This window comes from Clostridium sp. CMCC3677 (assembly GCF_023845585.1).
Taxonomy (GTDB): domain Bacteria; phylum Bacillota; class Clostridia; order Clostridiales; family Clostridiaceae; genus Clostridium; species Clostridium aquiflavi.
Map to the genome: position 1 here is coordinate 56809 of NZ_JAMQHS010000009.1, position 57671 is coordinate 114479.

General features: G+C 28.4%; 56 protein-coding genes (2 of these 56 only partly in view). 51 read left to right on the forward strand and 5 right to left on the reverse strand.

The window, feature by feature from the left end; translation table 11 throughout:
- The 13 genes from rpsM to cwlD form a co-directional block, all read left to right on the forward strand.
- Positions 1 to 348 carry the 3' portion of a 30S ribosomal protein S13 gene (gene rpsM, locus NG901_RS12295; RefSeq protein ID WP_003372942.1) on the forward strand. The gene continues 21 nt to the left of window position 1, outside the view, so 348 of the gene's 369 nt are visible here — the last part of the coding sequence; the start codon falls outside the window, past its left edge; its stop codon occupies positions 346 to 348.
- A gap of 19 nt (positions 349 to 367) precedes the next feature.
- On the forward strand, positions 368 to 760 hold the full coding sequence (gene rpsK, locus NG901_RS12300) for a 30S ribosomal protein S11 (RefSeq protein ID WP_252215034.1): 393 nt from the start codon (positions 368 to 370) through the stop codon (positions 758 to 760).
- Positions 761 to 786: 26 nt separating this feature from the next.
- A complete protein-coding gene (rpsD, locus tag NG901_RS12305; protein ID WP_252215036.1) occupies positions 787 to 1407 on the forward strand; it encodes a 30S ribosomal protein S4 in 621 nt (206 codons plus the stop codon).
- Positions 1408 to 1518: 111 nt separating this feature from the next.
- The gene (locus tag NG901_RS12310) at positions 1519 to 2466 is read left to right on the forward strand and encodes a DNA-directed RNA polymerase subunit alpha (RefSeq protein WP_252215040.1); all 948 of its coding nucleotides are present in this window, start codon (positions 1519 to 1521) and stop codon (positions 2464 to 2466) included.
- Positions 2467 to 2478: 12 nt separating this feature from the next.
- Positions 2479 to 2820 (forward strand): 50S ribosomal protein L17, encoded by a 342-nt coding sequence (gene rplQ / locus NG901_RS12315; RefSeq protein WP_252215042.1) that lies wholly within the window; start codon positions 2479 to 2481, stop codon positions 2818 to 2820.
- Positions 2821 to 3074: 254 nt separating this feature from the next.
- Positions 3075 to 3926, forward strand: coding sequence for an energy-coupling factor transporter ATPase (locus NG901_RS12320; RefSeq protein ID WP_252215045.1), 852 nt, complete (start codon positions 3075 to 3077; stop codon positions 3924 to 3926).
- Positions 3911 to 4777 carry an energy-coupling factor transporter ATPase gene (locus NG901_RS12325; protein WP_252215050.1) on the forward strand — a complete coding sequence of 289 codons (867 nt, stop codon included), beginning with the start codon at positions 3911 to 3913 and terminating at the stop codon, positions 4775 to 4777. The genes NG901_RS12320 and NG901_RS12325 overlap by 16 nt, the downstream gene beginning before the upstream one ends.
- Positions 4778 to 4862: 85 nt before the next feature.
- A complete protein-coding gene (locus tag NG901_RS12330; protein WP_252215052.1) occupies positions 4863 to 5666 on the forward strand; it encodes an energy-coupling factor transporter transmembrane component T family protein in 804 nt (267 codons plus the stop codon).
- Between the two features lie 16 nt (positions 5667 to 5682).
- Positions 5683 to 6417 carry a tRNA pseudouridine(38-40) synthase TruA gene (gene truA, locus NG901_RS12335; RefSeq protein ID WP_252215054.1) on the forward strand — a complete coding sequence of 245 codons (735 nt, stop codon included), beginning with the start codon at positions 5683 to 5685 and terminating at the stop codon, positions 6415 to 6417.
- Positions 6418 to 6575: 158 nt separating this feature from the next.
- The gene (rplM, locus tag NG901_RS12340) at positions 6576 to 7010 is read left to right on the forward strand and encodes a 50S ribosomal protein L13 (RefSeq protein WP_252215056.1); all 435 of its coding nucleotides are present in this window, start codon (positions 6576 to 6578) and stop codon (positions 7008 to 7010) included.
- A 27-nt stretch (positions 7011 to 7037) separates the two neighbouring features.
- Positions 7038 to 7430 carry a 30S ribosomal protein S9 gene (rpsI, locus tag NG901_RS12345; RefSeq protein ID WP_090090856.1) on the forward strand — a complete coding sequence of 131 codons (393 nt, stop codon included), beginning with the start codon at positions 7038 to 7040 and terminating at the stop codon, positions 7428 to 7430.
- A 329-nt stretch (positions 7431 to 7759) separates the two neighbouring features.
- The gene (locus NG901_RS12350) at positions 7760 to 9373 is read left to right on the forward strand and encodes a Na/Pi cotransporter family protein (RefSeq protein WP_434062237.1); all 1614 of its coding nucleotides are present in this window, start codon (positions 7760 to 7762) and stop codon (positions 9371 to 9373) included.
- A gap of 134 nt (positions 9374 to 9507) precedes the next feature.
- Positions 9508 to 10173 (forward strand): N-acetylmuramoyl-L-alanine amidase CwlD, encoded by a 666-nt coding sequence (gene cwlD / locus NG901_RS12355; RefSeq protein WP_252215058.1) that lies wholly within the window; start codon positions 9508 to 9510, stop codon positions 10171 to 10173.
- 97 nt (positions 10174 to 10270) lie between these two features.
- Here cwlD and NG901_RS12360 read toward each other — a convergent pair whose 3' ends face one another.
- Positions 10271 to 11041 (reverse strand): hypothetical protein, encoded by a 771-nt coding sequence (locus NG901_RS12360; protein ID WP_252215060.1) that lies wholly within the window; start codon positions 11039 to 11041, stop codon positions 10271 to 10273.
- A 134-nt stretch (positions 11042 to 11175) separates the two neighbouring features.
- Between NG901_RS12360 and NG901_RS12365 the strand changes: the two genes are divergently transcribed.
- Both NG901_RS12365 and NG901_RS12370 read left to right on the forward strand, forming a co-directional pair.
- Entirely contained in the window at positions 11176 to 12018 is an 843-nt protein-coding gene (locus NG901_RS12365) for a fumarate hydratase (RefSeq protein WP_252215062.1), read from the forward strand.
- Positions 12019 to 12045: 27 nt separating this feature from the next.
- Complete coding sequence (locus NG901_RS12370; protein WP_252215064.1) at positions 12046 to 12603, forward strand: Fe-S-containing hydro-lyase; 558 nt, start codon at positions 12046 to 12048, stop codon at positions 12601 to 12603.
- A gap of 134 nt (positions 12604 to 12737) precedes the next feature.
- On the opposite strand, the gene NG901_RS12375 is transcribed toward NG901_RS12370, so the two are convergent.
- A complete protein-coding gene (locus tag NG901_RS12375) occupies positions 12738 to 13595 on the reverse strand; it encodes a YitT family protein (protein WP_252215065.1) in 858 nt (285 codons plus the stop codon).
- A gap of 274 nt (positions 13596 to 13869) precedes the next feature.
- On the opposite strand from NG901_RS12375, the gene NG901_RS12380 reads away from it, so the two are divergent.
- From NG901_RS12380 to iadA, 10 genes are all read left to right on the forward strand, one after another.
- Complete coding sequence (locus tag NG901_RS12380; RefSeq protein ID WP_252215066.1) at positions 13870 to 14589, forward strand: tetratricopeptide repeat protein; 720 nt, start codon at positions 13870 to 13872, stop codon at positions 14587 to 14589.
- 77 nt (positions 14590 to 14666) lie between these two features.
- Positions 14667 to 15359, forward strand: a complete 693-nt coding sequence (locus NG901_RS12385) for a response regulator transcription factor (protein WP_252215068.1) — start codon at positions 14667 to 14669, stop codon at positions 15357 to 15359.
- On the forward strand, positions 15331 to 17187 hold the full coding sequence (locus tag NG901_RS12390; RefSeq protein ID WP_252215070.1) for a sensor histidine kinase: 1857 nt from the start codon (positions 15331 to 15333) through the stop codon (positions 17185 to 17187). Before NG901_RS12385 ends, NG901_RS12390 begins: the two co-directional genes overlap by 29 nt.
- A 201-nt stretch (positions 17188 to 17388) precedes the next feature.
- A complete protein-coding gene (locus tag NG901_RS12395) occupies positions 17389 to 19614 on the forward strand; it encodes a ribonucleoside-diphosphate reductase subunit alpha (protein ID WP_252215074.1) in 2226 nt (741 codons plus the stop codon).
- Between the two features lie 73 nt (positions 19615 to 19687).
- Positions 19688 to 20722: a ribonucleotide-diphosphate reductase subunit beta gene (locus tag NG901_RS12400; RefSeq protein WP_252215077.1), complete on the forward strand. Its 1035-nt coding sequence runs from the start codon at positions 19688 to 19690 to the stop codon at positions 20720 to 20722.
- 192 nt (positions 20723 to 20914) lie between these two features.
- Positions 20915 to 22534: a phosphoenolpyruvate--protein phosphotransferase gene (gene ptsP, locus NG901_RS12405; RefSeq protein WP_252215081.1), complete on the forward strand. Its 1620-nt coding sequence runs from the start codon at positions 20915 to 20917 to the stop codon at positions 22532 to 22534.
- Between the two features lie 142 nt (positions 22535 to 22676).
- A complete protein-coding gene (locus tag NG901_RS12410) occupies positions 22677 to 23210 on the forward strand; it encodes a chromate transporter (protein WP_252215084.1) in 534 nt (177 codons plus the stop codon).
- Positions 23211 to 23213: 3 nt separating this feature from the next.
- Positions 23214 to 23738 carry a chromate transporter gene (locus tag NG901_RS12415; protein ID WP_252215087.1) on the forward strand — a complete coding sequence of 175 codons (525 nt, stop codon included), beginning with the start codon at positions 23214 to 23216 and terminating at the stop codon, positions 23736 to 23738.
- 167 nt (positions 23739 to 23905) lie between these two features.
- Positions 23906 to 25180, forward strand: coding sequence for a tetratricopeptide repeat protein (locus NG901_RS12420; protein ID WP_252215090.1), 1275 nt, complete (start codon positions 23906 to 23908; stop codon positions 25178 to 25180).
- Positions 25181 to 25226: 46 nt separating this feature from the next.
- Complete coding sequence (gene iadA / locus NG901_RS12425) at positions 25227 to 26399, forward strand: beta-aspartyl-peptidase (protein ID WP_252215092.1); 1173 nt, start codon at positions 25227 to 25229, stop codon at positions 26397 to 26399.
- A 100-nt stretch (positions 26400 to 26499) separates the two neighbouring features.
- Here the strand turns inward: iadA and NG901_RS12430 are convergent, their stop codons facing one another.
- Positions 26500 to 27129, reverse strand: coding sequence for a cell wall hydrolase (locus tag NG901_RS12430; protein WP_252215095.1), 630 nt, complete (start codon positions 27127 to 27129; stop codon positions 26500 to 26502).
- Between the two features lie 69 nt (positions 27130 to 27198).
- Positions 27199 to 28185: a hypothetical protein gene (locus NG901_RS12435; protein WP_252215097.1), complete on the reverse strand. Its 987-nt coding sequence runs from the start codon at positions 28183 to 28185 to the stop codon at positions 27199 to 27201.
- Positions 28186 to 28369: 184 nt separating this feature from the next.
- On the opposite strand from NG901_RS12435, the gene cdaA reads away from it, so the two are divergent.
- The 24 genes from cdaA to NG901_RS12555 all read left to right on the forward strand — a co-directional run bounded on the left by cdaA (position 28370) and on the right by NG901_RS12555 (position 54824).
- Positions 28370 to 29230: a diadenylate cyclase CdaA gene (cdaA, locus tag NG901_RS12440; protein WP_252215099.1), complete on the forward strand. Its 861-nt coding sequence runs from the start codon at positions 28370 to 28372 to the stop codon at positions 29228 to 29230.
- Positions 29200 to 30426 carry a CdaR family protein gene (locus NG901_RS12445; protein WP_252215101.1) on the forward strand — a complete coding sequence of 409 codons (1227 nt, stop codon included), beginning with the start codon at positions 29200 to 29202 and terminating at the stop codon, positions 30424 to 30426. Before cdaA ends, NG901_RS12445 begins: the two co-directional genes overlap by 31 nt.
- Positions 30427 to 30544: 118 nt before the next feature.
- Positions 30545 to 32140, forward strand: coding sequence for an NAD(P)/FAD-dependent oxidoreductase (locus NG901_RS12450; protein ID WP_252215103.1), 1596 nt, complete (start codon positions 30545 to 30547; stop codon positions 32138 to 32140).
- Positions 32141 to 32313: 173 nt separating this feature from the next.
- On the forward strand, positions 32314 to 33222 hold the full coding sequence (gene ptb / locus NG901_RS12455) for a phosphate butyryltransferase (RefSeq protein WP_252215105.1): 909 nt from the start codon (positions 32314 to 32316) through the stop codon (positions 33220 to 33222).
- Between the two features lie 23 nt (positions 33223 to 33245).
- Positions 33246 to 34313, forward strand: coding sequence for a butyrate kinase (buk, locus tag NG901_RS12460; RefSeq protein ID WP_252215107.1), 1068 nt, complete (start codon positions 33246 to 33248; stop codon positions 34311 to 34313).
- A 390-nt stretch (positions 34314 to 34703) separates the two neighbouring features.
- Positions 34704 to 35177 carry an HD domain-containing protein gene (locus NG901_RS12465; protein ID WP_252215109.1) on the forward strand — a complete coding sequence of 158 codons (474 nt, stop codon included), beginning with the start codon at positions 34704 to 34706 and terminating at the stop codon, positions 35175 to 35177.
- A 13-nt stretch (positions 35178 to 35190) separates the two neighbouring features.
- Entirely contained in the window at positions 35191 to 36000 is an 810-nt protein-coding gene (gene folP / locus NG901_RS12470; RefSeq protein WP_252215111.1) for a dihydropteroate synthase, read from the forward strand.
- Between the two features lie 12 nt (positions 36001 to 36012).
- Positions 36013 to 36834: a 2-amino-4-hydroxy-6-hydroxymethyldihydropteridine diphosphokinase gene (folK, locus tag NG901_RS12475; protein WP_252215113.1), complete on the forward strand. Its 822-nt coding sequence runs from the start codon at positions 36013 to 36015 to the stop codon at positions 36832 to 36834.
- 207 nt (positions 36835 to 37041) lie between these two features.
- Complete coding sequence (locus NG901_RS12480; RefSeq protein ID WP_252215115.1) at positions 37042 to 37875, forward strand: AIM24 family protein; 834 nt, start codon at positions 37042 to 37044, stop codon at positions 37873 to 37875.
- 82 nt (positions 37876 to 37957) lie between these two features.
- The gene (locus tag NG901_RS12485; protein WP_252215116.1) at positions 37958 to 38254 is read left to right on the forward strand and encodes a YerC/YecD family TrpR-related protein; all 297 of its coding nucleotides are present in this window, start codon (positions 37958 to 37960) and stop codon (positions 38252 to 38254) included.
- Positions 38255 to 38444: 190 nt separating this feature from the next.
- A complete protein-coding gene (gene glmM / locus NG901_RS12490; RefSeq protein ID WP_252215117.1) occupies positions 38445 to 39788 on the forward strand; it encodes a phosphoglucosamine mutase in 1344 nt (447 codons plus the stop codon).
- Between the two features lie 216 nt (positions 39789 to 40004).
- On the forward strand, positions 40005 to 40418 hold the full coding sequence (locus NG901_RS12495) for a hypothetical protein (protein ID WP_252215118.1): 414 nt from the start codon (positions 40005 to 40007) through the stop codon (positions 40416 to 40418).
- Between the two features lie 366 nt (positions 40419 to 40784).
- Positions 40785 to 41294, forward strand: coding sequence for an acetolactate synthase small subunit (gene ilvN / locus NG901_RS12500; protein WP_252215119.1), 510 nt, complete (start codon positions 40785 to 40787; stop codon positions 41292 to 41294).
- Positions 41295 to 41338: 44 nt separating this feature from the next.
- On the forward strand, positions 41339 to 42598 hold the full coding sequence (leuC, locus tag NG901_RS12505) for a 3-isopropylmalate dehydratase large subunit (protein WP_252215123.1): 1260 nt from the start codon (positions 41339 to 41341) through the stop codon (positions 42596 to 42598).
- 14 nt (positions 42599 to 42612) lie between these two features.
- Positions 42613 to 43098 (forward strand): 3-isopropylmalate dehydratase small subunit, encoded by a 486-nt coding sequence (gene leuD, locus NG901_RS12510; protein ID WP_252215126.1) that lies wholly within the window; start codon positions 42613 to 42615, stop codon positions 43096 to 43098.
- A gap of 48 nt (positions 43099 to 43146) precedes the next feature.
- The gene (gene leuB, locus NG901_RS12515) at positions 43147 to 44229 is read left to right on the forward strand and encodes a 3-isopropylmalate dehydrogenase (RefSeq protein ID WP_252215128.1); all 1083 of its coding nucleotides are present in this window, start codon (positions 43147 to 43149) and stop codon (positions 44227 to 44229) included.
- 6 nt (positions 44230 to 44235) lie between these two features.
- Positions 44236 to 45894 (forward strand): dihydroxy-acid dehydratase, encoded by a 1659-nt coding sequence (gene ilvD, locus NG901_RS12520; protein ID WP_252215130.1) that lies wholly within the window; start codon positions 44236 to 44238, stop codon positions 45892 to 45894.
- Positions 45895 to 46023: 129 nt separating this feature from the next.
- Entirely contained in the window at positions 46024 to 47697 is a 1674-nt protein-coding gene (ilvB, locus tag NG901_RS12525; RefSeq protein ID WP_252215132.1) for a biosynthetic-type acetolactate synthase large subunit, read from the forward strand.
- Positions 47698 to 47717: 20 nt separating this feature from the next.
- Positions 47718 to 48734 carry a ketol-acid reductoisomerase gene (gene ilvC / locus NG901_RS12530; protein WP_252215134.1) on the forward strand — a complete coding sequence of 339 codons (1017 nt, stop codon included), beginning with the start codon at positions 47718 to 47720 and terminating at the stop codon, positions 48732 to 48734.
- A 318-nt stretch (positions 48735 to 49052) separates the two neighbouring features.
- Positions 49053 to 49295: a GIY-YIG nuclease family protein gene (locus NG901_RS12535; protein WP_252215135.1), complete on the forward strand. Its 243-nt coding sequence runs from the start codon at positions 49053 to 49055 to the stop codon at positions 49293 to 49295.
- Between the two features lie 33 nt (positions 49296 to 49328).
- Positions 49329 to 50330, forward strand: a complete 1002-nt coding sequence (locus NG901_RS12540) for a LacI family DNA-binding transcriptional regulator (RefSeq protein ID WP_252215137.1) — start codon at positions 49329 to 49331, stop codon at positions 50328 to 50330.
- Between the two features lie 311 nt (positions 50331 to 50641).
- Positions 50642 to 52306, forward strand: coding sequence for a glycoside hydrolase family 13 protein (locus NG901_RS12545; protein WP_252215140.1), 1665 nt, complete (start codon positions 50642 to 50644; stop codon positions 52304 to 52306).
- Positions 52307 to 52372: 66 nt separating this feature from the next.
- Positions 52373 to 54031 (forward strand): PTS transporter subunit IIBC, encoded by a 1659-nt coding sequence (locus NG901_RS12550; protein WP_252215143.1) that lies wholly within the window; start codon positions 52373 to 52375, stop codon positions 54029 to 54031.
- A gap of 4 nt (positions 54032 to 54035) precedes the next feature.
- Positions 54036 to 54824 carry an endonuclease/exonuclease/phosphatase family protein gene (locus NG901_RS12555; protein ID WP_252215146.1) on the forward strand — a complete coding sequence of 263 codons (789 nt, stop codon included), beginning with the start codon at positions 54036 to 54038 and terminating at the stop codon, positions 54822 to 54824.
- Positions 54825 to 54865: 41 nt separating this feature from the next.
- Here NG901_RS12555 and NG901_RS12560 read toward each other — a convergent pair whose 3' ends face one another.
- Positions 54866 to 55357 (reverse strand): MarR family winged helix-turn-helix transcriptional regulator, encoded by a 492-nt coding sequence (locus NG901_RS12560; protein WP_252215148.1) that lies wholly within the window; start codon positions 55355 to 55357, stop codon positions 54866 to 54868.
- A 344-nt stretch (positions 55358 to 55701) separates the two neighbouring features.
- On the opposite strand from NG901_RS12560, the gene NG901_RS12565 reads away from it, so the two are divergent.
- On the forward strand, positions 55702 to 56928 hold the full coding sequence (locus NG901_RS12565; RefSeq protein ID WP_252215150.1) for an efflux RND transporter periplasmic adaptor subunit: 1227 nt from the start codon (positions 55702 to 55704) through the stop codon (positions 56926 to 56928).
- 4 nt (positions 56929 to 56932) lie between these two features.
- Positions 56933 to 57671, forward strand: the start of a protein-coding gene (locus tag NG901_RS12570) for an efflux RND transporter permease subunit (RefSeq protein ID WP_252215152.1). 2468 nt of this gene lie beyond the right edge of the window; the window shows 739 of its 3207 coding nt (coding positions 1-739); it begins with the start codon at positions 56933 to 56935; the stop codon falls past the right edge of the window.

A 57671-nucleotide genomic window follows, 5' to 3' on the forward strand; every position in this document is an offset into this window, starting at 1 on the left:
GACCTACCAAGAGAAAAAAGAGTTGAAATTGCTTTAACTTATATCTATGGGATAGGTTTATCAACTTCACAAAAAATCTTATCTACAACAGGAATTAGTCCTGATGCTAGAGTAAAAGATTTATCAGAAGACGAAGTAAATGAAATCAGAACTTATATAAATAAGAACTTAATGGTTGAAGGTGACTTAAGAAGAGATGTTGCTTTAAACATTAAGAGATTAGTTGAAATAGGATCATACAGAGGAATAAGACACAGAAGAGGTCTTCCAGTTAGAGGTCAAAAGACTAAAACTAACGCTAGAACTAGAAAAGGTCCTAAAAAAACAATGGCTAATAAAAAGAAATAGTAAGGAGGGAAAATAACTAATGGCTCAAAAAGTTAAGAAAACTAGAAGAAGAAAAGAAAGAAAAAATGTTGAGCATGGCGCAGCGCACATAAAGTCAACTTTCAATAATTCAATAGTTACTTTAACAGATGCAGCAGGTAATGCTTTATCATGGTCAAGTGCAGGTGCACTTGGATTCAGAGGATCAAGAAAAAGCACTCCATTTGCAGCTCAAATGGCAGCTGAAACAGCAGCTAAATCAGCTATGGAACATGGATTAAAAAGTATAGAAGTTTATGTAAAAGGTCCAGGTTCAGGTAGAGAAGCAGCTATAAGATCTTTACAAGCAGCTGGGTTAGAAGTAACTTTAATAAAAGATGTTACTCCAATTCCACACAATGGTTGTAGACCACCAAAGAGAAGAAGAGTTTAATTTAACGTAATAGGAGGTGTAATTTAATGGCAAGATATACTGGAGCTACATGCAGATTATGTAGAAGAGAAGGTATGAAATTATTCCTTAAAGGGGATAGATGTTTCACAGATAAATGTGCTTTTGTTAGAAGAAGCTACGCACCAGGACAACATGGAGCAAGCAAGAAGAAAATGTCAAACTATGGCATTCAATTAAGAGAAAAACAAAAGGCAAGAAGAATATACGGCATTTTAGAAGGCCAATTCAGAACATATTATGAAAAGGCTGAACACATGAAGGGTATAACAGGTGAAAACCTACTTAGATTACTAGAAATGAGATTGGATAACGTAGTTTACAGACTAGGTTATGGTGCATCAAGAAATGAAGCTAGACAATTAGTTACTCATGGACATTTCTTAGTAAATGGTAAAAAGGTTGACATTTGTTCATATCATGTTTCAGTTAATGATGTAATTACTGTATGCGAAAAAAGCAGATCAAGTGAAAAGTTTAAGACTTTCGTAGAAAATCCAAAAACTTTACCAAAATGGTTAGAAGCTAATGTTGATAACTATGAAGGAAAAGTTGTTACAGAGCCATCAAGAGAAGATATAGATGTGCCTGTTAACGAAACACTTATTGTTGAGTTATATAGTAAATAATATATTGAATAAAGTTATATTTGTTAGGCAAATCTATCAAATGATATGCAAATATAGAATCAGTTGCCCTCAAAATAAGGTTGCCATTTATAATATAAGGAGGGTTCGTGGATGTTAGAAATCGAAAAGCCAATAATAGAATGTATCGAAGCTAGTGAAGACGGAACTTATGGAAAATACGTTGTTGAACCACTTGAAAGAGGATATGGTATTACATTAGGAAATGCCCTAAGAAGAATATTATTATCATCTCTTCCAGGAGTAGCAACTAGTTCTGTTAAGATCGATGGAGTTCTTCATGAGTTTTCTACTGTTCAAGGAGTTAAAGAAGATGTTACAGAATTAATTCTTAATATTAAATCTTTAGCTTTAAGAATGAATGGTGAAGGCCCTAAAGTTATCTATATTGATGCTAAAGGACCAGGAGAAGTTACTGGAGCAGATATAAAGACTGACGGAGATGTCGAAGTTGTTAATAAGGATTTACATATAGCAACTTTAGATGATAATGGAAGACTTTATATGGAGTTAACAGTTAATAGAGGAAGAGGATATGTTACTCAAAATAAAAATAAGAGTGATGAATTACCGATTTCAGCAATAGCTGTTGATTCGATTTATACACCAGTAAAGAAAGTTAATTTTACAGTTGACAATACGAGAGTAGGTCAAATTACTGATTATGATAAATTAACTTTAGAAATATGGACTAATGGTACTATAAAGATTGATGAAGCTATAAGTTTATCAGCTAAAATCCTTATAGAACATTTTAAATTATTCATGTCATTAACTAATAATACTAATGATGTTGAAATAATGATAGAAAAAGAAGAAGATAAAAAAGAAAAAGTACTAGAAATGACTGTAGAAGAACTTGATTTATCAGTTAGATCATATAACTGTTTAAAGAGAGCTGGAATTAACACAGTACAAGAACTTGCTACTAAATCAATGGATGATATGATGAAAGTCAGAAATCTAGGAAAGAAATCTTTAGAAGAAGTTGAGAGAAAACTTAAAGAGTTAGGTTTATGCTTAAAACTAAACGATGAGTAAGGAGGTAAATCCATGGCAGGTTATCGTAAGTTAGGTCTACCTACAGACCAAAGAAGAGCTATGCTAAGAAATCTTGTTACAAGTTTATTAAAACACGGCAAAATCGAAACAACTGTAACAAGAGCTAAGGAAACTAGATCTCTTGCAGAAAAAATGATTACTCTTGGAAAAAGAGGAGATCTTCATGCTAGAAGACAGGCATTAGCTTTTATACAAGAAGAATTAGTTGTTAAAAATTTATTTGATAACGTAGCTCCTAAATACGCTGAAAGAAATGGCGGATATACAAGAATGTATAAAAAAGGTCCTAGAAGAGGAGACGGAGCTGAAGTAGTAATACTTGAATTAGTATAACTAATAAGGGGATTAAGTTTAAACTTAGTCCCCATTTTAACATATAAAAATATAAAACTAATATATTATAGAGTACTTTTTGTAAAATCATAGAAAAAATTTCATATTTTTTTATTGAACTTACAATATTTTATTATATAATTAACTTAGCTAATTTTATGTATATACATCAAGGTGTAATATTATGTAAAGTTTTGATTATATTTAAAGTTTTGTATAATGTATTAGTAAGTATAATTTATGGAGGTTAAACAATGAATCAGGAAATGGTTAATTGCACTGATGTATCCTTCAAATATATCAGAAATGAAGAAGGCTCAAGAGAAGAAAAATATGCACTTAAAAATGTTAACCTTAAAGTTAAAAAAGGGGAATTTTTAGTAGTATTAGGCCATAATGGATCAGGTAAATCCACTATAGCTAAACATATGAATGCATTACTTACTCCAAGTAGCGGTACTGTAATAGTAGATAGTTTAAGTACTAGTGATGAAAATAATTTATGGGAAATAAGATCTAGAGCGGGAATGGTTTTTCAAAATCCTGATAATCAATTAGTTGCAACGATTGTTGAAGAAGATGTGGCTTTTGGACCTGAAAATTTAGGCGTAGAAGCAAAAGAAATAAGAAAAAGAGTTGATGATAGCTTAGAAAAAGTTGGAATGAGTGAGTATAAAAGACATGCACCACATCTTTTATCAGGTGGTCAAAAGCAAAGAATTGCAATAGCGGGAATATTAGCAATTCAACCTAAATGTATAATTTTTGATGAGCCAACAGCTATGCTAGACCCATCTGGGAGAAAAGATGTTTTAAAAACTATAAAAGATATAAATGAAAATTATGGTATTACTATAGTTTTAATAACTCATTATATGGATGAAGCAGCTCAAGCAGATAGAATTGTAGTTATGGATGGTGGGGAAGTTAAAATGGAAGGAACACCAAAAGAAATTTTTCCACAAGTTGAAATGATGAAGAATATAGGATTGGATGTACCACAAGTTACAGAGTTAACTTATGAACTTAGAAAAGAAGGAATAGACATTCCAAAAGAAATATTAAATGTAGATGAGATGGTGAATGCGATATGTCAATTAAAGTAGAAAATTTAACACATATATATATGCCTAAAACACCTTTTGAAAAAGTTGCTTTGGATAATGTTAATATAGAAATAAAAGATGGTGAATTTGTAGCATTAATTGGACATACAGGTTCTGGAAAATCTACTTTTATTCAACATTTAAATGGTCTGCTAGAGGCTACAAGTGGAACTATAATCGTTGACGGGCTTGATATAACAAAAAAACAAATAAATCTAACTGATGTAAGAAAAAAGGTTGGACTTGTATTTCAATATCCAGAATATCAAATATTTGAAGAAACTATAGCAAAAGATATAGCTTTTGGACCTAAAAATTTAGGATTAACTGAAGATGAAATAAAAACTAGAGTAATTGAATCTATGAATATGGTTGGATTAGATTATGAGACATATAAAGACCAATCTCCCTTTGACTTAAGTGGAGGACAAAAGAGAAGAGTAGCCATAGCAGGTGTTATTGCTATGAAGCCAACTACATTAATATTAGATGAACCAACAGCGGGATTAGACCCTAAAGGAAGAGATGATATATTAGAACAAATTTCTAAACTTCATAAAGAATATAATATGACTATTATATTGGTTAGTCATAGTATGGAAGATGTAGCTAAAATAGCTGAAAGAATAGTTGTTATGAATCATGGTAAGGTTGCATTACAAGGGAAACCTTCAGAAGTATTCAAGGAAGTAGATAAATTAGAAAAGATAGGTTTAGGAGTTCCTCAAGTTACATATTTGGTAAGAGAACTTAGAAAAAAAGGGTTTAAAATATCAGATGATGTTTTTACAATAGAAGGGGCTAAAAAGGAATTACTAAGAATCTTGAAAGAAAAAAATAAATATTTATAAATTAATATTACTCTTAAATTAAGAGAGGAGGAATTTTGCCAAAGCACATATCAACTAAGTGGTTATTGGCAATAATTAAATTAGTATGTTAAAGGATATTACTATAGGACAATATATACCAGGGGAATCTTTTATTCATAAATTAGATCCAAGAACAAAGATACTGATATCAATACTTTTTATCGTATGTTTATTTATAATTAATAAATTTGTTGGATATACTTTTGTATTTTTATTTTTAGCATCAATAATATTAATTGCAAAAATTCCATTAAGATTTATTTTTAATGGATTAAAACCGGTATTTTTATTAATTGCATTAACAGCTGTTCTAAATATTTTTATGATTAAAGGTACTTCAGAAACATTAATATTTAAAGTTGGATTTTTATCTGTATATACAGAGGGGCTTAGATTAGCAGGATTTATGGCATTAAGATTGATATTTCTAATAGTTGGAACATCAATTCTAACATTAACTACATCACCTATAGAATTAACTGATGGAATAGAAAAGTTAATAAGACCTATAGGAAAAGAAATGGCACATGAGCTTGCTATGATGATGACAATTGCATTAAGATTTATTCCAACACTTATGGATGAAACAGATAAGATAATGAAAGCACAAAAAGCAAGAGGTGCTGATTTTGAATCTGGAAATATAATAAATAAAGCTAAAAGCTTAGTTCCGTTATTAGTTCCATTATTTATAAGTTCTTTTAGAAGAGCAGATGAATTAGCTATGGCTATGGAGGCTAGAGGATATAGAGGTGGAGCAGGAAGAACAAGAATGAAAGTATTAAAATTCACATCTAAGGATATAATAGCTTTTGTTGTATTTTCATTAATTATATTATGGAGTGTAGTTGTTAGGTTTATTTTATGATTTAAAGAGGAAATATATGAGAAATATAAAATTAATAATTGAATTTGATGGTACAAATTTTTGTGGCTGGCAAAGGCAAGTTAAAGATAGAACTGTCCAGGGTTGCTTAGAAAATGCTATTTTGAAGATGACAGGAGAAAAGAGTTTAACTAATGGAAGCTCTAGAACAGATGGTGGAGTCCATGCTAAGGCTATGGTAGCAAATTTCTTCACGAATAGCAGTATACCAGGTGAGAAGTTTAGAGAAGCATTAAATACTAAATTACCTGACGATATTGCAATAATAAAATCTGAAGAAGTAGATATGGACTTTCATGCACGATATTCTTCTAAAGGAAAGATGTATTCTTATACTATTGTTAATAGATATGAAAAGCTATCTTTTGGAAAACAATATGTACATCATGTTAGAAAACAATTAAATGTTGAAGATATGAAAAAGGCTTGTGAATATTTTATAGGTAAGCATGACTTTAAGGCTTTTATGTCACCAGGAAGTTCAGCCAAAACAACAGTTAGAACTATAACTGATTTTTACATAGAAGAAAATAAAAATATTATTAAAATTTTTATAAGTGCTGATGGCTTTTTGTATAATATGGTGAGAATAATAGTAGGTACATTAATTAATGTTGGAACAGGAAAAACAAAACTTGAAGAAGTTGATAATATAATAAATGATGGCATTAGAAAGAGAGCAGGAATGTGTGTGCCACCTAATGGTTTGGTTTTAGAAAAAGTTTTTTATTAAATATTGCAAAAAACATTGACACGCCCGTAAGCGTGTATTATAATAAGTTTGTTTGTTAAAAGATTTATGTATATAAGATCCACTAGCCCCGGGTCTTGACATAAAAGTGCGTACAAAAATAAAAGTATGCCATAATGTAAGTTCAGGGAGGGAAAGAGATGAAATCATACATTGCGAAAGCACAAGAAGTTAAAAGAAAATGGTATGTTGTTGATGCTGCTGGTAAGCCACTAGGAAGAGTTGCTAGCCAAGTTGCTTCAATTTTAAGAGGAAAAAATAAACCAACATTTACACCAAATGTTGATTGCGGAGATTTCGTTATAGTAATCAATGCAGAAGAGGTTGTTTTAACTGGTAAAAAGTTAGATCAAAAAATGTTAAGAAAGCATAGTTTTTATCCAGGTGGATTAAAGGAAACTCCTTATAGAGAAGTATTAGCTAAGAAGCCTGAATTCGCTTTTGAAGAAGCTGTAAGAAGAATGCTTCCAAAGGGAGTATTAGGAAGACAAATGCTAAAGAAATTAAATGTATACAGAGGTGCTGAACATAATCATGCAGCTCAAAAACCAGAAGTACTAGAATTAAAGTACTAATAAGATCTCGGGAGGAGGAAATAGAAAATGGCAAAAGTTCAATACATGGGTACTGGAAGAAGAAAGAAATCAGTTGCAAGAGTTAGACTTGTACCAGGAAACGGTAAAGTTGTTATAAATAAAAGAGAAATCGAAACATTCTTCGGTTTAGAAACTTTAAGAGTAATAGTTAACCAACCATTAGTTTTAACTGGAACTAAAGATAAGTTTGATGTTTTAGTAAATGTTCACGGTGGTGGATTTACAGGTCAAGCAGGAGCTATAAGACACGGTATAACTAGAGCATTAGTTAAATCTGATGAAGCTTTAAAACCAGAATTAAAGAAGGCTGGATTCTTAACTAGAGATCCTAGAATGAAGGAAAGAAAGAAATACGGTCTTAAGAAAGCAAGAAGAGCTCCACAATTCTCAAAGAGATAGGAATTTATATCTTGCAAAAAAAGGGGGAGGAATTATTTCTCTTCCTTTTTTTTATCTTCATTAATAAATTATAATTAAAATTTGCAATTAAATTTTATAGCAAGAAAGTATGTCATAAAAAATCATGATATACATAAGATATCTTTGTTTGAAAATTCCAAAAAGATTCAATATTATATAAAAAGATTAAATTTTATACTAAATTTAATAAAAAAATCAATTTGTATATTAAAACTAGGTTAAAAATCACTCTAAAATATTAACATAATGTAAAAAATCAGGTACACTAAAAATGTTGATAAATAAAATAAGTGAAGGGGACAAATAATTTGGAATCTATAATAATGGTTATAATAAAATTAATGGGTGGCTTAGGCTTATTTATTTATGGTATGAAATTAATGGGTGACGGGCTAGAAAATGCAGCAGGAGATGGTCTTAAAAACATTCTTGAAAAAGTAACAAGTAATCCAATATCTGCTGTTTTTATTGGAGCAGTAGTTACAGCTGTAATTCAAAGTAGTAGTGCAACTACAGTTATGGTAGTGGGATTCGTTAATGCAGGACTTATGAATTTAGCTCAAGCAGCAGGAATTATAATGGGAGCTAATATAGGAACAACAATAACAGCTCAATTGGTATCATTTAAATTAGATGAAATAGCACCTATATTTGTGTTTATTGGAGCTGCTATGGTTATGTTTGCAAGAGGAAAAAAGAGAAAAGATATTGGAAACATAGTTTTAGGTTTCGGTATACTATTTACAGGAATGGGTATAATGAGTGCTTCTATGAAACCATTAACAAATACTCCTTTCTTTTCAGATGCTATAGCATCTATTGGAGATAATTGGTTTATAGGAGTAATTGCGGGAACAGCAATAACAGCAATACTTCAAAGTTCATCAGCAACAACAGGAATATTAGTAGCATTAGCTACTGCAAATGCTATAGATATAACAGTAGCTTTACCTATTATATTTGGATGTAATATAGGGACATGTATAACAGCAATGATTGCAAGTGTTGGAACTAACAAGACAGCACATAAAGCAGCAATGCTACATTTGGTATTTAATATTACAGGTACAATTATATTCCTACCGTTTTTAGGAGTACTTGGAGATTTTGTATCTACAACTAGTACTGATGTAAGTAGACAAATTGCTAATGCTCATACAGTTTTTAATTTAGTAAATACAGCAATACTATTACCTCTTAATAAATACATAATAATTCTTATAAATAAAATAATACCAGGTGAAGATGAAATAGAGAAAAAAGGACCTAAATACATAGATAATAGACTTTTAGAAACTCCTGTTATTGCAGCAGGACAAGTTATAAAAGAAACTATAAGAATGGCTAATAAGGCTAGAAAAAATTTAGAATTATCTATGAAATCATTTATTGATAATGATGATACATTAGTTAAACAAGTTTATGAAAACGAAGAGATAATTAATATTTTGGAAGAAAGCATAACTGCATATTTAGTTAAACTTTCTAAGTGTGATTTATCAGATAAAGAAAAAGGTATAGTAGCATCTACATTCCATGTAATTATAGATATTGAAAGAATAGGTGATCATGCTAGAAATATTGCAGAATTAGCGAACCAAAAAATACATAAAAAGCTTAAGTACAGTGAAGAAGCTATAGGAGAATTATACGATATATATAATACTACAGTTGAAGCATTAGAAATTGCAATTGATTCATATGCAACAAGAGATTTCGAAAAAGCAAAAACTATTATTGAAGTTGAAAGAAAAATAGATACTTACCAAAAAACTTATAGAGACAAGCATATAAAGAGACTTTATGAAGAAAAATGTAATGCTTATGCAGGAGCTATTTTCTTAGACTTAGTTAATAATTTTGAGCGTATAGGAGATCATTCAACTAATATTGCTGAAAGTGTAATAGAAAATTATAAATAATTTTATAACACATCAAATAATAATTTTAAATATTATTTGGTGTGTTTTTTTATTCTATATTATTTGAATAAATAAAATTCATGTAACAAATAATACTCTGTATAAGAGTTTTTATTTAATGGGAGGTATCATCTATGAAAATTAGAAGAATGTTATTTATCTTTTGTGTAATATTTCTTATAGTTGGAATGCCAACAAGAGTATTAGCAGAAGAGAGTAGTAAATCAAATCATGTGATTTTAATAGATCCAGGTCATGGTGGTATAGACGGTGGAGCAAAGTCAAAAAATGGAACTGTTGAAAAAGATATAAATCTATCTATAAGTTCAAAGCTAAAAGATCAATTAGAAAGTTCAGGATATACTGTTTATTTAACTAGGGAAAGTGATTCAGAATTAGATAGGAAAAAGGTAAATGATTTAAATGCAAGATGCAAAATGAAAAAAGAAAAGAACTGTGAAGTATTTATATCTATTCATCAAAATATGTTTCCACAACCTAAATGTTTTGGAGCACAAGTATGGTATTCAAACAATGAAAAAAGTAAACTTTTAGCTGATAATATACAAAATTCATTAAAAGCTAATATAGATGACGGAAATAAAAGAGTTGCTAAAGCTGCAAAAGATCAATATAGAATCTTAAGAGATGGTTATGATGGAGCATGCGTATTAGTAGAATGTGGTTTTTTATCTAACAATAAAGAGGAACAAAATCTAAAAAGTGATGAGCATCAAGAAAAAATAGCTAAGAGTATTTTAGATTCAGTTAATTCTTATTTTGAAAATGATAATAAGTAGGTAAATTGAATATCTCAAAATGATAAAATAGTCATTTTGAGATATTGTATTTGTAAATCTTTAATAAGTATACAGTTTGGAAATGGTGATTATATTATTAGTTATCCTGACTTTTTTTTAGTTTATTTTCTACATCAGAAAAATTATAAGAGATTTTAGAATCGTTATTTAAGGTTATCCAAAAAGTTTTTCCTTTTGTTAAATATATAGAAGAGTCTTTCTTAAATTCTTTGAATAATCCCCCAGAGTATACATAGAAAGTATTTTCTTTTTGAGAACTAGCATCTATTACAATATTTTTATATGTTATTGGAAGTTTAGTAGATGAATCAATAGTTTGAGTCCCATTATTAAAATGATGATATTCATTATTGTAATAAAGGAAGTTTGAAAAATTAAAGTCTATATCTATTATTGATATAGTATCAATGCAGTTATTATTAAATTCATTCTTTAATTTTTCATATTCTAGAAAAGTTATATTTGGAAAATCATTTTCATTAACATAGGATATAATTTCCATGGATGAATCATTAATAAAGTCATTATTAAAAAATATAGCAGAGTAATTGGATTGATGAGTTATTGGATCGTAATTTAGTATTAATATTTCAGATTTTGATATTGAAGGCAATTTATTTATATCATTCTCTTTAAATTTTATTTTATATGATGAATTGATGTTAAAAACATCATAAACATCATCTGTTACTATTTTTTCAACACGGAGACTATTTTTATAAGAAGTTTTATGAAAAAAAATATCATTTAACAATAAAATACTATTGTATAAAATAAGACCAGTTAAAAATATAGTTAGAATATAAATAACATTTCTGATTATTTTGTTCAAATCAATATTATTCATTTTGTAACTCCTTAATAAAGTATTATGTTTAATTATAGTAGTGCAAATTTGAAAATATGAGATTTTTATTGTTGTAAATAAATAAAAATAAAATTAAACTTATAATTAATAAAAGATTTATAGGAGTTGTGATTATGAGAGAAGTTAATGTAAGCTGCATTAGAGAAGCTGTAAAAGAATTGTGTATTAAAGCAAATTATTTCCTTGGGGAAGACATAAGACAAGCATTGAAAGACTCTAAAGATAAAGAGACATGGAATCTAGCAGAAGATATTTTAGACAAGATAATTATAAATTCAGAAATTGCAGATAAAGAACATATGCCTATGTGTCAAGATACAGGAATGGCATGTGTTTTTGTGGAATTGGGTCAAGATGTTCATTTAATTGGAGGTAATTTAAGTGAAGCTATTAATGAAGGAGTAAAAAGAGGCTATGAAGAAGGATTTTTAAGAAAATCAGTAGTAAATGATCCATTAAGAAGAATTAATACAAATGATAATACTCCAGCTGTAATTTATTATGATATAGTGCCCGGAAATAAAATAAAGATAACTGTTGCACCAAAAGGTTTTGGATCTGAAAATATGAGTAAAATAGCTATGCTAAAACCATCAGATGGAGTAGATGGTGTTAAAAAATTTATTTTAGAAGTTATTAAACAGGCAGGACCGAATCCATGTCCTCCAATGGTAATTGGTGTTGGAATAGGTGGAACTTTTGATAAAGCAGCTTATTTAGCTAAAAAAGCATTATTAAGACCTATAAATGTAAGAAATAATGATGAGTATTATAAAGAATTAGAGATAGAATTATTAGAAAAAGTAAATAAATTGGGAATAGGACCTCAAGGGTTTGGAGGAAGAACTACAGCATTGGGATTAAATATAGAAATATATCCAACTCATATTGCAGGACTTCCAGTTGCAGTAAATATAAATTGTCATGCAACAAGACATAAAGAAATAATAATATAGATATTATATAATGGGGGAAGAAAAAATATGGAAATCAAACTACATACACCTCTTACATCAGAAAAAACTTTGAAATTAAAAGCAGGTGATACTGTTTTGCTAAGTGGAATAATTTATTCAGCTAGAGATGCTGCTCATAAAAGATTAATTGAATTATTAGATAAAGATGAGAAATTACCTTTAAATATAGATAATGAAATAATATATTATGTTGGACCATCTCCAGCGAAACCAGGAAGCGTTATAGGATCAGCAGGACCTACAACTAGTTATAGGATGGATTCATATGCACCAAGGCTGTTAGAATTAGGATTAAAAGGTATGATAGGTAAAGGCGCAAGAAATGAAGAAGTTATAGAATCTATTAAAAAAAATGACGCTATATACTTTGGTGCCATTGGAGGAGCTGCTGCATTAATAGCTAAAAGTATAGTTAAGTCAGAAATAATTGCGTATGAAGATTTAGGGGCTGAAGCAATAAGGAAAATGGAAGTTAAAGATATGCCTTTAGTTGTGATTATTGATTCTGAAGGAAATAATCTTTACGAAGTTGGTCAAAAAGATTATTTAGGTACTTTGAAATAAGGATTTGTTTTAAGACAATGTTTTTATAAGCATTTTTAGTATTACTAAGTTTAATTACTTAGTCAACTATAAACATATTAAGATAAAAAATAATAGACAGGATTAACAAATTTACTTAACCTGTCTATTTAATATTATAAATTTATAAAGCCTCTACCTTTAACTTCAGATATATCTACTATAGTAATAAAAGCAGCTGGATCTATGTAATGAATAGATGTTTTTAAATCAAGCATTTGTCGAGTTGTAACTATACAGTAAAGCATTTTCTTTTTATTATGAGTATATTCTCCTTCAGCAAATAAAGATGTTATCCCCCTATGCAAATCAGTTATAACATAGTTTATGACTTCTTGCTCTTTCTCAGTTAAAATAAGAAGTAATTTTTTACTGCTAAATCCTTTTAACATTTTATCTAACACAATACTTTGAGTAAATAATGATATAAGTGTATAAAGTGCTTGAGGTAATCCAAATATGATTGCTCCAATTATAATGATAATACAGTTTAATGCAAAACCTAAGCTACCAATATTAAAATTCGAGTATTTTTTTCTTATAAGCATAGTTATTACATCTGTTCCACCAGTAGAACCATGTCTTAGAAAGACTAATCCATATCCTATTCCACATAAAACACCACCATAGATACAATAAAGAAGAATATCATTTACATAAATAATATTTGTAAATGGTCTTGTTAACATTAATGACAATGATAGAGAAATCATTCCTATTGTTGTGTATATAGTGAAATTTCTATCTAATTTTTTATAACTTAGTAATAAAAGTGGAATGTTTATAACAAAGACAACAATACCTGATGGTAATCCCATTGTATATTCTAGTATAAGAGCAAGTCCTGTAGCCCCTCCACTTAATAGCTTAGCATGAGATAGGAATAAATTTACGCCTAAAGAGGCTATAAAACATCCTAAAAAAATAATTAAGGTATCCATGATTAGGTTCTTATATTTACTAATTTTGCTCATCAAAATTACTCCTTTAAATATATAATTAAGTCCAATAAATATTAATACACTTTATTATAATAAAAATCAAGTTATTTATATAAGATAACATATTTTTTACAATAATGTTTAGTAATAATTGAAAACATATATATTATAATAGATAATGTTTTTATAAATTAATTTGTTTTAAAATAATATTAACATTTTAATATAGTGTAATCTTACTATTATACTAAAAGATTAATATTTATTTAAAATATACACTTATAAATATAAAGCTAGGAGAAAAAAGATGATAGGAATGAAATTACCAGGAAGTAAAAAGCTTAAATTAACAACATTAATAATATTGTTAGCAATAACATTATTAATATTAGTATTTGAAGGCATTAATAACAACAAGAAAGGTGATGTTATTAACAAAGAAAGTATAGAAAATGCAGAGATTTTAGATGAAAATAATGTGAATTTAGATAAAGAATATGAAGATAGTAAGGAAGAGGGAAAAAGTAAGGTTGAGAATGAAAGAGAACGAGAATTATATAATGAAGCATATAATTTGTTTTTTTCAGGTGAATACAATAAATCTATTGAAAAATCAAATGAAATAATAAGCGAATTTCCAAGCAGTGCAAAAGGATACAATATAAGAGGAATAGCTAAATCTTATAATGAAAGTTTTGAATCTGGTATGAAAGATATAGATAAAGCTTTGGAATTTGAACCGCAATATGGGTATGCAGTTTTTAATAAGGCCTTAACTTATGAACTATATGGAAATCTAGATGAAGCATTATTGTGGTATAATAAAAATTTAGAGATAGAAAATTACATATGGACTTATTATGGGATAGCATCTATATATGGAAGAAGAGGAGATGCCCCAAATACTATAAAATATTTAAGTAAAGCAATAGAAATAGATGAAGTTGTAAAAAAAGAAGCACAGGATGAAGCAGATTTTAATCCAGTAAGAGAATCTAAAGAATTTCAAGACTTAATTAATAATTAGTAAACTCAGTTTGTTCTATATGAGCAGAGTTTTTAGTCTTATGTGTAAATAATATTAATATTGGGAGTTGATAAATTATGTATAACGTATTGGTTGTAGATGATGAAAAGGAAATAAGAGATGCCATTGAAATATATTTAAGAGGAGAAAATTTAAAAGTTTTTAAAGCAGCAGATGGATTAGAGGCATTAGAAATTCTTAATAATGAAAAAATACATGTCATTGTATTAGATGTGATGATGCCTAAACTTGATGGAATAAGAACATGTTTAAAAATTAGGGAAACAGAAAATTTACCTATAATTATGTTATCAGCAAAAGGTGAAGATTCGGATAAAATTCTTGGTTTAAATGTTGGAGCTGATGATTATATAATAAAACCATTTAATCACCTAGAATTAGTTGCTAGAGTAAAGTCTCAATTAAGGAGATATGATAAACCATTAAACATAGAAGATGAAGAACAAGTATTAACGGTGAAAGATTTAGTTATAGATACTGTATCTAAGAGTATTACTGTACGAGGTGAAGAAATTAAAGTGACAGCTACAGAATACAAAATATTGCACTTATTAGCTTCAAATTTAGGCAAAGTGTTTTCTATAAAAGAAATATATGAAAAAGTATGGGATGAACCATTTTATAAGAGTGAAAATACAGTTACTGTTCATATAAGAAGGATAAGAGAGAAAATAGAAATAAACACAAAAGAGCCTGAATATATTAAGGTGGTGTGGGGCATTGGATATAAGATTGAAAAAGAAATTTAAAATTCACTTAAAAAGCTATTTAAAGGGAATATATTTAATAGATATACTATTAATGATATTAATAACAGGAATGTTGTTTTCATCAGTTTTAGAATATAAAGATTTTATGAAGCAAAACAATAATTTAAGCTTAATTAAATCTATATTTAATGAGAAAGAATATGAAACAAAAAAGCTTTATGAAGATAGTAAAGGATTTTCTCAAATAATATATGAAACTACAGATGGATTGTATGATTTATTAACTGGAAGTAATGAAATAAAAGAAAAAATAGGACAGTTAATGAAATATTTTAATAATGATGTAGAGGAATATACTAGTCATTTTAAATTAAAAGATAATGTTTATTTTATAATTAGAAATAAGCATACTAAAGAATTATATACAAATGATCCTTTCTTAGATTCATCTATTAAATACATAAAGGAAAATCAAATAGATGATTTATTAAACAATAGATTTAAGAAGCAAGGTGTAGTAAGCATCAAATTTGATAATGAAAAAGAGTATAATTACTTGGTAAGTAAGGGATTAGTAAACTATTTAGATGATACAATCAAAAATTTTGAAGAAGTTTACTACACATCTACAGATACCTATAAACAAGAATTAATGAATATAAGAAAAGAAATAATTAGTCTGTCTCTTTTATTATTAGTTTATGTATTTTTAATTATAAAAACAGTATTAATAATAGCAAGAAGAGGAAATAAGGAAGAGAAAATAAAATCAAATATATTAAACAGCGTAGTTTTTGTTATTAGAAATGGATTTAAATATAAAGAAACAAGTAAGACATTGTTATTATCTCTAGGAATAATAATAATAATATTAATTACGTATCTTTATTTCTTAGCTACTGGTGGATATGAAAATAATATGTTTGTACGATTCTTTCAAACATATCCTTTTAAAGGAACTATTTTAATAATAACAGGACTTATATTAATGGTGATATTTTCTGTCAAAAAGACATTAGATATTGCAATAATAAATGATGGTCTTAAGAAGCTAAATGAAGGAAATTTAGATGAAGATATACCTGTTTTTGGTTCAATAACTATTAAAGAATTAATTAATAATATTAATTTAATAAAAGAAGGATATAAAAATTCTTTGTATGAAAGAGTTAAGGATGAAAAGCTAAAAACAGAATTAATATCAAACGTATCACATGATCTAAAAACTCCATTAACTTCAATAATAAATTATGTAAATATATTAAAAAATAAAGATATAACAGAGAATGAAAGAAAAGATTATTTAGCTATACTTGATTCAAAATCTTTAAAATTAAAATCATTAATTGATGATTTGTTTGAAATGTCAAAAATAAATAGTGGAAAAATAACATTAAATAAAGATAAATTAGATATACTTTCACTGATACATCAAGGCATAGGCGAATATAGTTTTCTTTATGAATATAAGAATATAAACTTTAAGGTTATTAGTAATGAAGAAGATATATTTATGGAGTTGGACGGAAAACTAATTTCTAGAGCATTAGAAAATATAATAATTAATGCTTTAAAATATTCATTAGACAATACTAGAGTTTATATAGAAATTGAAAAGTATGATGAGCGTGTCGAAATTATAGTTAAGAATATAGCAAATTATGAAATGGACTTTGATGAAGAAGAGATATTTGAAAGATTCGCAAGAGCAGATAAATCTAGAAATTCAAGTGTTGAAGGTTCAGGATTAGGTCTTGCAATAACAAAAAGTATAGTTGAACTACATGGTGGTAAAACTAAAATAGAAAGAGAAGGTGATATGTTTAAAATATATATAATATTACCTTTAAATAATAAAAGTTGTTAATAAATAAAATTTATTGATTAAGTGGTTAATTCATAGTAAATTAGAGATTAACCACTTTTTTTATAAATAAATATGATTTTTGGCGTTTTACAATTATCATATTTGGAATTATACTATAAACATTGAAAAACGATATGTTGTATATTAAATTTGATTAATAAATAGATGTACACTATATATAGTAGAGGAGCGGAAATATTGATGTTAAAGAAACTTTGTGATTTAGCAATAGAGGGAATTAAAGATAATGATGGTACGTATACAAAAGAAAAACTATTGAAGGCGTTAGAACATATAATAAGAGATGGTATGGATGTTAATGATATTAGAAAATCTTTAATTCAGGTTTCTTTAGACTTAACAAGTGATATGGAACCTAATTGGCAGTATGCAGCATCAACAATATATATACACGAGCTTTACGATAAAGTAAGAAAAAATAGAAATTTATATGCAAGTAAAAATTTATATGATAATTACTATGAATTTATTACAGAATTAACAGAGAGAAATCTTTATGGGGAGTATATTCTAGAAAATTATTCTAAGGAAGATATCTTAGAATTAGAAAAAGAAATTAAACCAGAAAGAGATTTTATTTTTAACTATAGTGGAATAGATCTTGTGGCTAAAAGATATTTAGTTCAAGATTTTAATAGAAAAGTTATAGAACTTCCACAACAAATGTTTATGGGAATTGCTATGCATCTTGCTATTCCAGAAGTTAAAGAAAAAAGAGTATATTGGGCAAAAAGATTTTACAATGTTTTAAGCGAGCTTAAAGCAACAATGGCAACTCCTACTATGTCAAATGCAAGAAAGCCTTTTTATCAATTAAGTTCTTGTTTTGTTGATACTGTTGATGATAGTTTAGAGGGAATATATAAGTCATTAGATAATTTTGCTAAGGTATCAAAATTTGGCGGTGGAATGGGAATATATATAGGCAAAATAAGATCGTTAGGTTCACCTATTAGAGGCTTTAAAGGAGCATCAGGGGGCGTAATTCCGTGGGTAAAATTATTTAATGATACAGCAATTGCAGTAGATCAATTAGGTGTTAGAAATGGATCAGTTGCAATTTGGCTTGATGCTTGGCATAAAGATATACCTGAATTTTTACAAATTAGAACTAATAATGGTGATGATAGAAAAAAAGCACATGATGTATTTCCAGGAGTTTGTTATCCAGATTTATTTTGGAAACTTGCTGAAGAAGATGTAGATAATGATTGGTATATGATGTGTCCACATGAGATAAAAAACGCAAAAGGATATTCTCTTGAAGACTTCTATGGTGAAGAATGGGAAGAAAAATATTTTGAATGTGTTAAAGATGAGAAAATAGAAAAAAGAATCATTAAAATTAAGGATTTAGTAAGATTAATAATTAAAAGTGCAGCAGAAACAGGAGCACCTTTTGCATTCTTTAGAGATAATGCAAATAAGATGAATCCTAATAAGCATAAGGGAATTATATATTCTTCAAATTTATGTACAGAAATTATGCAAAACATGAGTGCTATGAAAGTTAATGGAGATACTATTATTAAGGAAAATGATAAATACAATGTAGTACAAAATATAGAAGCTGGAGATTTTGTTGTATGTAACCTTTCATCTCTAGTACTTGGAAATATAGATGTTCTTAATGATGAGGAATTAGAATGTGTTGTGGAAACACAAATAAGAGCTATGGATAATGTAATTGATTTAAATTATTATTCAGTTCCATTTGCTGAAATAACTAATAAAAGATATAGAGGAATTGGACTTGGAACTAGCGGATATCATCATATGCTAGCTAACAATAAAATACATTGGACAGAAGAAAAGCATAGAACATTTGTTGATAAAGTGTATGAAAAAATAAATTATTATTCAATAAAGGCTAGTATGAATTTATCTAAAGAAAAAGGAAAATACGAGCTCTTTGAAGGATCAGATTGGGACAATGGAAATTACTTTGAATTAAGAGATTATAATGATGAAAAATGGATTGATTTAAAGCAAGAGGTTAAAGAGTTTGGTATGAGAAATGGGTACTTAATTGCAGTAGCTCCAAATGGCTCAACAGCTACAATTGCAGGAACTTCTGAAGGAATTGATCCTATAATGGCTAGATTTTATTTAGAAGAAAAGAAAGGAAGTATAATTCCTAAGACTGCACCAAACCTATCTGAAGACAATTACTGGTATTATAATACAGCCTATAATTTAGAACAAGGTTGGTGCGTAGAAATGAATGGTGTTAGACAAAGACATATTGATCAAGGTCAATCATTTAACTTATATATAACAACTCAGTATACAATGAGACAAATTATGAATTTATATATAAAAGCATGCAAATGTGGAGTTAAATCTATATATTACGTAAGATCAAAATCACTAGAAGTAACAGAATGTGAAAGTTGTTCAGCGTAATAATTTTCTTAATGTATAGGAACGTATAGAAATTTTAATTTGCCTTATATTTAATGAAATGGGAGAAAAGAATATGGAAGTAAAGAAAAAACCACTTTTTAATGAATTTGGAGATAGAGATCCTAGATTAAAGAGAGTGATAAATGGAAACACAACTAATTTAAATGATTTTAATAATATGAAATACACTTGGGCATCTGACTGGTATAGACAAGGAATGAATAATTTTTGGATACCAGAGGAAATAAATTTAGCACAAGATTTAAAAGATTATAAAAAACTTTTACCAGAGGAAAGAACAGCTTATGATAAGATATTGTCATTTTTAATATTTTTAGATTCTATACAAACAGCTAATTTAAGTAATATAAATAGTTATATTACTGCAAGTGAAATAAATTTATGTTTAACTATTCAAAGCTTCCAAGAAGCTGTTCATTCTCAGAGTTACAGCTATATGCTTGACAGCATATGCTCACCAGAAGAGAGAAATGAAATACTGTATCAATGGAAAGATGATGAAATTTTACTAAAGAGAAACAAGTTTATAGGCGATTTATATAATGAGTTTATAAATAATCCTAGTGAATATAACTTAATAAAAACGTTAATGGCTAATTATATATTGGAGGGTATTTACTTTTATTCAGGATTTATGTTCTTTTATAATTTAGAGAGAAATGGAAAGATGCCCGGTTCAGCTCAAGAAATTAGATACATAAATAGAGATGAAAATACTCATTTATGGTTATTTAGAAATATAATAAAAGAATTACAAAGTGAAAATTCAGAAAGTTTTACAGATGATTTAAAAAATGAACTTAGAGAAATGATGCGTATAGGTGTTGAGAATGAAATACTATGGGGGCATTACGTAATAGGAGATAAAATTCAAGGAATAAATAAAAAATTAATTGAAGATTATATAAAATATTTAGGAAATAAGAGACTAAAAGAAATAGGCTTAGACGTGCTATTTCAAGGCTATGAAAGCAATCCAGCTACATGGGTTGATATTGTGGCCAATTCTAATTCTGTAAAAACTGATTTTTTCGAAGCTAAATCGACAGCTTACGCAAAAGTTTCCACTTTAATTGATGATTTATAAGAAATTTTGTGAATTTTTGAAATATTTTTTTAGAAAGTTAGCAATATGCTATTAAATATTTTAAAACTTATGTTATAATAACTAAAGTTAGAATTTTAAATCTAGAAGTTATCCTAAAATAACATAATAGATTAACAATAATAGATTAAGTTATAAAACAACAATTTTAAATATCGAGGAGGAGTTTTAGAGATGAAAAGAGGTATTGCTGCATCTAAGGGATATGCAATAGGAAAAGTGTTTTTAACTGAAAATGAAGAAATAGTTATAACTGACGCGTCAGTTAGTGATATAGTGAGTGAAAAAGAAAAATTACAAAAAGCATTAGATAATTCTAAATCACAATTAGAAGCTATTAAAGATAAAGCTGAAAAAGAAATGGGAGCAGAAAAGGCTGCTGTTTTTGAAGCTCATATTACATTGTTAGATGATCCAGAATTTACTGGAGCAATGATGAGTGAAATAGAAATGAATAGTACTAATGGGTTAAAAGCTATAGAAAATGTTACAAATAGTTTTGTAACTATATTTGAATCTATGGATAATGATTACATGAGAGAAAGAGCTGCAGATATAAAAGATGTATCTAAGAGAATAATATCTAATTTTGCAGGTAAAGGCGGAGATGCTTTTGCAATTAATGAAAACAACACTGTAATCGTTGCTCATGATTTAACTCCATCTGATACTGCTCAATTAGATAGAAGTAAAGTAGTAGGATTTATTACTAATATAGGTGGAAGAACTTCACATGCAGCTATTATGGCTAGAACATTAGAGATACCAGCTGTACTTGGCTTAGGTGATATTACAAGTAGTGTTAAAACTGGAGATATGATTATAGTTGACGGATTAACTGGAGATGTAATTCTAAACCCTTCAGAAGACGTTTTAGTAGAATATAGAGCTAAACAAGAAAAGTTCAAAGCAGAACAAGAAGAATTAAAGAAATTAATAGATGTAAAGACAACAACTAAATCTGGTAGAAGAATAGAAGTTTGTGGAAATATAGGTAAGCCAGAAGATGTACTTAGTGTTGTATCAAATGGTGGAGATGGTGTAGGATTATTCAGAACTGAATTCTTATACATGGACAGAGATAGTGCTCCAACAGAAGATGAACAATTTGAAAGTTATAAATTTGTTCTTGAAAAGATGGAAGGTAAGCAAGTTGTTATAAGAACTCTTGACATTGGTGGAGATAAGACTCTTCCATATTTACCATTACCAGAAGAAATGAATCCATTCTTAGGATATAGAGCAATAAGACTTTGTTTAGATAGAAAAGAAATCTTTAAGGTTCAATTAAGAGCATTATTAAGAGCTTCTATATATGGTAATCTTTGTGTTATGTTCCCTATGATTTCAGGTTTAGAAGAATTCTTACAAGCTAAAGAAGTAGTTGAAGAATGTAAAGCTGAATTAAAAGCAGAAGGAAAAGAATATTCAGAAGTAATTCAATGGGGTATAATGGTTGAAATCCCTGCAGCAGCAGTTTATGCTGATGAATTAGCTAAACATGTTGATTTCTTCTCAATAGGAACAAATGATTTAATTCAATATACATTAGCAGCTGATAGAATGAGCGAAAAAGTTTCATATCTTTATAATCCAATGCATCCAGCAGTACTTAGATTAATAAAAATGACTATAGATGGTGCACATAAACACGGAAAATGGGTTGGAATGTGTGGAGAAATGGCTGGAGATGAAGCAGCTATCCCAACATTAGTTGAATATGGATTAGATGAGTTCTCAATGAGTGCTACATCAATCTTAAATGCTAAGAAAATAATGTTAGAACAAGAATAATATTTTAATATATGAAAGAGATGGAGTTTTACTCCATCTTTTTTGTTATATAGAAAATTATAGGAATTTTTAAACTAATAATATAGTTTATTTAGTGATAAAATAATTAGTATTGAAATTTATAATGGATGGAGGTTTATATATGAATAAAATTTTGGAAATGTTTATATCATTTTTTAAAATTGGAGCTTTTACATTTGGTGGAGGATATGCAATGATTCCATTAATTGAAGAAGAAGTTGTTAATAAAAAGAACTGGCTTACTAAAGAAGAATTTATGGATTTCTTGATTGTATCTCAAAGTCTACCAGGAGCTTTAGCTATTAACTGTTCTGCATTTATTGGACAGAAAATAGGGGGAATACTTGGAGAGTTAGTAGCTATCCTAGCAGTAACATTACCATCATTTTTTATAATAATTTTAATTGCTACCTTTTTTATGCAGTTTAGAGATAATTATTTTGTAAATTTAGCTTTTAAGGGAATAAATGCAGCTGTTCCTATGCTAGTTTTATTTGGTGTAATAAGTTTATCAAAGGGTGTACAAAAAAATGTAAGAACGTTAATTATGATAATAGTTGCACTTATAGCATTAATGGCATTTAATATTCATCCTGTAATTGTTATTTTAGTATCAGCAATATATGGAATGATATTTTTAAGAGAGCAGGTATAGAGAATGATATTATTAAAATTATTTACAGCATTTTTTAAGATTGGAGCATTCAGTTTTGGTGGAGGATATGCAATGATTCCTTTTATCCAAAAGGAGATAATAACTAATAATTCATGGCTTACAGTAAGTGATTTTATGGATATTATAGGTATATCTCAAATGACACCAGGACCAGTTTCTATTAACTCAGCAACCTTTGTTGGATTTAAAGTATCTGGGATTTGGGGAAGTCTAGCAGCAACTATAGGAATAATAGCAACATCATTTATATTAGTCACTATATGTTCAAAAACATTAGAAAAGTTTAAAGACTCTAATTTAGTAAAAAGTGCATTACTTGGAATGAGGCCAATATTAATAGCACTTATACTTCAAGCATTTTTTGATTTAGCTAAAGAATCTTATATAGATATAAAATCAATAATTGTTACGTTAATAATTGGTGGATTATTGTTATCTCATAAGGTACATCCAATAATATGCGTGCTTATATCAGCACTATTAGGAATTGTATTTTGGAGTTTTTAATTTTTTAGAAAATTATATAAAGTCGAATTTGTAAACAACTTAAATTAATATTATATATTTAAGTTGACGATTTTTTATTAATGAATACTATATTATTCTTATGTTATACTTAAGTTAATTGAAAAAAATTCATAAAATTCTAAGTGCATACAATAAAGGGGAATAATATGAAAAAGAAAAAGAAAAAATTTTATGATAAAGCCATGGTGTATTATCAAAATGGAGAAATAGGCAAATCGTTAAGAATATGTGAGGAATCATTATCTTATAGTTTGAAAAATCCTTCTATATTAAATTTAAAGGGACTTATATTATATCAACAAGGTAAATTAGATGAAGCTATAACAGTATGGAAAATCAATAAAGATTTTAACAATAATACTATAGCTCAGAATTATATAAAAAGTGCTAATGAAGATAGATTTAGGGTTGATTTATATGAGCTTGGAGAAAAGAAATTAAAAGAATTAAAGATAGAAGAAGCAATAACAATATTTAAAAAGTGTAAAGAAAGTGATTTTAACTGCATAAAGGTAAATACTGCTTTAGCATTATGTTATCAAAAAAAAGGTGAAATAAATAAGTGTATAGATTACATGAATAAAGTTTTGGTTATAGATAAAAACTATAAGATAGCTAATGAAATAAAAAAGCAATTAATAGAATTAAAGGCGTATAAAAAGGAATCTAACAATCTTATTATTAAGTTAATTGTGGTTTTAGTTATAATAGTATCTATATGTGGAGCTATCTATATCTTTAAAAATACCTTTCAAGGTTTTCATAAAAAAAATAGTAATGAATCATTAGAATCACTAAATAAAACAGAAGATAATGCTAGTGCTTCAGAAGATGCAGTTACTGAACAAGTAGAAGAAATCCAACCGAAATCAGCAGAAACAGCTATTAATGAAGAAAATAAAAAGGTAGAATTAGACATAAATAAACTAAATGAGCATTTTGAAAATGGTGAAGTCGATAGTATTTATTATGATTTAGAAAATGTAAATGAACAAGATGTTCCAGATGATTACAAAGGTTTATATAGACGATGTATAAATTTAATAAAGACTTCAGGAATAGAAGTATTCTATGGAAAAGGTATGGAAGAGTTTAATACACAAAATTATGAAAAGGCTAACGTAGAATTTAGTAAAGCATATGATTACTGTGATGGCAATTATCTAAAAGAACATATTATATTTTATAAAGCTGTAACATTAGAGCAACTAAATAATTCTGATGAAGCAATAAAATTATATGAATTATATTATGAAGAGTATCCTACTGGTTCATACGCTGATAATGCATTATACAATCTTTCATTAATACTCAACAATACGAATAAAGAGAAAAGTATTTATTATGCCAATAAATTAAGAGAAAACTTCTCTGGATCTATTTATTTTAATGAAACCATTAACCAAATATTAAATAGTTAATTTAGATTATAAGAAAAAATAAATTCAATAATAGGATGTGATAACAATGATATCAGTAATTAAAGATATTAAGGTATATGCTCCCAAATACATAGGTATAAAAGATATTGTAATAGCAGGAGGTAAGATAGAAGGGATCTATGAAAGCTTAGATATATCAAATACTTTTATTAATGTTAATGTGATAGATGGTAAAAATAAAATTATTTTTCCAGGCTTTATAGATAGTCATGTACATCTTATTGGTGGTGGTGGTGAAGGTGGATATAAAACGCGTACACCAGAACTACAATTATCTAATTTAACATCAAGTGGAATAACAACAGTAGTTGGATGTATAGGTACTGATAGTGAATGTAGGAATATAAAATCTTTAATAGCTAAAGTTAAATCTTTAAAAGAAGAGGGGCTTTCATCATATTGTTATACAGGATCTTATGCTATACCAGTAAGAACATTAACTGGTGTCGTTGAAAGAGATATAATGCTAATACAAGAAATAATAGGTGTTGGAGAAATAGCATTATCAGATAATCGAAGCTCAGAGCCTACTTATGAAGAATTTGCAAGATTAGTAGCTCAATCAAGAGTTGGAGGAATATTATCTAGTAAAGCTGGAGTAGTAAATGTACATATAGGCGAAGGAAGAAGAAGACTTGATTATTTATTTAAATTAATTAAAGAGTCAGATATACCATCATCTCAATTATTACCTACTCATATTAATAGAAATATTAATTTATTTATGGAAGGCTTAAAATATGTAAAAGAAGGCGGTCTTATAGATTTAACTACCAGCAGTGATGTTAACTTTTTAGAAGAAGGTGAACTTACAGCTTCAGAAGGATTAAACAAATACATTGAAGAAGGATTACCAATAGAGAATATAACATTTTCTTCTGATGGTAATGGAAGTATGCCTAAATTCGACGAAAATAAAAAGATAGTAGGGCTTGGAATTTGTTCTGTTGAGTCATTGTACTTGCAAGTTAAAGAAGGCATAAAGAAATATGGGATTCCTATTGAAACAGCTATAAAAGTTATAACTTCTAATGTAGCAGATATATTAAAATTATATAATAAAGGAAGAATAGAAAAGGGAAAAGATGCTGATTTAGTAATAGTTGATGAAAACTCTTTAGATATAGATATAGTTTTATGCAACGGAATAAAGATGGTTCAAGATGGAGAATGCATAGTAAGAGGTACATTTGAATAAAATGTTATTATGAGTTTTAGAAATATTATTTAAGTTATAGATAAAAGTAAATCTAAAAATAATGACCAATCTGATTTAATCAGATTGGTCATTATTTTTATTAAGATTTAACTTTAAAAAAAGTATGATGCCCTATTGTTTTCATATCTTGTTTTTGTGTTTGATGCATCCATGCGCAGGTTGCCGTGCTAGGATTATAAAAGAATAAAGCTTCATTTGTAGGGTCATATCCTCTTATAGCATCATAAACCGCATTGTAACATGCTTGATTTGGAGTAGCTTTAATATCTCCATTTTTAACACATGAAAATGCATTTTTCTGAAAAATTACTTCTTTTATTGAATTTGGAAAGCTGGGATTTATGACACGATTTAAAACAACTGATGCTACAGCTACTTTTCCATCATAAGGTTCACCAATACTTTCTGCATAAACTAATTTAGCCATTAATTCAATATCATTTTCCGTTATATAGAGTTTTTGAGTATCATAACTAAAAACTTCTATTGTAGACTCGTCAATATTTTCATTTGTATTATTTTCATTTAGTTCTGCATTGCATTGAGTTGTAAGGTTTATATTATTTAAATAAGTTTCATTATTTTCCTTTTTAGAAATAAGATTAGTATGAAAGTTGTTACCTAATACTTGGGCATAAGCAACACTGTTATTAATAACGGAAAGATATAGCACTAAACTAATTATGAAAAGGCTATATATTTTTTTCATTAAAAATCCTCCTCTGGTATATTTCAAACCAATAATATTATTGCCCAAAAAGAGCCTTATATACATAAATTAATATTTATATGATAATATGGTTTTTTGTAAATTATCAAAACAACTTAAAAAGTAGTCATATTTATCAAAAGTATCAGTATATAATTCATCAATATTATCTAAAATTAATTTAGATTTATCGTGTAATTTCATTTCATTTTTAATGCTTTTTTCTAGAGAATTAATATAAGAATCATAAGATGAAATAATTTCTTCTAAAGCTTCATAGCATTCTTTACCATCAACAGGAATAGAAATTGATATAGAAGCATCTTTTATTTCATTAAAATCTGAACGTTTTTCATTAAGATCACAAATTAATATAGATAAATCTCTATTATCTTCTCTTATTTTTTCTAGAGCAGGTTTGACATCATTTTTTAGCTGAGAAAATTTATCTAGTAAGTCATTAATTTGTATAAAAAAATCTCTTTTTTGCTCACTTATAATATCATTTTCTCTAATTGATTTATAAGATTCATTTAAAAATTTATTTAAGCTTATAAAAAATGTCTTTAAGTTTTTGGGAGTAGAAATTTTAATCTTAGATTCAGATAATTTATCAGTTTCTTTAATAAAAGCTTCTTCGTTTTTTACTAGGTCTTGATATAATGATTGAAAGTTATCATTATTTTTATTATTTATTATAGAAATAATAGAGTTATATAAATTAATATTTAGTTTTAAATAATTTGAAAGATTGTTTTTTAATTCATTAGAATTAGATTTTTTTAAAGTTAAATTAGTTAGGGTGTTATCTAATGCATTTAGTAGATTTAAATTTTCATCTAAAATTTGTTTTGTATTTTTAAAATCAAGTTTAGCATCGTTTTCATCGAATTTTAATGATGAATTTATATTTACTATTGTCTTAGAAATTTTATTTATTTTATTTAGTTCAGTATTTTTAAAAAATAACGTTAATAATATAAGTATTAATATAAATAAACCAAATAATAAACTTATGATTTTTAATGATTTTTTATCTATTGAAAAGTTTATCATAATCAGAGTCCCCCTTATCAAGTAATAATATATTTTTAGTTACTTAATATTACTTATATTATGTTAATTAGAAAATTATTATAAAAATAATGAATTTTTAATAAAATAGTAATTCTCTCTATATATAATAATTAATGTTTTGATGTATAATTTTATATATATACAAAAGGTGGAGGTGATAGTGTTGCAAGATTTTATATCACTAATAATAAAAAGTTTAAGTAATATGTCTTTATGGTCAATACTAGATATATTGGTAGTTTCCTATATATTTTATAAAGGATATATGCTAATAAAAGAAACAAGAGCGGAACAATTATTAAAGGGTATAGCATTAATTATAGTGTTAATACCAATAAGTTATTTATTAAAATTAGATATGTTATATTTTATATTAAATAAGACACTTACAATTGGGGTATTATCTGTAATTATAATTTTTCAACCAGAAATTAGAAGAGGACTAGAGCATATAGGTAGATCAGCTTTTGAAGATGTACACTATGCAAATGATAAGGAAAGCATAAATATTGCTATAAATGAAATAGTTAATGCTGTACAAAATTTATCAGAAACTAAAACAGGAGCACTAATAGTAATGGAACAAAAAACAGGTCTTGCAGAGATAGTTTCATCAGGCACAATATTAGATGCAAATGTAAGTTCAAATCTTTTAGAAAATATTTTTGTAGTGAATACACCGCTACATGATGGAGCAACAATAATTAGAAATAATAAAATATTAGCTTCAGGTTGTGTTCTTCCTTTGACTAATAATAATAATATTAATAAAAAGTTAGGTACTAGGCATAGAGCAGGATTAGGACTTTCAGAAGTTTCTGATGCGTTAATAATCATTGTATCTGAAGAAACTGGAGTGGTTTCATTAGCTATAAATGGTAAATTAAGTAGAGGGTATGATAGAGAAAGATTAAGAAATATATTATCAAATATAATTGAAAATAGAAATAAAAATAAAAAGAATGTAAAGGATGCTAAAGAGAGGGTGAGATCATGGGTAAGGGGAATAAAAATAAATCATTAATAGCGAAGCTTATTTGTTTACTTTTATCTTTTGGTCTATGGCTGTATATATCAAATGTAGAGAACCCAGTAAGAACCTATGAATTAAAGGGCGTACCAGTAGAACTTATAAATAAAGAAAGCATTTCAAAGTCTAATTTAGCTATAGTAGGAGAGGAAAGTTTTACAGTTGATTTAACTTTAGAGGGAGCCACAAGTGAAATAACAAAAGCCAAAAAAGATTCCTTTAAATTAACAGCGGATATGAGTTCATATGCGTTAAAAAATGGAGAAAATATAATCCCTATTCAAATAGTAAGTTATCCTCAAAATATAAATATAAAAAACAATGGATTTTTAGGGATAAAGATAAAACTAGAGACACTAATAACAAAAGATGTTTCATTGAAATCTCAAGTTAATATCACTTATAAAGAAAATATTTATAAAAAAGATTTAACTGTATCTCCACAAAAAGCAACTATATCTGGTCCGGAAAGTCAAGTGAATAAAGTTGATAGAGGTATTCTTGTAGGAAGTATAGAAAATTTAGAAAAAGATATTAATAAAAAATTCCCTATTAAATTTATAACCAAAGATAATAAAGAAGTTAAAGGTATTACTTCTAATGCCAATGAAGCTGAATTAAATATAAAGATTAATAATGGGAAAACAGTACCTATAAATATAAAAACTATAGGAAATTCAAATGAGGGTATATCTATAGAAAGTATGGTTGTAGAACCTAAATCAGTTCATATTATAGGTGAAGATAAAATATTAAATAGTATAAATTCAATAGATACACAAGAAATTAATATAAGTAACATTACTGCTGATGCTGAAGTAAATACAAATTTAAATTTACCAGAAGGGGTTACTATACAAGAGAATAGCCAAAATGTTAAAGTGAAATTTGCGGTTAAAAAAGCACAAGAGGTAACAAAGAACATTTCATGTGCAGTTGAATATACTAACTTAAATCCTAATTTAATTATTGATTCTTCAAAATCCACTGCTAATGTAAGTATCTCAGGATTGGAATCAGTTATAAATAGTATAACGGAGACAGAACTTAAGGCTACGGTAGATTTATCAAATATAAGTGAGGCAGGTACCTATACTTATAAACCTTCTGTTAATAGTGCTAATAATAGGACTGATTTTAATATATTATCAGTAGATGATGTTCAAATAGTTTTAAAAAATAAACAATGAAAATAGCCACAACTTATTTAATTGTGGCTATTTTTTATGTTATAATCGGTTAAACTTGTAAGTGAGATGTGTTTTAATAAAACATAAATTATTGAAAACAAAATAGGAGAAAATATATATGAGTATAAGAATAAATAATTTAACTTTAGGTATAGATGATAGTAAAGAAGTATTAGAAAAAAAAGTATGTAAAAAATTAAAAATATCTAATCAAGATATAAAAAAATTAACAATAATAAAAGAGAGTTTAGATGCAAGAAAGAAGAATGAAATAAAGTTTAATTATTGTGTGGATATAAAGTGCGATAATGAAAAGAAAATAGTATCTAAAATAAAAGATAATGATGTAAAGCTTAAAGAAGATGACAAAGGCTTACAAATTGAAAAAGGTGATGCTAAGCTAAGTCATAGACCAGTTGTAGTAGGATTTGGTCCAGCTGGAATGTTTGCAGCATTAACTTTAGCTAAGAATGGATATAAACCAATTGTATTTGAGAGAGGAGAAGATGTTGATAGTAGAACAAATGCAGTTCAAAATTTTTGGGAAACTGGAAAGTTGAACATTGAATCAAATGTTCAATTTGGTGAAGGTGGAGCAGGGGCATTTTCTGATGGAAAATTAACAACAAGAATAAAAGACCCTAAATGTGCTTATATATTAGATGAACTTGTAAATGCTGGAGCACCAGAAGAAATTAAGTATTTAGGTAAGCCACATGTTGGAACAGATATTTTAAAAGGTGTTGTAAAAAATATAAGAGAGCAAATCAAGGAACTTGGTGGAGAAATTCATTTTAATTCTAAATTAGAAGATATAAAATATGAAAATAATAAATTAAAAAGTATAACTGTTAATGCAAAGGAACTAGATTGTGAAGCTTTAGTTTTAGCCATTGGACATAGCCCAAGAGATACATATGAAATGCTATATAAAAGAGGAGTTTCTATGGAAGCTAAGCCTTTTGCAATAGGAGTTAGAATAGAGCATCCTCAAGAATTAATAAATGTTAGTCAATATGGAGAATATCACAATCATCCAAGGTTAGGTTCAGCAGAATATAGATTAACTTATCAAAGTGACAAACTAAAAAGGGGTGTATATTCATTCTGTATGTGTCCAGGGGGAACTGTTGTTGCATCTGCATCAGAAGAAGGAAGACTTGTATCCAATGGGATGAGTTATCATGCTAGAAGCTTAGCTAATGCTAATTCAGCATTAGTTGTAACAGTTTCTACAGATGATTTTGAAGGAGATTCACCTTTAAGAGGAATGGAATTTCAAAGACATTATGAAAGTTTAGCATTTAAATTAGGGGGTGGAAATTATAAAGCACCAATACAATTATTAGGGGATTTTATGAATGATAGACCTAGTACAAAGCTAGGAAGTGTTATTCCAAGTTATTCACCTGGGTATGAATTTAAAGAATTAAAAAATTGTTTACCTAGTTATGTTGTAGAAGGAATAAAAGAAGGTATACAAAATTTTTCAAAAAAAATAGAAGGATACGGAATGGAAGATGCAGTTTTAACAGGAATAGAAACTAGAACATCCGCTCCAGTTAGAATTCATAGAAGCAAAACACTTGAAAGCATAACGGTGCAAGGCCTTTATCCAGTGGGAGAAGGAGCCGGATTTGCAGGAGGAATAGTTTCATCAGCAGTTGATGGAGTTAAAGTAGCGGAAATGATAATAAATCAATTTACTTGTTAAATTTGTTGATTTAATTAAATAGTCTCAATATTCTAAAAAAGGGCAATATTAAGTTATTATTTGTTACAATAAAGATAATAAATAAAAATGTATTTTAATTAAAAAAGCAAGAAGAAAAATTAAAGTTAAATATAGACAGAATAATTATTATTAGAATAAGAGGTGCATGTATAATGAGTAAAAACTTTGATGATTTATTATCTAAATTAAAGGCAACTAAAAAGAAAAAGTTATCAGTAGCAGTAGCACAAGATGAACCAGTTTTAGAAGCTGTAATGGCGGCTAAAGAAAAAGGAATAGCAGATGCAATACTAGTTGGGGATCAAGAAAAAATAAGAGCAATAGCAGAAAAAATAAAAATGGACTTAACTCAATTTGAAATAATTCATGAACCAGATATTAAAAAAGCAGCATTATTTGCTGTTCAATTAGTATCAAGTGGAAGAGCAGATATGGTTATGAAAGGTTTAGTAGACACAGCAACTTTCCTAAGAAGTGTTCTTAACAAGGAAATTGGTCTTAGAACAGGTAAAGTTATGTCTCACGTAGCAGTTTTTGAAGTTGAAGATATTGATAGATTAATATTCTTAACAGATGCTGCATTTAATACTTACCCTGATTTAAAAGCTAAAATTCAAATTGTAAATAATTCTGTAACAGTAGCTCATGCTTGTGGAATAGAAGTTCCAAAGGTAGCACCAGTATGTGCAGTTGAAGTTGTTAACCCAGATATGCCAGCAACAATAGATGCATCATTGTTAACTACTATGAATAACAGAGGACAAATAAAAGGTTGTATAATAGACGGACCTCTAGCATTAGATAATGCTTTATCAGAAGAAGCTGCTCATCATAAAGGTATTACAGGACCAGTAGCAGGAAAAGCAGATATCATATTATTACCTAATATAGAAACAGGTAATGTAATGTATAAATGTTTAACTTACACATCAAAGAGTAAGAGTGGTGGTCTATTAGTTGGAACATCAGCACCAGTTATCCTAACTTCAAGAGCTGATAAATTTGAAACAAAGGTAAATTCTATAGCTTTAGCAGCATTAGTTGCTGAAAACGCTAAATAAGATTATTTTGGGGGTATTATTTAATGTCATATAAATTATTAATTATTAATCCAGGATCAACTTCTACAAAAATAGGAGTTTATGAAGACGAAAAAGAATTATTTGAAGAAACATTAAGACACACTAATGAAGAAATAAAGAGATATGAAACTATATATGATCAATTTCAATTTAGAAAAGATGTAATATTAAATATTCTTAAGGAAAAAGATTTTGATATAAATACTTTAAGTGCAATAGTTGGAAGAGGCGGAATGCTTAAACCAGTTGAAGGCGGAACTTACGCTGTTAATGACGTCATGATAGAAGATTTAAAAGTAGGAGTACAAGGTCCTCATGCTTCAAATCTTGGAGGAATAATAGCAAAATCAATTGGTGACGAATTAAATATACCATCATTTATAGTAGATCCAGTAGTTACTGATGAATTAAACGATGTAGCAAGATTATCAGGAGTTCCAGAACTTCCAAGAAAGAGTAAATTCCATGCTTTAAATCAAAAAGCAGTAGCTAAGAGATATGGTAAAGATAGTGGAAAAGGTTACGAAAACTTAAACTTAATAGTTGTTCACATGGGTGGTGGAGTTTCTGTTGGAGCTCACAAACAAGGAAAAGTAGTTGACGTTAACAATGCTTTAGATGGTGATGGTCCATTTTCACCAGAAAGAGCTGGAACAGTACCAGTAGGTGATTTAATTAAAATGTGCTTTAGCGGACAATATACTGAATCAGAAGTATATACTAAGATAGTTGGAAAAGGTGGATTTGTTGGATACCTAAACACTAATGATGTTAAAGGTGTTATAGATAAAATGGAAGAAGGAGATAAAGAATGTGAAAAGATATATAAAGCATTCCTTTATCAAATAACAAAAACTATTGGAGAAATGGCAGCTGCATTAAATGGAAAAGTTGATCAAATATTATTAACAGGTGGAATTGCATATTCACCAACACTTGTTCCAGATTTAAAATCAAATGTAGAATGGATAGCTCCAGTAACTGTATATCCAGGAGAAGATGAATTATTAGCATTAGCTCAAGGTGCTATAAGAGTACTTGACGGAGAAGAAAAAGCAAAAGAATATTAGAAAAAATTAGTAGAGGATGCCTCAAAATGATTTAATAAAATCATTTTAAGGTATCCTCTTTTTTATTAAAAAATATGTCTGTGTTTTAGTGCAGAGTTGATATATGCATAAGTAAAGCTAGACTAAAATAATTAAAGTTAAAAAATATTTAGTAAGTAATATGGATAAAGTATATACAAATAAAGCTGTGTTTTAAAACATAGCCAAAAGTAAAAATAAGATTTAACTGTTAAAAAACCAGGTTATAGTGTAAAGTATGAAGAAAATACTTAATAAATAAGGAGGGAGAAAGTTATAAGAAAACTAAAATTTATTGTGTTAGAAGACTTTGAATATAGAAGATATGATAAAGAAATAAAATTTTTTATAAGTTTTCTGTAACGGTAAAGTATGAACAGACTAAATGATATTTTAAGTGATGAAAAATACATATATTATTTAAAACGAAATAAACAATATGAAAAAAATAGAGAATTTTGCAAACATAATTTAGAACATCTTTTAGATGTAGCAAGAATTGCTCAAGAAATAAATCTAGAAGAAAAATTAGGTTTTTCAAAGGAAATTATATATACAACTGCAATATTACATGATATAGGTAGATCATTTCAATATGAAAATGGTACACCTCATGAAATAGCTTCTTGGGAAGTGGGAAAATACTTTTTAGAAAAGTACCAATTTAATGAAGAAGAAATCGAATTTATAAAGATTGGAATATTAGGACATAGAGATAAAGAGAGTAAAGGATTTTCAAAACTTATTTATAAAGCAGATAAACTTTCTAGACTCTGTATTACTTGTAATGCAATAAATGAATGTAATTGGAGCAATGAAAAGAAAAATATGAAAATATACTATTAGGGGGCAGTACATAATGAAAATAGGAACTAAAGAATTTAAAATTGGTAAGAAAACATATATTATGGGAATATTAAATTTTACTCCAGATTCTTTTTCTGATGGAGGAAAATTCAATGATGTTGATAATGCATTAGAACATGTCAAAAAGATGATAGAAGATGGTGCAGATATAATAGATATTGGTGGAGAATCTACAAGACCAGGTCATACAGTTGTAGAAGAGACAGAAGAAATAAGTAGAGTTATTCCAATAATAAAAGCCATAAGAGAAAAATTTGATATTCCAATATCTATAGATACATACAAAGCAAAAGTAGCAGAAAAAGCATTAGAGGCAGGGGCTAATCTTATTAATGATGTATGGGGATTTAAAAAAGAAAAACATATAGCAGACGTGGCTGCAAAATATAATGTACCTTGTTGTTTAATGCATAACAGAGATAATAAAGAATATAAAAACTTAATTGAAGATATATTAGATGATTTAAAAGAAAGTATAAAGATAGCTAAAGAAGCTGGAGTGAAAGATGAAAATATAATATTAGATCCAGGAATAGGATTTGCGAAAACTTATGAACAAAATTTAGACGTTATGGATAATTTAGAAAGACTTAAGGAATTAGGCTATCCAATGTTATTGGGTACATCAAGGAAATCTATGATAGGACTTACTCTTGACTTGCCAGTAGAAGAGAGAGTAGAAGGAACCATAGCCACAACAGTTATTGGAATAATGAAAGATGCTTGTGATTTTGTAAGAGTTCATGATGTATTAGAAAATTCAAGAGCTGCAAAAATGACTGATGCAATTGTAAGAAGATAGGATGGATGAATTTTGGATAAAATGTATATAAAAAATCTAGAACTCTTTGGTTTTCATGGAGTTTTTGAAGAAGAAAAAAGATTAGGCCAAAAATTTATATTATCTTTAGAACTTGATTTAGATTTAAAAATAGCAGGTAGAACAGGAGATTTAAAAAAGTCAGTACATTATGGTGAATTATGTGAAAAGGTAGAGAAGGAATTCTTAAGAGAGAGTTATGATCTTATAGAAACTGTAGTTTTAAATTTAGCTGACTTCATTCTTAATGAATATAAAATAATAAGTGGTGTTAAAGTGTTCTTAAAAAAACCTTGGGCACCGGTTAAAAAACATTTGGATACTGTTGAAATAATGATTGAAAGAAGAAGACATAGAGTATATATAGGTCTAGGATCTAATATTGGTAATAAAGAAGAGAATTTAAAAGAAGCCATAAATAAAATATCAAAAGAAAAAAATATTTTCATAACAAAACAATCTTCATTTATAAAAACAGAACCATGGGGATATTTAGAACAAGAAGATTTCTTAAATGCAGTTATAGAAATAGAAACAACACTGGAATCAGAAGAGCTTATGGATTCATTACTTAAAATTGAACTAGAGCTAAAGAGAGAAAGGTTAATAAAGTGGGGACCAAGAACAATAGATTTAGACATACTTATATATGATGATGTAGTTTCATCGGATGAAAAAATAATTCTTCCACATCCAAGGATGCATCAGAGAGAATTTGTATTAAAGCCATTAAATGAAATAGCACCGTATCTTATGCATCCTGTACTTAACAAAAGGATATTTACTTTATTTGAAGAACTTAAGTTAAAAAATTGATAATGCTAATTTAAAAAAAGTAGCATAACACGTAATGATTATGCTAGATTTTTAACATAAGTGTATAATTTTCCTGAAAAGCGATAAGAGTTATATAATATAGTATCAATATAGAAATAGTTATTATACATAAATTAATAAATATTACAACGTAATTTGAAATATAGCTAAATTTCAAAAAGATTTATAAAGGTAAGGAGTATGATTATGAGAAGTTCTTTAAATATAACCAACAAATTAACTATGTTAACTGAAATGGAGAATGATTCAAAATTTCAAATTTTAGAATATAGTGATTTAAATGGAGCTACTGATTTAGAAACAGCTTTTGGATTAAATGTAATTAATGAAAGTAATATAAAATTAAAACAAATAAGAATAATGCTTGATGACAGCTCAGTAAAATTAGAATCAGGTCTTTTGAGCTACATGAAAGGTAATATAGATATTAAAAGTGATATAGGTGGGGTATTTGGTTTAGGTAAAAAGTTTATTACCAGTAAATTAACTGGTGAAACTATGTTTAAGCCAATTTATAAAGGTTCAGGAGAAATATTCTTAGAACCATCATTTGGACATTTTGCTTTAATTGAATTAGAAGATGATGAAATAATTGTAGATGACGGACTGTTTTGTGCTTGTGAAGATGGAATTGAGGTAGGAGCATCAATACAGAGAAATTTATCTTCAGCATTTTTAGGAAATGAAGGATTATGTCAAACTAAAATAAGCGGTAATGGAATAGTTGCATTAGAAATACCTGTTCCAGAGACTGAAATATTTAAATGTATATTAATAGACGATACATTAAAAGTAGATGGAAATTTTGCGATTTTAAGGACTGGAAATATTGAATTTTCTGTAGAAAAATCATCTAAATCTATTACAGGTGCTATAACAAGTGGTGAAGGTTTTGTTAATGTATATAGAGGTACGGGAGAAGTATGGCTTATTCCAACTAAAGCTATATATGACGATATGAGAACTAAAAGCTTTAAAGAAATGACTAAGCCAAGCAAAGAAAGAAATACGGAAAATTAATGCTTTGATATATTAAAGTTGTAAAGAAAAGAAGTTAAAGTTATAATATTTAAAGATGAAATAATTAAAGAGGTGAGAGATAATGAGTTCGTCAGATTCGAAAATTAAAAGCGAAGAATTAGACTTATTTTTTAAAGGAATTTTAGAACTTGAAAATATAGATGAATGCTATAACTTTTTTGAAGATGTAGCTACAATCAATGAAATAAAATCATTAGCTCAAAGATTTTATGTTGCTATGCTTTTAAATAGTAAAAAAACTTATACTGAGATTGCAGAAGCAACAGGGGCAAGCACAGCAACTATAAGTAGAGTGAATAGGTGTTTAAATTATGGTAGCAATGGTTATAAAACAATTTTAGAAAAATTAGAAAAATAAATTTATTAAACTTTTGCTATAAATAGTTAAAAGATACTTAAAACATTGTCAATATTGATGAAAAACATTATACTGTTATATATAAAATTAAAAAAATTATCAACTTAAATAGATAATTATCAAATTTACTATTATTTCATAATAATATAGTAATCAGATATATGAGATAATAAAAAAGCGAGGTAAAAATATGGATAGAATGTTTGGAACTGATGGAGTTAGAGGAATTGCTAATACTGAGTTAACAGCTCAAATGGCTTATAACTTAGGTAGAGCTGGTGCATACGTTTTAACAGAAGGTGCACATAAGCCAAAAATATTAGTAGCTAAGGATACAAGAATATCAGGGGACATGCTAGAGTCTGCTTTAGTTGCAGGTATATTATCAGTTGGAGCAGAAGCAGTAATATTAGGAGTAGTTCCAACACCAGCAGTTGCATATTTAACAAGAAAATATGATGCAGATGCAGGTGTAATGATATCAGCTTCTCATAATCCAGTAGAATACAATGGAATAAAGTTCTTTAATAATAAAGGATATAAACTTTCTGATGAATTAGAAGATGAAATTCAAAGAGTAATTGAAAGTGATTTTGAAGGAGTACCAAGTCCTATTGGCATAGACTTAGGAAGAGAAAGAATCGAAGTTGCGGCATTAGAAGATTATACAGAATTTGCAAAACAAACAATTCCTTATAATTTAAAAGGAATGAAGATAGCATTAGATTGTGCTAATGGTGCATCTTATAAATCTGCTGTAAAAGCATTTAGAGATTTAGGTGCTGATGTTTTTGTAATTAATGATAATCCAGATGGAACTAATATAAATAAAAAATGTGGTTCAACACATCCAGAAGAACTTATGGATTATGTTGTTAAAAAAAGCTGCGATTTAGGATTTGCATTTGATGGAGATGCTGATAGATGTTTAGCAGTTGATGAGAATGGTAAATTAATAAATGGTGATTTCATATTAATGTTATGTGCTAATTATTTAAAAGAAATAGGAAAACTAAAAGAAGATACATTAGTTGTAACTGTTATGAGCAATTTAGGTTTAGATATTGCATGTAGAGGACTCGGAATAAAGCTTGAAAAAACAAAAGTTGGTGATAGATATGTTCTTGAAGAAATGACTAAGGACAACTATGTACTAGGTGGAGAGCAATCAGGTCATGTTATATTCTTAGACTATAATACAACTGGAGACGGGCTTGTTACAGCTCTTCAAATTGCATCAATAGTTAAAAAGAAAGAAAAAACATTATCAGAATTATGTTCTGTAATGAAAGAATTACCACAAGTTTTAGTTAATGCAACTGTTCCTAATGATAAAAAGAACATATACTTAGAAGATGCAGAAATAATAGAAGCTATTAAAGAAATCGAAGCAAAACTAAATGGTGTAGGAAGAGTCTTAATAAGACCATCAGGAACTGAACCATTAGTTAGAGTTATGCTAGAAGGTGAAAACCAAGCAGAAATAGATGAAATGGCTCATGGTCTAGCTAACTTAATTTTATCTAAAATATAAAATTATTATATATAAGTAAATTTGAGACTAATAAATTTATAAAGAACCATCATAAGATGATTAAGAATCATTTTGTGATGGTTCTTTTTATATGGTCATTTTTAAAAATATGCAATAAGAATAAAAATTGAGTTTTTTGTTTAGAGAATAGCAATTGTGAAACTAGGGTATAAATAAGGTGATATACAAAAGTACATGCTAAGGAGGGAAAAGCTTATGAATATAGTTCCGTATAATGAATATTTATTAGTTATGCCAAATGGTGATACTAAGGGGTTCGATGATTTAGAATTAGCAAAAGCTTATATAAATATATATTATGAAAGGATTATAGACCATAAAATTGATAAAGATGATTATAATGATGCAACGGAAATTGGAGCAGAGGAACCAAGAAGAAATATATGTACTCAATTAGGAGTAGATGAAGGACGATGTGAAGTTTATAGCATAGATAATTTCATAGAAATTGTAAGCGATCAAGTGGTTTTTGATGCTGAAAGGGAAGAAATAATATCAAAATTATTAGCAAAGGAGATAAGCTTTAATGTTTATGATTATAATCTAGATACTATATTACCAGATATTGAAACTATAGACATGATGGAACCTTATGGTGATCCAGATTAATGATAAAAATTATGTATTATTATAATGTTTAATGAACAAACATTATAAAATCAATATGATAAAATTAAACGAAGTATAGTTTTGAATTATTAATAAAATAGCTATTTTATTAACTAAATGGAAAATATATATTAAAAAATATTCCTTAATATATAAGTTTTGTAAAAATAATCTACGGTTGTTGACTTTGATATTTTATAAGAGTAAACTTTAAAAAAAGCAAAAGTTAATGGTGTGCAACCGTTATATGCAAGGGTTTGTTAGAACCTAGTGATATTTTATATAAGCGGAGATTAACCACTTTTTATGGTTTGTATCATTAAAAGTGGTTTTTGCTTTAAATAAATTTTACGGAGGTATGATTTTATGAGGAAATATGTATTATCCGTTTTAGTAAAGAATTCATCTGGTGTATTAAGTAGGGCTTCAGGGTTATTTTCAAGACGAGGATATAATATTGATAGCATAACAGCAGGAAGAACAGAAGATCCTTTAGTATCTAGAATGACGATTACTTTAAGCGGAGATGATGATGTTTTAGAACAAGTTAAGAAGCAATTAAATAAACTTGAAGATGTTATAAGAGTAATAAATATTACTTCTGATGATTCCGTTTATAGAGAATTAGTACTTATAAAAGTTAAAGCTAGTGGAGATGAAAGAGCAGCAATTAATGAAACAGCAAAGATATTTAGATGCAAAGTAGTTGATGTTTCACCAAATACTTTAACTATAGAGCTGACAGGTGATGAAAATAAAATATCAGCACTAATAAAACTCATGGAAGAGTATGGAATAGAAGAGATGGTTAGAACAGGGATAACTGCTCTTCAAAGGGGAATTTCAACAATTAAAAATTCAGTTGAGGAATATTAAAATATTTGCTGAGTTAAAAACATATTTTTAGGAGGATGATAAAAATGGGGATGACAATGACTCAAAAAATATTAGCGGAACATGCAGGATTAGAAAGTGTAAAAGCAGGTCAATTAATCGAAGTAAATCTTGATTTAGTTTTAGGAAATGATATTACAACACCAGTGGCTATAAATGAATTTAAAAAATTTGGTATTGATAAAGTTTTTAATAAAAGTCAAATTGCAATTGTGCCAGATCATTTTACTCCAAATAAAGATATAAAAGCAGCTGAACAGGTAAAGTATGTTAGAGAATTTTCTAATAAGATGGGGATAGAAAATTTCTTTGAAGTAGGAGAAATGGGAATAGAGCATTGTTTACTTCCTGAAAAAGGACTAGTTGTTGCAGGGGATGTGGTTATTGGTGCTGATTCTCATACTTGCACATATGGAGCTCTTGGAGCATTTTCAACTGGAATAGGTTCAACTGATATGGCAGCAGGAATGGCTACTGGACAAACTTGGTTCAAAGTTCCATCAGCTATAAAATTTATTCTTAAAAATAAGCCAGCTAAATGGGTAAGTGGAAAAGATATAATTTTACACATAATTGGAATGATAGGTGTTGATGGAGCTTTATATAAATCAATGGAGTTTGTTGGAGATGGATTAAGTTATCTTTCCATGGATGACAGATTTACAATGGCTAATATGGCAATTGAAGCAGGAGGAAAAAATGGTATATTCCCAGTAGATCATAACACAGTTGAGTATTTAAAAGAACATACTAAGAAAGAGTGGAAAGTTTATAAAGCTGATGAAGATGCAGAATATGATGAAGTTATAGAGATAGAATTAAATACTTTAAGACCAACAGTTTCATTTCCTAATTTACCTGATAATACAAGAACTATTGATAATGTAGGAAATATAGATATTGATCAAGTAGTTATTGGATCTTGTACAAATGGAAGAATATCAGATTTAAGAATAGCAAGGGAAATTTTAAAATGGAAAAAAATTAAAAAAGGAGTTAGATGTATAGTTATTCCAGGAACTCAAAAGATTTATTTGCAAGCATTAGAAGAAGGTATTATTAAAGATTTAATTGAAGCAGGAGCAGTGGTTTCAACACCAACTTGTGGTCCATGCTTAGGTGGTCATATGGGAATATTAGCAAAAGGAGAAAGATGTGTTTCAACAACAAATAGAAATTTTGTGGGTAGAATGGGACATGTTGAATCAGAAGTATATCTTGCTAGTCCAGCAGTAGCAGCAGCATCAGCTTTAACAGGAAAAATAACTGATCCAGAGTTAGTATAAAGGGGGATTTTTATATGAACGTAAAAGGTAGAGTATTTAAATATGGTGATAATGTTGATACTGATGTAATAATTCCAGCAAGATACTTAAATACATCTAATCATAAAGAACTTGCATTACATTGTATGGAAGATATAGATAAAGATTTTGTTAATAACGTAAAAGACGGCGATATAATAGTTGCTAATAAAAATTTTGGTTGTGGCTCTTCAAGAGAACATGCACCTATAGCAATTAAAGCATCGGGGATTAGCTGTGTTATAGCATCAACATTTGCAAGAATCTTTTATAGGAATTCAATAAATATAGGTTTACCCATATTAGAGTGTGATGAAGCAGTAAAAAATATTAATAATGGAGATGAACTTGAAGTTGATTTCTCAACAGGGATAATTAAGAATCTAAGTAAAAATGAACAATATCAAGGTGAAGCATTTCCTGAATTTATGCAAAAAATTATAGATAATGATGGGCTAATAGGATATATAAGAAACAAATAATTTTTAGTAAGCAATAAGGAATAAATAAAAATAATGGGGGGACTATTTATGAAATATAATGTGGCTGTAATACCAGGGGATGGGATAGGCCCTGATATAGTAACAGAAGCTATAAAAGTATTGAACGTAGTTGGGAAAAAGTTTGGACATGTATTTGAATATGAATATGTAATGGCTGGAGGATGTTCTATTGATAAAACTGGAGAAGCTCTTCCAAAGGAAACTCTAGATATATGTAAAAAAAGTGATGCTGTTTTGTTAGGTGCTGTGGGGGGGCCAAGATGGGATAATCCTGATGCAAAGGTTAGACCTGAACAAGCATTATTAGGATTAAGAAGTGGAATGAATCTTTATTGTAACTTAAGACCAGCAGTATTATATGAACCTCTTAAAAATGCATCACCACTTAAAGATGAAATAGTTAAAAATGGAATAGATATTGCTATTGTAAGAGAGCTAACAGGCGGTATTTATTTTGGTGAAAGAGGAAGAGAAGAATTAGAAGGCGTAGAATCAGCTTATGATACAGAAAGATATAGCACTGTTGAAATAAAGAGAATAGTTAAAATTGGATTTGAAACAGCAATGAAGAGAAATAAAAAATTAACATGTGTTGATAAGGCAAATATACTTGAAACTTCTAGACTTTGGAGAAAAGTAATTGGGGAAATCTCAAAAGATTATCCAGAAGTTAATGTTAATTATTTATATATAGATAATGCATCAATGCAACTTGTAAAAGATCCAACTCAATTTGATGTAATTGTAACTTCTAATATGTTTGGGGATATTTTATCTGATGAGGCTAGTATGATTACAGGATCTATTGGAATGTTACCATCAGCATCATTAGGTGATGGGACTTTAGGAATGTATGAACCAATTCATGGTAGTGCACCTGATATAGCAGGTAAAGGAATTGCAAATCCATTAGCAACAATATTATCTGCAGCCATGATGCTTAGATATAGTTTTAATTTAGAAAGTGAAGCAAAGCTAATTGAAAGTTCAGTGTTATCAGTTTTGGAAGATGGTTATAGAACTGGAGATATAATGAGTGAAGGAAAAATTAAAGTTGGAACTAATGAAATGGGAGATTTAGTTTGTAAAAAAATAAATAAGGGGGAATAGTGATTTATGAAGAGTGATGTTATAAAAAAAGGTCATGGAAAAGCAGCTCAAAGATCACTTCTTAAGGCTTTAGGATTAACAAATGAAGAAATTTCAAGACCTATTATAGGAATAGTTTCATCACAAAATGAGATTATTCCAGGTCATATGAATCTTGATAAAATAACTGAAGCTGTTAGAAAAGGAATTTTAATGTCTGGTGGTACGCCACTTGTTATACCTACAATTGGGGTGTGTGATGGTATAGCAATGGGACATGAAGGAATGAAATATTCTTTAGTTACAAGAGAACTTATAGCAGATTCTATTGAGTGTATGGCTAAAGCCCATGCTTTTGATGCATTAGTCTTAATTCCAAATTGCGATAAAATTGTACCGGGTATGGTTATGGGTGCTTTAAGAGTTAATGTTCCATCAGTTGTTATAAGTGGGGGGCCAATGCTTGCAGGAAAACATAAAGGAAAAGATATTTCTTTAACTACAATGTTTGAAGCTGTTGGATCATATGAAAATGGAACAATGGATGAAAAGGAATTATGTGATTTAGAAGAGTGTGCATGTCCGACATGTGGTTCATGTTCAGGAATGTTCACAGCTAATTCTATGAATTGTTTATGTGAAGTATTAGGTATAGCGTTACCTGGAAATGGAACTATTCCAGCAGTTTTTTCCGAAAGAATAAGACTTGCTAAAAAAGCTGGAATGGCTGTTATGAAGATGTTAGAAAATGATATTAAACCAAGAGACATTATAAATGAAAGAAGTATTATGAATGCACTTAAAGCTGATATGGCACTTGGATGTTCAACTAATAGTGTGCTTCATATAACAGCAATAGCAAATGAAGCAAAGGTTGATATGAATTTAGATATAATAAATGATTTATCATCAAAAACACCAGATCTTTGTAAGTTGGCACCAGCTTCAAATATTCATATTGAGAATTTGTATGCAGCAGGTGGAATTACTGCAATCATGAATGAACTTTCTAAGAAAGATATTTTGGATTTAGATTGTATTACTGTTACAGGAAAAACTCAAGGAGAAAATATTAAAGGGGTAACAGTTAAAGATTATGAAGTTATTAGACCAATAGATAATCCGTATAGCGAAAATGGAGGAATAGCAATACTTAGAGGAAACTTAGCTCCAGATGGTGCAGTTGTAAAAAGAGCAGCAGTTTTACCGAAGATGTTAGTTCATGAAGGACCAGCTAGAGTATTTAATTCAGAAGAGGAAGCAAATTCAGCAATTTTTAATAAAAAAATAAATCCAGGTGATGTAATTGTAATAAGGTATGAGGGACCTAAAGGGGGACCTGGAATGAGAGAGATGCTTCAGGCAACAGCAGCAATTGCAGGTATGGGACTTGATGATTCTGTTGCACTTATAACTGATGGAAGATTTAGTGGAGCTACTAGAGGTGCATCTATAGGACATGTTTCTCCAGAAGCAGCATCTGGTGGAATGATTGGATTAATAGAAGATGGGGATATTATTTCAATAGATATAAATAATGCAAAATTAGAAGTTAAATTAAGTGACGAAGAAATTCAAAGAAGAAAACTTAAATTTAAACCACTAGAACCAAAAGTAAAAGATGGGTACTTATCTAGATATGCAAAGCTTGTAAGCTCTGCCAGTGAAGGTGCAATATTAAAGTAATGTTCTATGTTTTAACAAAGCGTTGATACATGCATAAGCAAAGTGGCATTGTATGTATCAATGCATATTTTCAAAACATAGTTAAATTAATACGCAGATAGCAATAAGTAAAGCAAAGGGGTGAATAAAATGTTATTAACGGGGGCTGAAATATTGATAAAGTCTCTTGTTGATGAGGGTATAGACACAGTTTTTGGATACCCAGGAGGGGCTGTTTTAAATATATATGATGAATTATATAAATATAAAGAGAAGATTCGTCATGTTTTAACTTGTCATGAACAAGCAGCTGCACATGCTGCAGATGGATATGCAAGGGCAACTGGTAAAGTTGGAGTATGTATAGCAACATCAGGACCAGGAGCTACAAACTTGGTTACAGGAATAGCAACAGCTTATATGGATTCAATTCCTATGGTAGCTATCACAGGAAATGTAGCTAAACCACTTCTTGGTAAAGATAGTTTTCAAGAAGTAGATATAGCTGGAATTACAATGCCTATTACAAAGCATAATTATATTGTAAAAAATATAGAAGATCTTCAAGAGGTAATAAGAGAGGCATTTTATATAGCTGAAGAAGGTAGAAAAGGTCCTGTTTTAATAGATATACCAAAAGATATAACATCTAATAAAACAGAATATAAAAATTTGATTCCTAAAAAAATAACTAAGGGAATAGATAAGATAAAAGAAGGTTCATTTCATGAGGCTATAAATTATATAAATAATTGTAAAAAACCATTTATATATGCTGGGGGCGGAATTGTTTCTTCTGAGGCAACAGAGGAATTAATAAAGTTTTCAGAAAAAATAGGAGCACCTGTATCTACTTCTTTAATGTGTACTTCTGAATTCCCATTTGATCATAATTTATATACAGGAATGATTGGAATGCATGGAACAAAAGCATCAAATGTAGGTGCGACTCAATGTGATTTATTAATAGTATTAGGTGCAAGATTTAGTGACAGAGTTATAAGTGATCAAAATCATATTAAAAATGCAAAAATAATTCATATAGATATAGATCCAGCAGAAATAAATAAAAATATAAAAGTAGATTCATCAATAATTGGAGATTTGAAATATGTATTAAATAAATTAATACCGTTAGTAGAAAAAAAGGAGAATAAAGAATGGATTAATTTTATAGATTCTCTTAAAGGAGAAAAGCACATAGATGAAAGCAACAATGGGGAGTTAACACCAAAGTTTTTATTTGATAAGCTGAATAAACTAAATGATGGTAGTTTTATAATTACTACTGAAGTTGGACAACATCAAATGTGGGCTTCTCAGTATTTTAATTATACTAATAGAAGAAGTTTCTTAAGTTCTGGTGGACTTGGAACTATGGGGTATGGCTTTGGAGCTGCTATAGGTGCTCAAATAGGTAAGCCTAATAAAAAAGTATTTAATATTGCTGGAGATGGAAGCTTTGGTATGAATTGCAATGAGATGGCTACAGCAGTTAAAAATAAATTACCATTAGTAGTTATAGTTATGAATAATAATGCACTAGGAATGGTAAGACAATGGCAAACATTATTTTATGAAAAAAGATATTCAGAGACGACTTTAGATAGGCAAACAGATTATGTTAAGCTTGCAGAAGCTTTTGGTGCTAAGGGGTTTAGGGTTGAAAAAAGAGAAGATCTTGAAGAGACTTTAAAGAAAGCAATTGCCTCAGAAGAACCTGTTTTAATAGATTATGTAATAAGCAATGATAAAAAAGTTTTTCCTATGGTTGCACCTGGTGCACCCATTAATCAACTTATGAGTGAAGAAGATATAAATTAAATAATTAGGGGGACGTTAAAATGACAAAAATGTATTATGAAAAAGACACAGATTTAAATTCATTAAAAGGAAAGACTATTGCAGTAATAGGCTATGGTAGTCAAGGGCACGCTCATGCATTAAATGCTAAAGAATCAGGATGTAATGTAATTATAGGTTTATATGAAGGTAGTAAATCATGGGCTAAAGCAGAAGCACAAGGATTTGAAGTGTTTAGCACAGCTGAGGCAGCAAAAAAAGCTGATATAATCATGATTCTTATAAATGATGAATTACAAGCAGCAATGTATAAAAAGGATATTGCACCAAATCTTGAAGCAGGAAATATGTTAATGTTTGCTCATGGTTTTAATATTCATTTCGATCAAATAACAGCACCTAAGGATGTTGATGTAACAATGATTGCCCCAAAAGGACCGGGACATACAGTAAGAAGTGAATATCAATTAGGTAAAGGAGTTCCTTGTCTTGTAGCAGTGCATCAAGATGCAACTGGTAAGGCTTTAGAAACTGCACTTGCATATGCAAATGCAATTGGTGGAGCAAGAGCTGGTGTGCTTGAAACAACATTTAGAACAGAAACAGAAACTGATTTATTTGGGGAACAAGCAGTTCTTTGTGGTGGTGTTTGTGCTCTTATGCAAGCGGGTTTTGAAACATTAGTAGAGGCCGGATATGATGAAAGAAATGCTTACTTTGAATGTATCCATGAAATGAAATTAATAGTAGATCTTATTTATCAATCAGGTTTTGCTGGAATGAGATATTCAGTTTCAAATACAGCTGAATATGGTGATTATATTACAGGATCTAAGATAATTACTGAAGAAACTAAGAAGACTATGAAGAAAGTACTTAAGGATATTCAAGATGGAACTTTTGCAAAAGATTTCTTATTAGATATGTCTGAAGCAGGAGGACAAGCTCACTTTAAAGCAATGAGAAAATTGGCAGCAGAACATCAATCAGAAGCAGTTGGTAGTGAAATACGTAAACTTTATTGTTGGAATAATGAAGACAAACTAATAAATAACTAATAAATTATATTAAGATGCAATATGGTTAGAAGAAGAACATAAATTTTTATCACAATTTTATGCACAGTTTTTGTAGATAACAATTTCATTTATTAAAAAAAGTGTGGATAACTTTAAAAAATGTGGATTCATTAAATTTGAATCCACATTTTTATTTTACCCCTGGGGTGTAAAATTTTCCAAAAGTTAGATTCATAAATATATATTTATACGAAACTTATTTTATGCAAGCGCTTTTATTTATCATATAAAAATATTGACTACTTTATGTTATAATAGTTACTAATAACATATAAGAAAATTTTGGGGAATTTATATATGAATTATGTTTATATTTTAGAATGTTCAGATAATACTTTATATACTGGATGGACAAATGATTTAGAGAAGAGAATAAAAATGCATTCTTCAGGAAAAGGGGCAAAATATACAAGGGGGAGAACTCCAGTTAAACTTTTGTATTATGAAATCTTTGAAGATAAAAAAGAGGCTATGAGAAGAGAATATAAAATAAAAAGGTTAACGAGATTACAAAAGCAAGAATTAATAAAAACAAAATAACATATTTTAAGAATAGAGAATTTGGAGGATGTTATGAAGGTTACTATAAAAGATGTGGCTAAAGAAGCAAATGTTTCAACTTCAACTGTATCTAGAGTATTATCAGATAGCAGTCAGATTAGTGAAGAAACTAAAAGTAAAGTAAGAGAAGCTGTTAAAAAGTTAAAATATAAACCTAATGCAATAGCTAGAAGCTTAGCAAATAATAAAACAAGAATAATAGGTGTAATACTTCCAAATGAAGCACAAGATTTATTAACAAATCCATTTTTCATTCAAGCAATGAAGGGTATGAGTGTATATGCTCAAAGTAAGAATTATTATATTACTTATGCATTTAGTAAAGATGAAGCACATGAAGCACACCATGTAAAGGATTTTATAAGTAGTAATTTAGTAGATGGAATTTGTTTGTTAAGAGCTAAATCTGATGATAGCAATATAAAATATTTAAAAGAAACAGGTTTTCCATTTGTTGTTATTGGTAGACCAGAAGAAACTGATGGAATTTTATGGGTAGATAATGACAACTTTAAAGCGACGTATGATTTGGTTAATAATTTAGCTAAGCGAGGAAAGAAAAAAATAGCTTTTTTAGGGGCTAGAAAAGAATGGAATTTAACTAAAGATAGAGTAAACGGATTTAAAGTATCATGCCAAATGAATGGAATTAATATAAAAGAACAATATATAATAATTAAAGAAGAATTTACTGAGCAAGAGGGAATTGAAGCTACAAAAGAACTATTGAAATATGGAATTCCTGATGCTATTGTAGCAGAAGATGATATGATGGCTTTTGGTGCATTGAAAGTCTTTAAAGAAAAAAATTTAAAAGATATTTCTATCATAGGATTTAATAACACACAATTAGCTGAATTTCAAAATCCACCGTTAGCATCTGTTGATATAAATGCATATGAACTAGGATATTATGCATCTAAAATACTAATAGATTCTTTAGAAAGTAATAATAAAGAGGTAGATCATTATATAATTGATACTAACTTAGTAATTAGAGATTCAATAAAATAATAAATTTTATTGAATCATATATAACAATTTGCAACCGATTGCGAAGAAATCCTTTGTAATTATGAGAAAAAATATGAAAACTAAAGAATTATATATAATTTTTATCTTAAAAAGAAAAAAATTCTTTTGTAATCGGTTATAAAAATTGATATAATCAAAATACAAAAGTGAAGAAAATACCTAGATTTAAATACAAATGATAAATTTAAGTTACTAAGAATGTAATTAAATAGTGGCTTTGTTAGTATATAAAATGAGTCATTTAATTTTTATATTTTATGCAACCGATTGCGAAAGGAATGTATTTATTAATGAAAAAAAATTGGTGGAAAGAAGCAATAGGTTATCAAATTTATCCTAGAAGCTTTAAAGATTCTAATGGGGATGGAATTGGTGATTTAAGAGGAATAATATCTAAGTTAGATTATTTAAAAGACTTAGGAATAGATGTAATCTGGATATGTCCAATGTACAAGTCTCCTAATGATGATAATGGATATGATATAAGTGATTATCAAGATATAATGGAAGACTTTGGAACAATGAGTGATTTCGATGAATTATTAACAGAAGTTCATAAAAAAGGTATGAAATTAATTATTGACTTAGTTATCAATCATACTAGTGATGAACATAAGTGGTTTATAGAATCTAAGTCATCTAAAGATAGTCCTAAAAGAGATTGGTATGTTTGGAAAGAAGGCAAAGATGGTGCTGAACCTAACAATTGGGAAAGTATATTTAAAGGTTCTGCATGGGAATATGATGAAAATACAAAAGAATATTTCTTACATCTATTTTCAAAAAGACAACCTGATTTAAATTGGGAAAATCCTGATGTTAGAAACGAACTATATAAAATGGTAAATTGGTGGTTAGACAAAGGAATTGATGGATTTAGAGTTGATGCTATAAGTCATATTAAAAAAGATCAAACTTTCGAAGACATTAAAAGTCAAGGAAATGAAAGATATGTATCTTCATTTGAAAAGCACATGAATTTTCCGGGTATACATAGATTTTTAGCTGAACTTGCAGATAAGACTTTTGAAAATTACGATATTATGACTGTTGGTGAAGCTAATGGAGTTGATTCTGAAGAAGCAGAACTTTGGGTTGGCGAAGAAGATGGAAAATTTAATATGGTATTTCAATTTGAACATCTTGATTTATGGGATTATGATTCAGATTCTAAATTATCAGTTGTAGGTTTAAAGAAAGCTTTAACAAAATGGCAAAATAATCTAAATGGTGTTGGCTGGAATGCATTATTTATAGAAAATCATGATATTCCAAGGGTTGTTTCAACTTGGGGAAATGATAAAAATTATAGGGTAGAATGTGCTAAAGCATTAGGTTTAATGTATTTTATGCAGCAAGGAACTCCTTTTATTTATCAAGGACAAGAACTTGGTATGACCAATGTTAAATTTGAAAACATAAATAAATATAATGATATTAAATCGGTAAATATATTTAATGAGAGAGTGGAATCAGGGATTTCAGAAGAAGAAGCACTTAAAGAAATATGGGCAATATCAAGAGATAATTCACGTACTCCAATGCAATGGGATAATAGTGAAAATGCTGGATTTTCAAATAATAAACCTTGGATAGATATTAACTCAAATTATAAAGAAATTAATGTTGAAGCACAGTTAAGAGATTCTAATTCAGTGTTAAATTTCTATAAAAAAATGATACATACTAAAAAGAATAGCGAAACTTTAAGCTATGGTGAATATAAACTTATCTTAGATGAAGATGAAAATATATATTCATATATTAGAATTTTGGGTGATAAGAAATATATGATAATATGCAATTTATCAGATAATGAAAATTTATATAAATATGAAAAAGAAACATTAAAATTTGAAAACTTAATTTTATCAAATTACGAAGTAGATAAACATGATGAAATTAGTAGTATAAATTTAAAACCATGGGAATGTAGATTATATAGATTAATGTAGTAATGAATCTATTATGGGATAAGGGTATTGAGAAAAAATAATTATAATAAGGATAGGTGAAGAGTAATGGAAGGAAAGAGAGAAAAACTATTTTCATTTGAATTTTGGCAAAAGTTCGGTAAAGCGCTTATGGTAGTTGTTGCTGTAATGCCAGCAGCAGGATTGATGATTTGTCTTGGAAAATTAATAGGAATGTCTGGAGATTTAGCTTTAATGCAAACCATTGCAAGAGTTGTTGAAGACTTAGGTTGGGGTATTATTGGTAATTTACATATTCTATTTGCGGTTGCAATTGGTGGATCTTGGGCAAAAGAACGTGCAGGTGGAGCATTTGCAGCATTAATAGCATTTATACTTACTAACCGTATTACAGGAGCTATTTTTGGAGTTAGTTCAGCAATGTTAGCGGATAAAACTGCAACAGTAACATCACTTTTTGGAAAACAATTAATAGTTGGAGATTATTTTACATCTATACTTGGAGCACCAGCTCTAAATATGGGAGTTTTCATTGGAATTATTTCAGGGTTTTTAGGAGCCACATTATATAACAAGTATTATAACTTTAATAAATTACCTAATGCATTATCATTCTTCAATGGTAAACGTTTTGTTCCTTTTGTAGTAATTGTAGGATCAGTAGTTATGGCAATAGCACTTTCAATTATATGGCCATTTGCTCAATCAGGATTGAATGCCTTTGGTGTATGGCTTGCAGCATCTAAAGATACAGCGCCAATATTATCACCATTTGTATATGGATGTTTAGAACGTTTACTATTACCATTTGGATTACATCATATGCTTACAATACCAGTAAACTATACTGAATTAGGCGGGGTTTATACTATTTTAACTGGAGCTAATGCTGGACATGTTATAGCTGGTCAAGATCCATTATGGTTTGCATGGATATCAGATTTAATAAATTTAAAGGGTGCAGGAGATATGTCTTCATATAATAATTTATTAACAACGGTTACACCAGCAAGATTTAAGTATGGTCAAGTAGTTCTTTCAAGTGCTTCATTAATAGGGGTTGCACTTGCAATGTATAAGAATGTTGATGAAGATAAGAAGCATAAATATAAATCAATGTTTTTATCAGCAGGACTTGCAGTATTTTTAACAGGGGTTACAGAGCCAATAGAATTTATGTTTATGTTTGTATCACCAATTCTTTATGGAGTATATGCAGTTATAACAGGTATAGGATTTGCTTTAGCAGATATTATTAGCGTAAGAATACAAGCTTTCGGATTTGTTGAATTTTTAACTCGTGTACCTATGTTCGTAAGAGCAGGTTTATCAATGGATTTAATTAACTTTGTAATTAGTGGGGTTGCATTCTTCTTCTTAAATTACTTTACATTTAATTTCTTAATAAAGAAATTTAAGATTGCTACTCCAGGAAGAAGAGGAAATTATATAGATTCAGAAGAAGATGAATCTTCAAAAAACTCATCAAATTCAAATACATCAGGTGATGAATTAGCAGTAAAAATAATTTCATTATTAGGTGAAAGAGAAAATATTGTAGATGTTGATGCTTGTATGACTCGTTTAAGGGTAACAGTAAAAGACAAAGCTTTAGTTTCTGATGAAAAAGATTGGAAGAAAAATGGAGCTCTTGGTTTAGTAATAAAAGATAAAGGGATACAAGCAATATATGGACCAAAAGCTGATGTTTTAAAGTCAAATATTCAAGATATATTAGGAGTGTAGTAAAGTGAAGTTATTAACTTTAAATTGTCATTCTTGGCAAGAAGAGAATCAAATAGATAAAATAAAGTATTTAGCTAAGATAATAAGGGAAAAAGATTATGATGCAATGGCATTTCAAGAAGTAAGTCAATCTATTGATGCAAAAAGTATTGATGGTAATCTAAAAGAGGATAACTTTGCAGTATTATTACAAAAAGAATTAGCTAAAAATAATGCTAATTATAATTTCTTTTGGGATTTTTCCCATATAGGTTATGAAAAATATGAAGAAGGTTTAGCTATATTTACTAAACATAATATAATTAATGAAAAATCATTTTTTATAAGTAAAGGAACAGAGAGAGAGTATTGGAATACTAGAAAAATTGTAAAAGTCACATTTGAGTATAATAATGAAAATATAGATCTTTATTCTTGTCATCTAGGATGGTGGGAAGATGAAGAAGAGCCATTTAAACATCAAGTGAAAAAATTATTAGAAGAAAATGTTTCTAATAATATAACATTCTTTATGGGTGATTTTAATAATAATGCGTTTATAAGAAATGAAGGATATGATTATTTACTTAATAAAGGTCTAATTGATACATTTAATATATCAAAAGAAGCTGATAGTGGAATTACAGTCAAAGGGAAAATAGATGGTTGGGATGAAAATAAAGATAAATTAAGATTAGATCTGATTTTAAGTAATAAAAATTTAGATGTTATAACATCTAAAGTAATATTTAATGGAATAAACAAAGATGTAATATCTGATCACTACGGTGTTGAAATTAGCCTAAACTTATAAATTAAAATAAATGAAAAATAAGACGAATGATTTCATCTGTCTTATTTTTTTTCTATTTTTTGCATTATATCGTATAGCTTTGATACACAATCACTTAATGCGTATAAATCATCATCATCTAAAATTTCAATTTTACTTGCCAATTTAGCTTTTGCAGCATTTCTGAATTTTTCAAATATATCTAATGCCTTTGCAGTTAATTCAACTCTAAGTATTCTTCTATCTTTAGAATCTGGATATCTATTAACTAGACCGTATTCTATAAGCTTATCTATTATGGGTGTCATATTAGATTTAGATATACCTAAATTACTAGCTATTTGAGATATTGGTGAAGAATTTGATTTATGAAGATATAGAATTACTTTTGTATGAGACGGTGGCATAGGAAATTCATTCATATAATCTTCAACTTCTTTTGGTGGTTTAGGAAAATTTTTTATAAACTCATTTTCACTAAATATATTATTTTTAACTAAAAATAAAAAAGTTAATAAAGAATCGGAAATTTTATCTAAATCTTGTTTATGCATTAATTTAACTCCTTAATATGCGTTCATACGTTATAGTATAAAATAAATTATAAACTAATAACTATTTATATACAAGATAGAAAAGTTATTGACTTAGAATAATTATAAATTTATAATTAATTATATTTTATCAATTAATACTAATATTAATAAAACTTGACTATTAATGGTGTTTTTTACAACTGAATGATATTTTAAGTATGACAGATAGTTAAAACAATGTTGATATTTTAGTACAAAGTTTATGGACAGAATGCCATTTTTCTTTTGGACTATAATATCAACATTAATTTAAAATATAGATTAATTTTAATATTACATTAGAAGGGTTGGAGGCAATAAGTATGAAAAAATATTTAGCATTATTATTAATATTTAATATGATGTGGCTAGTTGGATGTGGAAACAAAGATGTACCAAAAGAACAAGAAAAATCCATAGCGGTATCGGTTAAAAAATCAAAAAATAGCGAGATAGAAAATAAAAATGTATTTACAGGTACTACTAAAGTAGCAACTGAAACCTCTATTACAACAGAAATGGCTGGAACAATAGAAAAAACATATGTGTCACTTGGACAAGAAGTTAAAAAGGGGGATATACTTTTGACTTTAAAAGGTGATGATGTTAATAATAGTGTTAGTCAAGCAAAAGCAGCATTGGATTTAGCACAAGCAAATTATAATAATACTACAAGTGGAAGTATAGAAAGCCAAACAAATCAATTAGAAAATTCGGTGAAACTTGCTCAATTACAATATGATGAAGCAAAAAGAAATTATGATATGTATACTGCATTGTATCAAGGAGATGCAATAAGTGAAGATCAATATAAAAAAATAGAGCTTAGCTTAAATCAAGCTAAACAACAATTAGATATAGCTGAAAAATCATATACAACAACAACTGAAAAAAATATTCCTGAGTTACAAGAATTAGCAGAGAAGCAATTAGAACAAGCTAAAGTATCATATGATGTAGCAGCAAGTAATTTAAATAAACTTACATTAGTATCACCAGTTGATGGTGTAATTACAGCTAAAAATTGTGATTCAAATGAAATGATTAGTCAACAACAACCAGCATTTATTGTTTCTAGTCCAAATACCTTAGAAGTGAATATAAATGTAGCTCAAGCTGATATAAATAAATTTTCAGCAGGGCAAGATGTAGAAGTTATAATAGATGGACAAACTATTAATGGTAAAGTTGAATATGTGCCTTTAGTTGTGGATTCACAGACTTCTTTATACCAAATAAAAATATTAATAGATAATTCATCAAATGCTTTAAAAGCAGGAATGTCAGCAGAAGTTAATTTGAGTCTAGAAAAGAATGAAAACACAATAACTATTCCTAAAAAAGCTTTATTTGAAGAGGATGGTAAGAAATATTTATACATAGTAAATGATGAAACTAGAGCTATAAAAACAGCAGTAGAAACAGGGATAGAGACATCAATAGATGTTGAAATTAAATCTGGAATTAATTCTGATGATACAGTAGTTGTTGGAGGAATAACACTTATAACTGATGGAAGTAAAGTATTTCCTGTAGAAAAGGAGGACTAAGATTATGAATTTAACTAAAACTTCAGTTAAACGTCCTCTTACAATAATAATGGTATTTTTGGTTGTTATTATGTTTGGTTATATAGGCTATTTGAAGATGCCAGCTAACTTAATGCCGGATATAGAAATACCAGTAGTAATGGTAACAACGCAATGGGCAGGAGCGGGTCCTGAAGATATAGATGAACAAATAAGTGAAAAAATTGAAGAAAAATTATCGGCAATATCTAATGTTAAAAAGACTGTTTCTATGTCTCAAGAAAGTGTTTCAATGGTTGTGGCACAATTTGAATATGGAACAGATTTAAATGAAATATTGAATGATGTAAGATCAAAGGTAGATTCTGTGCAATCAACTTTACCTGATGATGTTACAAAGTCTACTGTTCTTAAAATGGATATGAATGCGCAAGCAATATCTCAATTAGTTATCTCTGGTGGACACAGCTCGGAAGCATTAATGAAATATGCAGAAGATACTATTCAATCTAAAATTGAATCAGTAGCTGGAGTTACTGAAGCAGGAATTAATGGTGGAGATAAATCACAAGTAAATATAACTGCTGATCCTGCTATTTTATCAAATTATGGAGTTAGTTTGCAGACTATAAAAAATACTTTATCAGCTACTAATAAAACTTTTCCATATGGTTCAATAATTCAAGGTGAAGATAAAATAGTCTTAAGAGGTATTGATGAATTAAATTCGTTAGAAGATGTAAAACAAGTTCAAATACCAGTAA

Bases quoted from the DNA above. Each gene is read 5' to 3' on its own strand.
- rpsK (WP_252215034.1), top strand. From the start codon at position 368: ATGGCTCAAAAAGTTAAGAAAACTAGAAGAAGAAAAGAAAGAAAAAAT.
- rpsD (WP_252215036.1), top strand. From the start codon at position 787: ATGGCAAGATATACTGGAGCTACATGCAGATTATGTAGAAGAGAAGGT.
- NG901_RS12310 (WP_252215040.1), top strand. From the start codon at position 1,519: ATGTTAGAAATCGAAAAGCCAATAATAGAATGTATCGAAGCTAGTGAA.
- rplQ (WP_252215042.1), top strand. From the start codon at position 2,479: ATGGCAGGTTATCGTAAGTTAGGTCTACCTACAGACCAAAGAAGAGCT.
- NG901_RS12320 (WP_252215045.1), top strand. From the start codon at position 3,075: ATGAATCAGGAAATGGTTAATTGCACTGATGTATCCTTCAAATATATC.
- NG901_RS12325 (WP_252215050.1), top strand. From the start codon at position 3,911: ATGTCAATTAAAGTAGAAAATTTAACACATATATATATGCCTAAAACA.
- NG901_RS12330 (WP_252215052.1), top strand. From the start codon at position 4,863: ATGTTAAAGGATATTACTATAGGACAATATATACCAGGGGAATCTTTT.
- truA (WP_252215054.1), top strand. From the start codon at position 5,683: ATGAGAAATATAAAATTAATAATTGAATTTGATGGTACAAATTTTTGT.
- rplM (WP_252215056.1), top strand. From the start codon at position 6,576: ATGAAATCATACATTGCGAAAGCACAAGAAGTTAAAAGAAAATGGTAT.
- rpsI (WP_090090856.1), top strand. From the start codon at position 7,038: ATGGCAAAAGTTCAATACATGGGTACTGGAAGAAGAAAGAAATCAGTT.
- cwlD (WP_252215058.1), top strand. From the start codon at position 9,508: ATGAAAATTAGAAGAATGTTATTTATCTTTTGTGTAATATTTCTTATA.
- NG901_RS12360 (WP_252215060.1), bottom strand. From the start codon at position 11,041: ATGAATAATATTGATTTGAACAAAATAATCAGAAATGTTATTTATATT.
- NG901_RS12365 (WP_252215062.1), top strand. From the start codon at position 11,176: ATGAGAGAAGTTAATGTAAGCTGCATTAGAGAAGCTGTAAAAGAATTG.
- NG901_RS12370 (WP_252215064.1), top strand. From the start codon at position 12,046: ATGGAAATCAAACTACATACACCTCTTACATCAGAAAAAACTTTGAAA.
- NG901_RS12375 (WP_252215065.1), bottom strand. From the start codon at position 13,595: ATGAGCAAAATTAGTAAATATAAGAACCTAATCATGGATACCTTAATT.
- NG901_RS12380 (WP_252215066.1), top strand. From the start codon at position 13,870: ATGATAGGAATGAAATTACCAGGAAGTAAAAAGCTTAAATTAACAACA.
- NG901_RS12385 (WP_252215068.1), top strand. From the start codon at position 14,667: ATGTATAACGTATTGGTTGTAGATGATGAAAAGGAAATAAGAGATGCC.
- NG901_RS12395 (WP_252215074.1), top strand. From the start codon at position 17,389: ATGTTAAAGAAACTTTGTGATTTAGCAATAGAGGGAATTAAAGATAAT.
- NG901_RS12400 (WP_252215077.1), top strand. From the start codon at position 19,688: ATGGAAGTAAAGAAAAAACCACTTTTTAATGAATTTGGAGATAGAGAT.
- ptsP (WP_252215081.1), top strand. From the start codon at position 20,915: ATGAAAAGAGGTATTGCTGCATCTAAGGGATATGCAATAGGAAAAGTG.
- NG901_RS12410 (WP_252215084.1), top strand. From the start codon at position 22,677: ATGAATAAAATTTTGGAAATGTTTATATCATTTTTTAAAATTGGAGCT.
- NG901_RS12415 (WP_252215087.1), top strand. From the start codon at position 23,214: ATGATATTATTAAAATTATTTACAGCATTTTTTAAGATTGGAGCATTC.
- NG901_RS12420 (WP_252215090.1), top strand. From the start codon at position 23,906: ATGAAAAAGAAAAAGAAAAAATTTTATGATAAAGCCATGGTGTATTAT.
- iadA (WP_252215092.1), top strand. From the start codon at position 25,227: ATGATATCAGTAATTAAAGATATTAAGGTATATGCTCCCAAATACATA.
- NG901_RS12430 (WP_252215095.1), bottom strand. From the start codon at position 27,129: ATGAAAAAAATATATAGCCTTTTCATAATTAGTTTAGTGCTATATCTT.
- NG901_RS12435 (WP_252215097.1), bottom strand. From the start codon at position 28,185: ATGATAAACTTTTCAATAGATAAAAAATCATTAAAAATCATAAGTTTA.
- NG901_RS12445 (WP_252215101.1), top strand. From the start codon at position 29,200: ATGGGTAAGGGGAATAAAAATAAATCATTAATAGCGAAGCTTATTTGT.
- NG901_RS12450 (WP_252215103.1), top strand. From the start codon at position 30,545: ATGAGTATAAGAATAAATAATTTAACTTTAGGTATAGATGATAGTAAA.
- ptb (WP_252215105.1), top strand. From the start codon at position 32,314: ATGAGTAAAAACTTTGATGATTTATTATCTAAATTAAAGGCAACTAAA.
- buk (WP_252215107.1), top strand. From the start codon at position 33,246: ATGTCATATAAATTATTAATTATTAATCCAGGATCAACTTCTACAAAA.
- NG901_RS12465 (WP_252215109.1), top strand. From the start codon at position 34,704: ATGAACAGACTAAATGATATTTTAAGTGATGAAAAATACATATATTAT.
- folP (WP_252215111.1), top strand. From the start codon at position 35,191: ATGAAAATAGGAACTAAAGAATTTAAAATTGGTAAGAAAACATATATT.
- NG901_RS12480 (WP_252215115.1), top strand. From the start codon at position 37,042: ATGAGAAGTTCTTTAAATATAACCAACAAATTAACTATGTTAACTGAA.
- NG901_RS12485 (WP_252215116.1), top strand. From the start codon at position 37,958: ATGAGTTCGTCAGATTCGAAAATTAAAAGCGAAGAATTAGACTTATTT.
- glmM (WP_252215117.1), top strand. From the start codon at position 38,445: ATGGATAGAATGTTTGGAACTGATGGAGTTAGAGGAATTGCTAATACT.
- NG901_RS12495 (WP_252215118.1), top strand. From the start codon at position 40,005: ATGAATATAGTTCCGTATAATGAATATTTATTAGTTATGCCAAATGGT.
- ilvN (WP_252215119.1), top strand. From the start codon at position 40,785: ATGAGGAAATATGTATTATCCGTTTTAGTAAAGAATTCATCTGGTGTA.
- leuC (WP_252215123.1), top strand. From the start codon at position 41,339: ATGGGGATGACAATGACTCAAAAAATATTAGCGGAACATGCAGGATTA.
- leuD (WP_252215126.1), top strand. From the start codon at position 42,613: ATGAACGTAAAAGGTAGAGTATTTAAATATGGTGATAATGTTGATACT.
- leuB (WP_252215128.1), top strand. From the start codon at position 43,147: ATGAAATATAATGTGGCTGTAATACCAGGGGATGGGATAGGCCCTGAT.
- ilvD (WP_252215130.1), top strand. From the start codon at position 44,236: ATGAAGAGTGATGTTATAAAAAAAGGTCATGGAAAAGCAGCTCAAAGA.
- ilvB (WP_252215132.1), top strand. From the start codon at position 46,024: ATGTTATTAACGGGGGCTGAAATATTGATAAAGTCTCTTGTTGATGAG.
- ilvC (WP_252215134.1), top strand. From the start codon at position 47,718: ATGACAAAAATGTATTATGAAAAAGACACAGATTTAAATTCATTAAAA.
- NG901_RS12535 (WP_252215135.1), top strand. From the start codon at position 49,053: ATGAATTATGTTTATATTTTAGAATGTTCAGATAATACTTTATATACT.
- NG901_RS12540 (WP_252215137.1), top strand. From the start codon at position 49,329: ATGAAGGTTACTATAAAAGATGTGGCTAAAGAAGCAAATGTTTCAACT.
- NG901_RS12545 (WP_252215140.1), top strand. From the start codon at position 50,642: ATGAAAAAAAATTGGTGGAAAGAAGCAATAGGTTATCAAATTTATCCT.
- NG901_RS12550 (WP_252215143.1), top strand. From the start codon at position 52,373: ATGGAAGGAAAGAGAGAAAAACTATTTTCATTTGAATTTTGGCAAAAG.
- NG901_RS12560 (WP_252215148.1), bottom strand. From the start codon at position 55,357: ATGCATAAACAAGATTTAGATAAAATTTCCGATTCTTTATTAACTTTT.
- NG901_RS12565 (WP_252215150.1), top strand. From the start codon at position 55,702: ATGAAAAAATATTTAGCATTATTATTAATATTTAATATGATGTGGCTA.